Source organism: Actinotignum sp. usb-actsch-rep-73, assembly GCF_059082735.1.
In genome coordinates, this window is the sequence record NZ_JBHNPV010000087.1 from 1 (window position 1) to 57671 (window position 57671).

51 protein-coding genes and 3 tRNA genes (1 of these 54 running past the window's edge) are annotated in these 57671 nt (G+C 56.3%); 36 read left to right on the plus strand and 18 right to left on the minus strand.

Annotated features, from left to right (window positions below; genetic code table 11):
* Window positions 1-155 precede the first annotated feature (155 nt).
* From AC5RE1_RS09370 to AC5RE1_RS09380, 3 genes are read right to left on the minus strand one after another with little or no spacing between them, the layout of a single operon-like run.
* A complete protein-coding gene (locus AC5RE1_RS09370) occupies window positions 156-626 on the minus strand; it encodes a response regulator (RefSeq protein ID WP_006680625.1) in 471 nt (156 codons plus the stop codon).
* Window positions 623-2809 (minus strand): sensor histidine kinase, encoded by a 2187-nt coding sequence (locus tag AC5RE1_RS09375; RefSeq protein WP_219585570.1) that lies wholly within the window; start codon window positions 2807-2809, stop codon window positions 623-625. The genes AC5RE1_RS09370 and AC5RE1_RS09375 overlap by 4 nt, the downstream gene beginning before the upstream one ends.
* A 1-nt stretch (window position 2810) precedes the next feature.
* Window positions 2811-4217: an SLC13 family permease gene (locus AC5RE1_RS09380; RefSeq protein ID WP_179370314.1), complete on the minus strand. Its 1407-nt coding sequence runs from the start codon at window positions 4215-4217 to the stop codon at window positions 2811-2813.
* A 32-nt stretch (window positions 4218-4249) separates the two neighbouring features.
* Here AC5RE1_RS09380 and AC5RE1_RS09385 point away from each other — a divergent pair, with 32 nt between their 5' ends.
* The 6 genes from AC5RE1_RS09385 to AC5RE1_RS09410 all read left to right on the plus strand — a co-directional run bounded on the left by AC5RE1_RS09385 (window position 4250) and on the right by AC5RE1_RS09410 (window position 8738).
* Entirely contained in the window at window positions 4250-4384 is a 135-nt protein-coding gene (locus AC5RE1_RS09385; protein ID WP_257878460.1) for a hypothetical protein, read from the plus strand.
* Window positions 4385-4464: 80 nt separating this feature from the next.
* Window positions 4465-6561: an ABC transporter ATP-binding protein gene (locus AC5RE1_RS09390; protein ID WP_179370096.1), complete on the plus strand. Its 2097-nt coding sequence runs from the start codon at window positions 4465-4467 to the stop codon at window positions 6559-6561.
* Window positions 6558-7334, plus strand: a complete 777-nt coding sequence (locus AC5RE1_RS09395) for a CbiQ family ECF transporter T component (protein WP_219585569.1) — start codon at window positions 6558-6560, stop codon at window positions 7332-7334. Before AC5RE1_RS09390 ends, AC5RE1_RS09395 begins: the two co-directional genes overlap by 4 nt.
* A 96-nt stretch (window positions 7335-7430) precedes the next feature.
* Window positions 7431-7517, plus strand: a tRNA-Leu gene (locus AC5RE1_RS09400).
* Window positions 7518-7966: 449 nt separating this feature from the next.
* Window positions 7967-8176, plus strand: coding sequence for a cold-shock protein (locus AC5RE1_RS09405; protein ID WP_006680620.1), 210 nt, complete (start codon window positions 7967-7969; stop codon window positions 8174-8176).
* Window positions 8177-8510: 334 nt separating this feature from the next.
* Window positions 8511-8738, plus strand: a complete 228-nt coding sequence (locus AC5RE1_RS09410; protein ID WP_006680619.1) for a hypothetical protein — start codon at window positions 8511-8513, stop codon at window positions 8736-8738.
* Between the two features lie 308 nt (window positions 8739-9046).
* Here AC5RE1_RS09410 and dnaB read toward each other — a convergent pair whose 3' ends face one another.
* Entirely contained in the window at window positions 9047-10381 is a 1335-nt protein-coding gene (gene dnaB, locus AC5RE1_RS09415) for a replicative DNA helicase (protein WP_006680618.1), read from the minus strand.
* Between the two features lie 243 nt (window positions 10382-10624).
* On the opposite strand from dnaB, the gene AC5RE1_RS09420 reads away from it, so the two are divergent.
* From AC5RE1_RS09420 to rplI, 5 genes are all read left to right on the plus strand, one after another.
* The gene (locus AC5RE1_RS09420; protein ID WP_218840470.1) at window positions 10625-12136 is read left to right on the plus strand and encodes an MATE family efflux transporter; all 1512 of its coding nucleotides are present in this window, start codon (window positions 10625-10627) and stop codon (window positions 12134-12136) included.
* Between the two features lie 225 nt (window positions 12137-12361).
* Window positions 12362-12652 carry a 30S ribosomal protein S6 gene (gene rpsF, locus AC5RE1_RS09425; protein WP_006680616.1) on the plus strand — a complete coding sequence of 97 codons (291 nt, stop codon included), beginning with the start codon at window positions 12362-12364 and terminating at the stop codon, window positions 12650-12652.
* A 39-nt stretch (window positions 12653-12691) separates the two neighbouring features.
* Window positions 12692-13228, plus strand: coding sequence for a single-stranded DNA-binding protein (locus tag AC5RE1_RS09430; protein ID WP_006680615.1), 537 nt, complete (start codon window positions 12692-12694; stop codon window positions 13226-13228).
* Window positions 13229-13311: 83 nt separating this feature from the next.
* The gene (gene rpsR, locus AC5RE1_RS09435; RefSeq protein WP_006680614.1) at window positions 13312-13554 is read left to right on the plus strand and encodes a 30S ribosomal protein S18; all 243 of its coding nucleotides are present in this window, start codon (window positions 13312-13314) and stop codon (window positions 13552-13554) included.
* A gap of 20 nt (window positions 13555-13574) precedes the next feature.
* A complete protein-coding gene (rplI, locus tag AC5RE1_RS09440; RefSeq protein WP_006680613.1) occupies window positions 13575-14033 on the plus strand; it encodes a 50S ribosomal protein L9 in 459 nt (152 codons plus the stop codon).
* A 120-nt stretch (window positions 14034-14153) separates the two neighbouring features.
* On the opposite strand, the gene AC5RE1_RS09445 is transcribed toward rplI, so the two are convergent.
* Both AC5RE1_RS09445 and AC5RE1_RS09450 read right to left on the minus strand, forming a co-directional pair.
* The gene (locus AC5RE1_RS09445; protein ID WP_006680612.1) at window positions 14154-16577 is read right to left on the minus strand and encodes a transglycosylase domain-containing protein; all 2424 of its coding nucleotides are present in this window, start codon (window positions 16575-16577) and stop codon (window positions 14154-14156) included.
* A gap of 248 nt (window positions 16578-16825) precedes the next feature.
* On the minus strand, window positions 16826-18382 hold the full coding sequence (locus AC5RE1_RS09450; RefSeq protein WP_050998782.1) for a CCA tRNA nucleotidyltransferase: 1557 nt from the start codon (window positions 18380-18382) through the stop codon (window positions 16826-16828).
* A gap of 223 nt (window positions 18383-18605) precedes the next feature.
* Here AC5RE1_RS09450 and AC5RE1_RS09455 point away from each other — a divergent pair, with 223 nt between their 5' ends.
* The 9 genes from AC5RE1_RS09455 to AC5RE1_RS09495 all read left to right on the plus strand — a co-directional run bounded on the left by AC5RE1_RS09455 (window position 18606) and on the right by AC5RE1_RS09495 (window position 28689).
* Window positions 18606-19130 carry an NUDIX hydrolase gene (locus AC5RE1_RS09455; protein ID WP_006680610.1) on the plus strand — a complete coding sequence of 175 codons (525 nt, stop codon included), beginning with the start codon at window positions 18606-18608 and terminating at the stop codon, window positions 19128-19130.
* Window positions 19131-21401 carry a DUF6049 family protein gene (locus tag AC5RE1_RS09460; protein ID WP_493938781.1) on the plus strand — a complete coding sequence of 757 codons (2271 nt, stop codon included), beginning with the start codon at window positions 19131-19133 and terminating at the stop codon, window positions 21399-21401.
* Entirely contained in the window at window positions 21398-23152 is a 1755-nt protein-coding gene (murJ, locus tag AC5RE1_RS09465; protein ID WP_493938783.1) for a murein biosynthesis integral membrane protein MurJ, read from the plus strand. The genes AC5RE1_RS09460 and murJ overlap by 4 nt, the downstream gene beginning before the upstream one ends.
* Window positions 23153-23181: 29 nt before the next feature.
* Window positions 23182-24729: a hypothetical protein gene (locus AC5RE1_RS09470; protein ID WP_179370091.1), complete on the plus strand. Its 1548-nt coding sequence runs from the start codon at window positions 23182-23184 to the stop codon at window positions 24727-24729.
* A gap of 87 nt (window positions 24730-24816) precedes the next feature.
* Window positions 24817-25857 (plus strand): thioredoxin-disulfide reductase, encoded by a 1041-nt coding sequence (trxB, locus tag AC5RE1_RS09475; protein WP_179370090.1) that lies wholly within the window; start codon window positions 24817-24819, stop codon window positions 25855-25857.
* 101 nt (window positions 25858-25958) lie between these two features.
* Complete coding sequence (locus AC5RE1_RS09480) at window positions 25959-27044, plus strand: YeiH family protein (RefSeq protein WP_040318349.1); 1086 nt, start codon at window positions 25959-25961, stop codon at window positions 27042-27044.
* A 157-nt stretch (window positions 27045-27201) separates the two neighbouring features.
* Window positions 27202-27633, plus strand: a complete 432-nt coding sequence (locus AC5RE1_RS09485; RefSeq protein ID WP_179370089.1) for a YchJ family protein — start codon at window positions 27202-27204, stop codon at window positions 27631-27633.
* Window positions 27630-28394, plus strand: coding sequence for a phosphatase PAP2 family protein (locus AC5RE1_RS09490; protein WP_179370088.1), 765 nt, complete (start codon window positions 27630-27632; stop codon window positions 28392-28394). The genes AC5RE1_RS09485 and AC5RE1_RS09490 overlap by 4 nt, the downstream gene beginning before the upstream one ends.
* A gap of 55 nt (window positions 28395-28449) precedes the next feature.
* Window positions 28450-28689, plus strand: a complete 240-nt coding sequence (locus tag AC5RE1_RS09495) for a hypothetical protein (protein ID WP_006680602.1) — start codon at window positions 28450-28452, stop codon at window positions 28687-28689.
* 87 nt (window positions 28690-28776) lie between these two features.
* Here the strand turns inward: AC5RE1_RS09495 and AC5RE1_RS09500 are convergent.
* From AC5RE1_RS09500 to dnaA, 10 genes are all read right to left on the minus strand, one after another.
* Window positions 28777-28849 (minus strand) — tRNA-Ala (locus tag AC5RE1_RS09500).
* Window positions 28850-28856: 7 nt separating this feature from the next.
* On the minus strand, window positions 28857-28994 hold the full coding sequence (locus AC5RE1_RS09505) for a DLW-39 family protein (protein WP_006680601.1): 138 nt from the start codon (window positions 28992-28994) through the stop codon (window positions 28857-28859).
* 32 nt (window positions 28995-29026) lie between these two features.
* Window positions 29027-29100 (minus strand) — tRNA-Ile (locus AC5RE1_RS09510).
* 89 nt (window positions 29101-29189) lie between these two features.
* Entirely contained in the window at window positions 29190-29585 is a 396-nt protein-coding gene (locus tag AC5RE1_RS09515; RefSeq protein WP_006680600.1) for a DUF3566 domain-containing protein, read from the minus strand.
* Window positions 29582-32215: a DNA gyrase subunit A gene (gene gyrA / locus AC5RE1_RS09520; RefSeq protein ID WP_006680599.1), complete on the minus strand. Its 2634-nt coding sequence runs from the start codon at window positions 32213-32215 to the stop codon at window positions 29582-29584. The genes AC5RE1_RS09515 and gyrA overlap by 4 nt, the downstream gene beginning before the upstream one ends.
* 57 nt (window positions 32216-32272) lie before the next feature.
* Window positions 32273-34300: a DNA topoisomerase (ATP-hydrolyzing) subunit B gene (gene gyrB / locus AC5RE1_RS09525; RefSeq protein WP_006680598.1), complete on the minus strand. Its 2028-nt coding sequence runs from the start codon at window positions 34298-34300 to the stop codon at window positions 32273-32275.
* A gap of 248 nt (window positions 34301-34548) precedes the next feature.
* Window positions 34549-35223: a DciA family protein gene (locus AC5RE1_RS09530; protein WP_179370087.1), complete on the minus strand. Its 675-nt coding sequence runs from the start codon at window positions 35221-35223 to the stop codon at window positions 34549-34551.
* Window positions 35220-36407, minus strand: coding sequence for a DNA replication/repair protein RecF (recF, locus tag AC5RE1_RS09535; RefSeq protein WP_006680596.1), 1188 nt, complete (start codon window positions 36405-36407; stop codon window positions 35220-35222). Before recF ends, AC5RE1_RS09530 begins: the two co-directional genes overlap by 4 nt.
* A 5-nt stretch (window positions 36408-36412) precedes the next feature.
* Entirely contained in the window at window positions 36413-37549 is a 1137-nt protein-coding gene (gene dnaN, locus AC5RE1_RS09540; RefSeq protein WP_179370086.1) for a DNA polymerase III subunit beta, read from the minus strand.
* Window positions 37550-38125: 576 nt separating this feature from the next.
* Window positions 38126-39691 (minus strand): chromosomal replication initiator protein DnaA, encoded by a 1566-nt coding sequence (gene dnaA / locus AC5RE1_RS09545; RefSeq protein WP_424133815.1) that lies wholly within the window; start codon window positions 39689-39691, stop codon window positions 38126-38128.
* Between the two features lie 509 nt (window positions 39692-40200).
* Here dnaA and rpmH point away from each other — a divergent pair.
* The 9 genes from rpmH (at window position 40201) to AC5RE1_RS09590 (ending at window position 47451) form a co-directional block, all read left to right on the plus strand.
* On the plus strand, window positions 40201-40341 hold the full coding sequence (gene rpmH / locus AC5RE1_RS09550; RefSeq protein WP_101628105.1) for a 50S ribosomal protein L34: 141 nt from the start codon (window positions 40201-40203) through the stop codon (window positions 40339-40341).
* Window positions 40342-40372: 31 nt separating this feature from the next.
* Window positions 40373-40705 carry a ribonuclease P protein component gene (gene rnpA / locus AC5RE1_RS09555; protein ID WP_218840465.1) on the plus strand — a complete coding sequence of 111 codons (333 nt, stop codon included), beginning with the start codon at window positions 40373-40375 and terminating at the stop codon, window positions 40703-40705.
* Complete coding sequence (gene yidD / locus AC5RE1_RS09560) at window positions 40702-41115, plus strand: membrane protein insertion efficiency factor YidD (RefSeq protein ID WP_103632872.1); 414 nt, start codon at window positions 40702-40704, stop codon at window positions 41113-41115. Before rnpA ends, yidD begins: the two co-directional genes overlap by 4 nt.
* 10 nt (window positions 41116-41125) lie before the next feature.
* Window positions 41126-42463 carry a membrane protein insertase YidC gene (gene yidC / locus AC5RE1_RS09565; protein ID WP_006680590.1) on the plus strand — a complete coding sequence of 446 codons (1338 nt, stop codon included), beginning with the start codon at window positions 41126-41128 and terminating at the stop codon, window positions 42461-42463.
* A gap of 103 nt (window positions 42464-42566) precedes the next feature.
* Window positions 42567-43091 carry a Jag family protein gene (locus tag AC5RE1_RS09570; protein WP_006680589.1) on the plus strand — a complete coding sequence of 175 codons (525 nt, stop codon included), beginning with the start codon at window positions 42567-42569 and terminating at the stop codon, window positions 43089-43091.
* On the plus strand, window positions 43088-43786 hold the full coding sequence (gene rsmG, locus AC5RE1_RS09575) for a 16S rRNA (guanine(527)-N(7))-methyltransferase RsmG (protein ID WP_006680588.1): 699 nt from the start codon (window positions 43088-43090) through the stop codon (window positions 43784-43786). The genes AC5RE1_RS09570 and rsmG overlap by 4 nt, the downstream gene beginning before the upstream one ends.
* 180 nt (window positions 43787-43966) lie before the next feature.
* The gene (locus AC5RE1_RS09580) at window positions 43967-44854 is read left to right on the plus strand and encodes a ParA family protein (RefSeq protein ID WP_006680587.1); all 888 of its coding nucleotides are present in this window, start codon (window positions 43967-43969) and stop codon (window positions 44852-44854) included.
* Window positions 44855-45205: 351 nt separating this feature from the next.
* The gene (locus AC5RE1_RS09585; protein WP_179370085.1) at window positions 45206-46573 is read left to right on the plus strand and encodes a ParB/RepB/Spo0J family partition protein; all 1368 of its coding nucleotides are present in this window, start codon (window positions 45206-45208) and stop codon (window positions 46571-46573) included.
* Between the two features lie 248 nt (window positions 46574-46821).
* The gene (locus AC5RE1_RS09590; RefSeq protein WP_006680585.1) at window positions 46822-47451 is read left to right on the plus strand and encodes an HAD family hydrolase; all 630 of its coding nucleotides are present in this window, start codon (window positions 46822-46824) and stop codon (window positions 47449-47451) included.
* Window positions 47452-47629: 178 nt separating this feature from the next.
* Here the strand turns inward: AC5RE1_RS09590 and AC5RE1_RS09595 are convergent, their stop codons facing one another.
* Window positions 47630-48640, minus strand: coding sequence for a D-alanine--D-alanine ligase family protein (locus AC5RE1_RS09595; protein ID WP_179370084.1), 1011 nt, complete (start codon window positions 48638-48640; stop codon window positions 47630-47632).
* Window positions 48641-48712: 72 nt separating this feature from the next.
* Window positions 48713-50047 (minus strand): aminotransferase-like domain-containing protein, encoded by a 1335-nt coding sequence (locus AC5RE1_RS09600; RefSeq protein ID WP_179370083.1) that lies wholly within the window; start codon window positions 50045-50047, stop codon window positions 48713-48715.
* 461 nt (window positions 50048-50508) lie between these two features.
* Here AC5RE1_RS09600 and rbsK point away from each other — a divergent pair, with 461 nt between their 5' ends.
* From rbsK to AC5RE1_RS09635, 7 genes are all read left to right on the plus strand, one after another.
* Window positions 50509-51462, plus strand: a complete 954-nt coding sequence (gene rbsK / locus AC5RE1_RS09605) for a ribokinase (RefSeq protein ID WP_006680582.1) — start codon at window positions 50509-50511, stop codon at window positions 51460-51462.
* A gap of 221 nt (window positions 51463-51683) precedes the next feature.
* A complete protein-coding gene (locus AC5RE1_RS09610) occupies window positions 51684-52727 on the plus strand; it encodes an autoinducer 2 ABC transporter substrate-binding protein (protein WP_179370082.1) in 1044 nt (347 codons plus the stop codon).
* A 113-nt stretch (window positions 52728-52840) separates the two neighbouring features.
* Window positions 52841-54349, plus strand: coding sequence for a sugar ABC transporter ATP-binding protein (locus AC5RE1_RS09615; RefSeq protein WP_006680580.1), 1509 nt, complete (start codon window positions 52841-52843; stop codon window positions 54347-54349).
* A gap of 5 nt (window positions 54350-54354) precedes the next feature.
* Window positions 54355-55365, plus strand: coding sequence for an ABC transporter permease (locus AC5RE1_RS09620; protein ID WP_006680579.1), 1011 nt, complete (start codon window positions 54355-54357; stop codon window positions 55363-55365).
* Window positions 55366-55379: 14 nt separating this feature from the next.
* A complete protein-coding gene (locus AC5RE1_RS09625; RefSeq protein WP_006680578.1) occupies window positions 55380-56423 on the plus strand; it encodes an ABC transporter permease in 1044 nt (347 codons plus the stop codon).
* Complete coding sequence (locus AC5RE1_RS09630) at window positions 56423-56986, plus strand: RpiB/LacA/LacB family sugar-phosphate isomerase (protein WP_179370081.1); 564 nt, start codon at window positions 56423-56425, stop codon at window positions 56984-56986. The genes AC5RE1_RS09625 and AC5RE1_RS09630 overlap by 1 nt, the downstream gene beginning before the upstream one ends.
* Window positions 56987-57266: 280 nt before the next feature.
* Window positions 57267-57671, plus strand: partial view of a hypothetical protein gene (locus AC5RE1_RS09635; protein WP_179370080.1) — the beginning only. It continues 2925 nt past the right edge of the window; only the first 405 of its 3330 coding nucleotides appear in the window; its start codon is at window positions 57267-57269; its stop codon lies beyond the right edge, outside the window.

The following is a 57671-nucleotide window of genomic DNA, read 5'->3' on the forward strand; positions in this document are numbered from 1 at the left end:
TTCATATGGATGCACCCACCACACCGAGCTCCACGGGGCTCATCAGCCAGAAGACACCTGCACAACTCGTCGCAATGGCAACGAATACAGTCTTAGCTGAAACGACGCGGGGCCGGGGTGCAACGCCCCCGGCCCCGGCCTCGTGAATACAGAAACTAGCGGATAGCCTCCATGATTCGCACGCCATCGAGAAGTGGCATGTACGGTAGCGGATCAACCTCAGCCTCAAGGACAAAACTTGTCAACTGATCACGCACAACGGCGCGTAGAGCATCTGCATCCCACGGCTTGGAAATGTAGTGGTCCAAGCCTGCTTCGTTCAGTGCACGGATCGTGTCATCTTGATCAGCCTGACCGGTAACCAAGACCGTGCGAGCCAGCTCGAAGCGATAGTCCTTCGTCAGCTCAATGAGGAAGTCAACGCCGGAACGACCGGGCAGCCGATGGTCCGACAAGACCAACGCCAACTGATCGTCGTCCGCCTCGATATCTTCCACCGCAGCCCACGCATCGTCCGCATCTTCGGCGACCTCAAGCCTGATCTTCGACCAGAATTCTTCAAGGTCACGCTCGATCGCGTCGCGCACGTCTGCTTCGTCTTCGAGAACCAGAATTGCCAGTGTCATCGTTCTACCTCCATTGGTGTGGACGCTTCGTGGGTTGAATGGTCGGCGGGGGAATCTGCGCCGGTCTGAGAAGAATGGGTACCAGTGACACTCTCAGTAGCAGAATCACCAATCATCGGGAATCGGGCTGTCATCACCGTACGCCCTGGGCGAGATTCAACGGTGAGCTCGCCACCGTGGTCGGCAATGATCGACCGAACAATGGACATTCCCATGCCTAAGCCGAATCGAACCATGCCCGCCTTCGTGGTGAAGTGTGGTTCAAAAATCTTATCCACCAGTTCCGGCGAAATGCCAGGCCCGTTATCGCCGATGACGACGCAGACGTGACCATCCTCAACCCGGGTGGTGATGTCGATCTGCGCGGGGGCTTCACCGCGGGCAGGCGCACATTCTTCACCTTTCGCTCGCCGATCTTTGATAGCGTCGCGCTCATCGTCAATCGCTTCGGCAGCGTTGACCAGAATGTTGGTCCACACCTGCTGAAGCCTCGAGGGAATCCCCATGATCGGTGGAACATCTTCCTCGTCGCGGGTAACGACGATGTCACGCATCCTGTATCCGGTCAACCGAATAACGTCATCGACTCCTTCACGCACATCGATGGGGTGCAGTTCTACCGCGTCGGGACGCGCGTACCCCTTGAGCGACTTCGTCAGATCGATGACGCGGTCAGAGGCTGCGCGAATAGAACGGAGCGATGAACCGATCCTTGAACCGGATTCGACGACATTAAGCGCCTCGTCTCCCCCGCGCGCCAAAGCTTTGGCCGTCGCAGCCTCCGTCACGCCGGCAAGCATGAGGCGACGCGCCAAGCGCCGGTCTCCGCCCGCCGAAGACAAGAGCGACTTCACAATTTCGCGTTCCGTGGCCGTTGAGCGAGGAGGAGCTTCCAACGCAGAGCGCATGGACGTGCGCGCTGGCTCAAGCGATGGCGACGTAGACAAAACACGGTCGATGTCTTCATTTAAGTGTTCTGCCGCGCGCGCCAGCGCAGTGATCGGATTATTCAGTTCGTGCGCTATGCCTGCCGACAGTTCGCCGAGCATCGCGAACCTCGCCTTATTGACCAATTCCGCCCTGGTGCTTCGAAGGTCTTCAAGTGTGCGCGCCAATTCCTGCTTCTGCCTCTCAAGGTCGGCGGCAAGCATCGCGTTTTCCAAGTGGAGGTCTTCGGCGCGCATCAGTCTGCGAGTCAGCGACTGAATCGCAAGCGCGGCCAGAGGGGTCGCGAGAGACGGTTCTTCAAGCAACGCAATCGACAGCTGTTCGTGGGTCAGCCGGACAACTCGGGCCGTCGACGTTGCAGTCGCCGTGAAGAATGCGTTTTCTCGTCGAGCAAGGGAGACGAGACCAATGAGAGGGCCGGATGATGCAAGGTGCGCAAGGACTTCCCCGCCATTGGAATCACGGTGCAGTGAAACATCGCCGTCGAGCACAAGGTGGACAGCGCCAACCGGCTGGCCCTGAACGGCAAGTTCCGTTCCTGGTTCAATAACGAGGCGCGGTCTGGGACCCAGAACCTTTTCAACGCCAATAAGAAGCTCGCGAACAACATCATGCTCGCTGTGATCAAGGCCTGTCAGCAACGGACCGCGTACGGCGTTCGCTGGTGGATCACCGAGAAGAAGATGGATCTCGTCATCAGTTCGACCGTCTGCTTCAAGGTGGCCCACCATCGTCGAATATGACTGGCCCAGAAGAAGCGGAACAGTCCAGGGAACCGAAATCACGGACGCCAAACGGTCGGACGTGGTCGCTCGTGCCAAGTCGGTGTGCTCGTCCTGATCCGTCACCACCAGCCAGCGGGTGGGCTCCAGAATTGGACGACCGTCCATTTGATCCAGCAGATCATCGATCTGAGTGACTTCGGACGTCACCAGACCTAAGACCACGTGGTCAGCCGGGCCCAGGGAGGCATCGTAAATATTCAGGTCAGCGCCAGAATCGATGCGATCCAGACAAAGATTCGGGAATGCGATCCCCATATCCGTTGTCAGTTGGCGAGCAAGACCCCTCGAGTCATCACCGATGACAAGGATGTGGACGTGCGCATCCTGCTTGTGCCCTCTTTCGCGGACATTCGAGCGCTCCCACGGATCTTGCTTGTTCAGCACACAATTATGCAGACCTCGCGGGGCCTCGCCCCCGGGCGGAACTGAATCAGAACCCACGGTGACCATCTCAGATCACTCCGAGTGCGCCCCACGTTAGCGGTGCAACGAAAGAGAGCAGGACGACGCCCAAGACACCAACAACGATGCCAACGATCGCCATTTCGCGAGTCGGCGTTGTCCCCGTCGAGTAGGCGATCGCGTTCGGCGGAGTCGAAATCGGAAGGCACATACCCAACGAGCAACCGAGTGCCAAGACGATAGCGATTTCGGTAGCCGGCGTTGAAATCGTCGTAGCCAAGCCCATACCCATCGGAATCAAGAGGTTTGCCGACGCAGAGTGCGAAATAACGTTCGAGGTCACCCAACCAACCAGGGCAAGCACCAAGAGGAGCATGATCGTCGGGATCGATCCCCACTGGATAGAGCCAAGCATCCACTTATCCAAGCCCGTGTTACCAACGCCGGACCCAAGAGCGATACCACCTGCGACCAGCCACAACACAGGCCAGTCGAGGGCTCGAAGGTCGTCACCGCTCATAACCTTAAAGACCATCAGTGCAACGACAGGGAAGAAACCAACGATATTCGCCGACACACCGTGGAGCGATTCAGTCATCCAGAGCAGGATCGTCAGAAGCGAAACGACATAGAAGATCTTCGCGTTTCGCGACATATCGAACGTGGCCGTCATATCAATGTCGAACTGCGCATCCTTGGGAATGTAGCGCCACGAAATAAACAACCACGAGACCGCCAAAACAATCAGCATCAACGGAACAGCGGCGATCATCCAGTCAAGGAACGTCACGGAAATACCCGCAGTCTGCAGTGCGCCCAGGGCGATTGCATTCGGGGGCGTACCGACCGGCGTTCCCATACCGCCCACGTTGGCGGCGACGGGGATCGACAGTGCAATGCCTGTTCTTGCCTTACCTTCGGGCAACGCCATGATGACCGGCATCATGACCGCGAACATCGTGGCGGTCGTTGCCGTATTCGACATGAACATACTCATCAGAGCGGTAATGAGCATGACGCCCATGACCGTCAAGCGTGGTTTGCCCAGGAATGGCTTCAACAGGACAGCTGAAAGCGCGCGGTCCACTTTATATTTCGCCGCGCCATCGGCCACCATGAAACCACCCAAGAACAGGATGATCACAGGGTTGGCGAGCGCTCCGAAGAAGACGGTGTATTTGGGTGCTTCTTCACCGACGGGAATAATCGCATGGTCGGACACGAAAAGAACTTCGAGAAAAATCACCAGCGTCGCAGTCGCTGCCAGCGGAATCGCTTCGGTCACCCAGAGGAGGATCGCGGCAAGAAAGATGCCGAACATACGCGAGCCTTCGACTTCCAGCCCGGGAAGACGCACGAATAGGAAGGTGATGATAGCGATTGCTGCGCTAATCTGTCCGAAGAGTTTCAGCGGGCTAATCCCGTTTTCTTTCTTCGGTTTTTGGCGCGTAGTCATGTTCTGGGCAGAACGCGGATTCACTTCCACATGTGAGTGGCGCGAATGATGAAGGTGATGAGAGCGACTCATGGGATGAAGACCTCGTTGTCTTTGAAAATGCCGACCGTCATGCCGATTTTATGTTGCCCGTCACAGAAAATCTGCTGGTCGAACAACAACGCTGAAATTGTTAACAAATAACCGATATCCGCGGGCGTGCTTAGCCCACTGCGCACAAATGCCCCGTTCAAGGCACACTTAAACCATGAGTAAACGGCGCACTCCCCTAGCCCCCGCAGAAGTCGCAACCGGCGGCATTCTGGCGGGACTGTCGATTGCACTCGGACTCGCAGGAACGGTCATACCCGTGCTCTCCATCTTCTTCACAATCGGGTCAACAATCCCGATTGCGATGATCACCGCCCATATGCGCCCGCGCGCCAGCCTTGGCACCGCTCTCATCACGATCTTGATGTCACTGGCAGTCGGCGGTATCCAAAGCGCGCAGACCGTCGCTCAGGCTGTCGCCGTCGGCCTTGTTGTCGGCTACCTCGCGCGCAAAGAAGCCCACCGCGCTTTCGTTTACGGCGTGGCACTGTTGCTTGGCATCGCAGGCGGGGCCCTCACATGGCTCCTGCTTCTTGTACTTTCTGAATCGCGGAACCTCGTCCTTGAATCACTGCGCACAACGACCAACGGGTACATTGCCCTGATCGGGAAGATTCCCGCGCTGGCACCACAAACGGACGCCGTTCAGGCAATCATCAACACCTGGATTGAGCACTGGTACTACTGGATTCCACCCCTTGGAGCTCTTGGCATTTTTGTGTTGACGCTAGTTGCTCACTGGCTGACGATGAAGGTTCTACGTCGTATCACGATTACTGCGCCGTGGGATCCGTTGGTGGACACGGCAAACCGCGAGCGCACTGACACCCCGACTACCCCCGACCCGTTCCCTATTTCATTGCGTGATGTCACCTTCACCTACCCGGGGTCTGATACTCCGGCTTTGCGAGGGATCACCCTCGATATCAGTGATGGCTTCACGGTGATCGCGGGCCCGAACGGATCCGGCAAGTCCACCCTCTCCCTTGTCCTCGCTGGCGCGCAACCGACAAGCGGGCAGGTGATTCGACCTGGTGGTGTCGGTTTGGGGGACGAGGCCGGAACTGCTGTTGTCGCTCAACGTTCTGAGTTGCAGTTCCTCGGTGACACGGTGGCCGAGGATATTGCATGGGGAATGAGTGACGATGAGCGTGCTTCGCTGGACCTTCCCGAGCTTCTTCACACTGTCGGTTTGGAGGGTCTTGAAGATGCTTCTCCCCGACGTTTGTCCGGCGGTCAGTTACAGCGCCTATCTTTGGCTGGTGCTCTTGCGCGTAAGCCTCGCGTGCTCATTTCCGATGAATCCACGGCGATGATTGATTCGCCTGGCCGGCGCGAGCTTCTTGAGGTTCTGCATGGTCTGCCCGCTTTAGGAACGTCCGTCATTCATATTACGCACGATGCAACCGAAGCAAGTAGTGCTGACACGCTGATTCGTCTGCGCGATGGGCACATCGATACTTCTGATGCACCCGACCCTCTTGAAGATACGTACTCGCAGGTCACACCTGTTATTGAGCGGAGCATTGCAGTTCCTCAGCCCTATCAGGGCGGGTCAATTGACCACCTGTGGGTGAAGAATGTCGGGCACGCCTACGATGTTGGATCCCCGTGGGAAAACACGGTTCTCAGTGACGTCTCATTTATTGTTTCGCCCGGTCAAGCACTACTGATCACCGGCGAGAACGGGTCAGGCAAGTCCACCTTGGCACGGATTCTAACCGGGTTGATGCGACCAACGTGGGGCGAGTGCACGCTTGGTGGCTCCCCTGTTTCTCTTCGAGTGGGTGACGTCGGGTTAGCGCGACAGTTCGCGCGCCTACAACTACAACGTCCAACGGTCGCAAAGGATATTTTGGCGGCCGCGAAAGTGGGTGCAGCTGTCGGCTCGTCCGATTCGGCTCGCCGCCACCGAGGCGCCTCGTCGACTCTGGTTGATTCTGACCAGCTTGTCGCTAAAGCCTTGGCCGAAGTGGGACTGCCCGGCGACCTTGCATCGCGCAACGTTGATGATCTTTCCGGCGGTCAGATGCGTCGCGTCGCCCTGGCGGGAGTGTTAGCGTCACACCCGAAAGTGTTGGTGCTAGATGAACCTTTCGCTGGGCTTGATGTCGAATCGCGACGCTTGCTCAGTGACGTGTTGAGAAAGCGGAGAGCGGACGGGCTTGGGCTGATCATCATTTCGCACGATACGGATGAGCTGATCGATCTGGTCGATAATCACCTGCATCTTGCCCAGGGGGTGATCCGATGACGCGCGCGCGTTCACGTAAGGCACATCGCCCCAGCGGATTCACTCTGCCCCGCCCGCTTCCATGGACGTCGCCTCTGACGCGGACCAGCCCGGAAGTCATGATCGTCTGCTGGACGGTACTCACATCGTTCCTGCTCGTATGGCCGAAGTGGCCGACGCTTGGACTGGTCGCTATCCCCCTAATCCTGGCAACCGTGATCTCACGCGTTCCACCGAAGGCCGTTCGCATTCCCCCACTCTGGTTCTGGTCGGGCGTGATCGGCGGATTCATTGGCGCGTCGATCGGCGGAGGTTTCTGGGTTTTCCTGCGACTCTGCGTGCTTGCTCTGCTCGTGTTATGGGGAACGTACCTGCTGGCGTGGACATTCTCTACCGCGCGCCTCGCAACTGCGTTGTCGCACCTGATCTATCCACTGAAGTGGATTGGTGCTCCCGTTGATGAGTGGGCTGCGATGATGGCACTCGCCCTCAAGTCGCTTCCCATATTGGGCGATCAAGCATCCGCCGTCGTAGACACTGCGCGCCTCAGGATGGGCAACGATCTCATGCGAGCATCGTTTACGACGCTAGTGAAAGCCGGGATCGACATCATCACGGCGTGCCTATCGGCGGCATCGCGAAGCGCCGTCGACACGGGACGCGCAATGAGTCTTCGCGGTGGCACCCTGTTCACCCGCGGAAAAGGCAGTCAACTGAACTGGCCAGACCTCGTCGTCATCCTCATCGTCGTAGCCGACGTTACGGGAATTGTCGCAGCGCACCTGCTGGTGTGATACGCGCGTGCACGCCCCGATATTCCAACATAATTGGACAGGAAGTATCTTCCATTTGACGTGCACACACTTTTGCCCGTAATCTTTTCAACGCACGCGCGAGTGGCGGAATAGGCAGACGCGCACGGTTCAGGTCCGTGTCCCAGAAATGGGGTGGGGGTTCAACTCCCCCCTCGCGCACCACGTGTTTCTTAGCTGAAAAGCTATCTTCGGCAGATTTGCCGGCACCCCCTATATTCACCCTTGGGTGAAGTACATCCTCTTTTCTTCCCTTCTTTTTCGTTACACCCGAGGTTTCCCTGCGGGCGCAGATGAAGTTCGCAGACGTCGACGGTCTCGTCAATCATTCACGTGGCCACGCACACCGGCGTACCCCTACCACTAAAAGTGGGCGCGAAACCAATTACATGACATGCCCCATGAAAGTGCCCGCGATAGCACTTTATTGATGGGGGTGGGGTAGCGTTAAACGCGTAGTTACACAGTTTCATTGCAGTACCCCACGTTTTTCCAAGTGTTTTTCGTTGTGTGTGCAGGAGGTTGGGTCACTATGCCGTCGCCGAACTCGGCACGGTACGACTGCTCCTAGTTCTTTCCTTATTGCTTGGGGCGCACACAGATTGGAAACACCCATGACCACTGGTGTTGTGAAATGGTTCAACGACGACAAGGGCTTCGGCTTCATCACTCCCGATGATGGCTCCGCAGACGCTTTCGCTCACTTCTCAAACATCGTTCAGGCGTCTGGCCGTCGCACCTTGATCGAAGGCGAAAAGGTTGAGTTTGACGTCACCGCAGGTCCGAAGGGCCCGCAGGCTGAGAACATCCAGCGTCTCGGCTGAAACTCTACGTTTTCACTTCACTGCTCGGCGCATACTGGCGTGATCGGTAGCGATCATCGTGATCGCATGCTCGCGCACAGATAGCCGAAACAGGACAGAGGATCCCCGAGCTTTACAGCTCGGGGATTGTTGTATGCACTTTGGCCTCACACATGCTTGGCAGGCCGTAGCTTTGCGTCAAAGATGTGATGTCAGGCTCAACAGTGGAAACGTTTCCGACACTTTGCTAAATTAAATGGTGCTGGACGAGGTTAGTTCCTCGGTAGCGAAACTGACACATTGCCGTGCGGGGCATGTTCAGTGCTTCGCATAGCGCTGAACAAAGGAAACCACCATGGCTCACATCGTCAAGTCTGAAATCTCCCGCGCCTCTTGGCAGACCACCGCTGATGTCACCGCTCTGGTCGTCGCAGTCGTCATCCTCGCAACCCTCGGTATTGCAGGCGCCCTCGCCGCATCTTCCCCCCTCTCCGTTGCAATCGCAGCGCTGGTCGGCCTGACTGCAATCCTGTTCGTTCCCGCAACCTACGCAATCTCGCAGCAGCAGAACGAAACTCTCTGATAGGTAATTCGGGGCGCGCAAAGAGGCGCGCCCCCGCATAGTCGCGCGACGCCAGTTCGTCGCGCTTTTTGTTTGCCTTCTTCCGGCTCGTCCGCATTCCGCTTCTCTAGAACCACTCTTCAACTTCCCTGACACACGTTGCTTCCCCGGCGCCCGGCTTCCCCATTCACGTCGCGTCGCTCGCGTAAGCAGATGCGCAAGGTGCGCGAGCAGATTGCCGGTACGCCTGACGCCGATTGACGAGGCCACGCTCGCCCACACATCTCGATTCACCGTTGGTGGCGCGCGACGGGTGGGGCCGATGCCGATTAGTCTTCTTCGCGACGCGTGTAGTTGGCGAAGCGCGCCAGGTGTCCTTGGAAGAGCGCAGTGATCGTCTTCGTTGCGCCCGCACGGTGTTTGACGACATGGATTTCTGCTTCGCCCGGACGATCGTCTTCGTTGTAGTAGTCGGGGCGGTGAAGCAGCATGATGATGTCTGCGTCCTGTTCCAGTGATCCGGATTCACGCAGGTCAGACATCATGGGGCGCTTGTCGGTTCGTTCTTCGGACTTACGGTTCAACTGGGCGACTGCGACGACGGGAACGTCGACTTCCTTCGCCAGAAGCTTGAGGCTTCGCGAGATTTGCGAGACTTCCTGCTGACGCGATTCGGCTTTGCCACCAGTTGTCATCAGCTGGAGGTAGTCAACGACGACCAATCCAAGGTTCTGTTCCTGCTTGAGTTGACGGCACTTTGAACGAATTTCCGTCATCGTGATGTTGGCGGAGTCGTCAACGTAGAGGGGAGATTGTGCGACCTTGCCGATGGTGTTGGCGACCTTGCGCCAATCGTCATCGTTCATGGTGCCTTTCTGCATCTTTGTCAGTGGTACGCCGGATTCTGCGGACACCATACGCATGGCGATTTCTTGCTGGCTCATTTCGAGCGAGAAGATCAGTGACGTGATGTCGTGCTTGATTGACGCCGAGCGACAGAAGTCCAGTGCGAATGTGGACTTACCCATTGCCGGTCGGGCTGCAACGATGATCATCTGACCACCCTTGAGGCCCTGCGTCAGGTCATCCAGGTCGGTAAAGCCGGTGGGCACACCGAATAGATCGTCGTTCTTTTGAATGGCTTCAAGGTGTTCAACCAGCGAATTCACCATCGTGTTCATCGACACGTAGTCGGTGGATGCACGGTCGGTAGCGACGGCGAAGATTTCCTGTTGAGCCTGATCGACAAGCTCATCAATTTCCGCGCCTTCTTCGGAGTATCCCAATTGAACGACTCGCGTTCCGGCACTGACCAAGCGTCGCATAATGGATTTTTCGCGAACGATGCGCGCGTAGTAGCCGGCGTTGGCGGCAGTAGGAACCGATGCCATCAATGTGTGCAGGTAGGGCCTGCCACCAATTTTTGTCAGAGTGCCATCGTGCTGGAGCTTGTCAGACACCGTGATGGGATCGGCAACCTGGTTTTGTCCGAAGAGTTCAACGATCGCATCGAAGACAATCTCGTGTTTCATCGAGTAGAAGTCAGATCCACGAATCTCTTCGGTGACATCAACGATCGCGTCAACGGTCAGGAGCATGGAGCCAAGGACAGCAACTTCAGCTTCGTTATCATGCGGTTGGACGCGATCAAACTCTTCTGCCACTGCTTCTCCTTACGCCAGTATCGTGATACTTCGGTGTCTCGCGAGCATAACCCCGCATGGACGTTCTGCCCACTCTCAAGGTGAACTTGAATGGGGATAACGTGCGGAAAAGGTGTGGACAATACAGCGTGTTATCCACAGCATGGTGTGGACAGTATGTGGATAGTTTTACTTGTTGAAGAATGCTACACAAGTCTTTTCGGCGCGATTTACCGAAAGCAATGGTATACGTTGTCCACAGATATGTGCACAGATTGTGGAAAACAAAGTGAAGGAAAAATAGTGGACGACACGCCCAAAGGTTCATCGAACTCTCAACCCCAACTTGAGGCTTCGGCGGCACTGTCTTCACCCTCCACACCATCCGACCAAAAAGCCGAAACCCCCTTCAAAAACGGCAGGATCCAACCCCATAAATACCGCAGTATTACGCGGAAAATCTTCACTTTAGCAATCCCCGCTCTCGGTTCTCTCATCGCCGAACCCCTATTTACTTTCATCGACTCTGCAATGGTGGGAAACCTGGGAACACAGCAGCTCGCAGGGCTTTCCGTAGCCTCCCAGATCCTGCAAACAGTCATTGTTTTATTCGTTTTTCTGGCGTATTCCACAACTTCATTAACAGCTCGGGCGCTCGGTTCGGGGGATAGAGCGCACGCTTTTGCACAAGGCATGAACGCCACGATTTTGGCGCTGGGGCTAGGCATCCTCTCCACCGTCGCTCTCATTGCCAGCGCGAAGCCCCTTGTGGGTCTGTTGACCCAAGATCCCGAGGTCTCCCATCAGGCGACCATGTACCTGATCGCGTCAGCTCCCAGCCTGATCGGCACCCTGGTCGGATTCGCCGTAGTCGGAATGTTGCGTGGCCTTCAGGACACGCGCACACCGCTGATCGTCACCGCTGTCGGCACACTCGTCAACATCGCCTTGAACGCGACGCTGATGTACGGCTTCAAGTTGGGTGTCGCAGGCTCCGGTATCGGCACCTCGGTTTCATTGATCGGCATGGCGAGCGCGTATGTTGCGATCCTCTATTCGCATGCTCGAGCCGAAAAGATCACCCTTCGCCCCGACGCCTCAGGCATCGCGCACGCAGCGATTGAAGGCGCCCCACTGATCGTCCGCGGTGTTGCTCTGCGCGTCGCTGGACTCGCAACGATCTGGCCGGTGTCCCATCTTGGTGCCAGCGAAGTCGCGTCCTACCAGGTGGTCCTGACAATCTGGACTCTCGCATCTTTCATCCTTGATTCGTTAGCAATCGCTTCGCAGTCCCTCGTTGGGTTCGCGGTCGGCAAGGGGTCCTCGTCCGAACTCCGTGAGCTCCTTAAAGTACTGACCATCTGGGGTCTTGGAGTGGGCTTCATCCTGACCGTGCTCATCGCGTTCTTGTCCCCTTGGCTTCCCCTGACATTCGGTTCGGACCCGGTGATGCATGAGCTCGCAAAGTGGGGACTGGCCGCGTCCGTGCTTGGTTTCCCATTCTGCGGTGTGGTGTTCATGCTTGACGGCGTCCTGCTCGGCGCTGGTGACAACATGTTTTTCGCGATTGCGGGTCCCCTCCAGCTGGCCATTCTTCTGCCCGCGCTTGGAGTTGTCGAATACCTCAGGCAGGCGGGCGCTGCCTCGTCGACCATCGTCGTGGGAGTCTGGCTGGCCTACGCCCTCGTCTACCTGGGTGCGCGATTCGCGGCGAACATCTGGCGCACCTGGTTTTCCGAAGGCGGGCTCTTGCGTTCAATGTCAGCTACCTCATAGGTGATTGACGAGGCCCGGTAAAGCACTCACATCGCAGGAAGTGAGTGACACAGCACTACCTGACTCCACTAGCGCGCGGACTCATTTTGACGGTAATCTTGAGTCTTGGATTGTCGTTGCACCAGTAGCGACTTTCCACGCGTTTGCAACCCGCAAATGCACACGCATTACCCTCCTGTCACGGACCGTCCGTGACCGCAAAGACCACAGGAGGTGGGATTAACAGTGCGTAACTACGAACTGATGGTGATCCTCGATCCTTCGATCGATGAGCGCACCGTCGCCCCCACGATGGAAAAGTACCTCGCACCCGTCACCGCAAACGGTGGCTCGATCGAGAACATTGACGTCTGGGGCAAGCGTCGTCTTGCATACGACATCCTCAAGCGCTCCGAAGGGATCTACGTTGTCATTAACATGACCACGACTCCCGATGTCGCGCTCGAGCTCAACCGCCGCATGGGTCTCGACGAGACAATCCTGCGCACCAAGCTCCAGCGCCCCGACGCTCACTGAGTTCAGTTCGATTTTCCACCACCGTCATTAGGAGTTGACATGGCACGAGATACCCAGATCACGATCGTCGGTAACCTCACCGCTGACCCCGAACTTCGTTTCACTAACAGCGGCCAAGCCGTTGTCGACTTCACCGTTGCTTCAACGCCCTCCCAGTACGACTCAAAGTCTGGTCAGTGGCGCGATGGCAACACCCTGTTCATGCGTTGCTCCGCATGGAACGAGTTCGCAGAGAACATCTCCGAATCGCTCCGTAAGGGCATGCGCGTCATCGTCCAGGGCAACCTGGTTCAGCGCAACTTCGAAGACCGTACGGGTGCTCAGCGCACCGTCGTTGAACTCCGCGTCGAAGAAGTTGGCCCATCCTTGCGTTGGGCCCGCGCCGAGGTGACTCGTCAGGAACGTTCCGGCTCCGGCCAAGGACGTGGCGGATACCAGGGTGGAAACCGTAACGCCGGTCAGTCCGGTAGCGGATACGTATCGAACCAAGCCAGCTACAGCGCACCTCAGGGTGGCGCGAACGATGATCCGTGGGGCACTTCCCAGGGTGACTCGTTCGGCGAACCCCCGTTCTGATTGGTGGCCCACGGGCCCACATCAGACACATAGACATCACATGAATTGGGCGGAACATTCCGTCCGGATCCAAGGAGACCATCATGGCGAAGCCTCAACTTCGCAATAAGCCCATCAAGAAAAAGGCCAACCCGCTGAAGTCGGCCAAGATCGAATCGATCGACTACAAGGACACTGCGCTTCTGCGTAAGTTCATCTCTGACCGTGGCAAGATCCGTGCACGTCGCGTCACTGGCGTTTCCGTCCAGGAGCAGCGTCGCATTGCCCGCGCAGTGAAGAACGCCCGCGAAATGGCGCTTCTGCCCTACTCGTCGACCGGCCGCTGATTCGGGGAAGGATACTTATTATGGCTACCACTAAGCTCATCCTCACCCACGATGTTGCCAACCTTGGCAACGCAGGCGAGGTCGTCGAGGTCAAGGCTGGCTTCGCACGCAACTACCTTGTTCCCCGCGGTTACGCGACCAAGTGGACGAAGGGCGCACAGTCGCAGATCGATCAGATCGCAGCTGCACGTCGTCGCCACGAGATCGCAACTGTCGACGATGCTCGCGAACTCCGCGACGTCCTTCAGGCAGCAGAGCCCATCACCGTTTCCGGCAAGGTCGGCCAGTCCGGTCGCCTATTCGGTGCAGTCTCGGCAGCTTCGATTGCTGACGCCGTCAAGGAACAGCTCGGTAAGACCATCGATCGTCGTCGTGTCATCATCGCAGCCCCGATCAAGTCCGTTGGTCAGTACACCGTCTCAGTGAACCTCCACCAGGAAGTTTCCGCGAACCTCAAGGTCCGCGTTGTCGCTGAGTGATTGGCATCCGCCGGTTGTTTACTTGACCGCTGAGTGAGTGAAGTAAACAGCCAGCACATAGCGGTGGGGCCCTACCAGTTGGTAGGGCCCCACCGCTGTTTTACCGGCTAGATGCTTGGACTACGGATTATCCGCAGGCTGCTCAGAATTCTGCCCATTGTGACCGTTCTGACCGCCACCCTGGTTCTGTCCGGAATTGTCAGTCCCGTTCTGGTTCTGCTGATCGGTTCTCGGAGTTGCAGGGGCAGGAGTCTGCTCCGTGGTCTGCCCCTGGGTGTCATTCGACTCAGTGGTCGAGTGCTCCGAAGTTTCAGTCTGAGGAGCTTGCGCACCACTCTGGCTCATGTTCTGTTGATTCGACTTGCGTTTCGGTGCAACGTACCAAGAGAAGGTCTGTTGGCTGAGCGTCGACGAAATCGCCGACATGTATGTGTTCCACACGGTCACAGGCCAGTCACCGCCGTGGAACTGGTCCAAGCCACCGATATTCGCCAGCGACACAGCGTTGCCTTCTTCGTCCGACTGATACATCGAAACAGCGGTCACCAATTCTGGAACGAAACCAATGAACTGGGCTGAAAGCTGGTCATTGGACGTGCCCGTCTTACCTGCAGTCGTAAAACCTGGCAGAGTGGACGACACCGTTTCAGCCGTACCACCCGAAGCGGTCACGGCCTGAAGAGCCGGCATAATTGCCGACACATCGGTTGACGAGAATGCCTGGCGAGCTTCAACGGTCGTCGTAAATATCGTGTTATCCGCTGAGTCAGCCACGGAACGAACGATGTGCGGGGTCATGCGCTGTCCGCCATTGGCGATCGTCGCGTACGCACTTGCTAGATCAATATTGTGGGGTGATGCGAAGCCAAGCACGTTCAGCAGGCTCGATTCCAAGCCGAGCGTAGATTCGGGAATACCAGCATCAATGGCTGCCTGCATCGTGGAAGCCGGACCAATATCCTTGTTCAAGGCGACGAACGAGGTGTTCACCGAATACTCGGTTGCAGTGATCAGATTGATCTTGCCGTAAGACACGTTCGCATTATTTTGAACGGGTTCGGGCAGCCCGGGGAACGACTGCGGAGAAGAACCGCTGTATGTGTCGTAGACAGATCCGCCGGCTCGCGCATTTGCGATGAGCGCAAACGGTTTGAAGCTGGAGCCGGCCATCGCGATATCCTGCGTCACAGCGTTCTGCTGACGAGCCAAGTAGTCATCGCCACCAAATTCAGCAACAATCTCACCCGTTGCAGGGTCAATGGACGACAGGGCAACGTGCATTGTCGCCGGATCCCAACCACTGACCGACGACATCGTCTGAGCGGCTGCAACCGCCTGATCCTGCTTCGTCTGATCGATGGTGGAGGTAATCTTCAAGCCACCCTCGTCGAGGCTTTCCTCCGTGAAAGCGCCCGTGGCGAGCAGTTCTTCCTTCACCTGCTGAATCAGATAGCCGTTGGGACCACTCATTGATTCAGTCTCCAAAGTTGCGGGGTCGATGGTTTCAGGGAAGGTTGCCTCATCAGCTTCCGCCTGCGAAATCCAGCCATCTTCGACCATGAGGTTGAGCACGCGCTCCCAGCGAGTCTTCGCCTGGTCTGCATCAACTGCAGGATCCCACGCGGAAGGCGCTGGGATAATGCCCGCAATCATTGCTGCTTCACTTAACGTCATTTCAGCAGCCGAATGACCGTAGTAAGCCTTTGCTGCCGCTTCAATACCGTATGCGCCACGACCAAAGTAGATCGTATTCATGTAGTTTGCCAGGATTTCGTCCTTGGACTGTTCACGATTGATCTTGATCGCCAGGACCGCTTCTTTTGCTTTACCTTTGTACGAGGTGGTTTCGCCCGTGTAGTAGCGCTCAACGTACTGCTGAGTCAGCGTTGAACCACCCTGACGTGAACCCGTTGTGACGTTGTTGAACAGGGCGCGAGCAATACCCTTCAAATCAACGCCCGAATTGGTGTAGAAGGTCCGGTCTTCCGACGCGACAATTGCCTTGCCGACATAGTCAGGAAGCGTGGTCGTATCAATGATCTCGCGGTTCACTTCACCAAGATCACCGAGCTTGGTCGTGCCATCCGAATAGTAGATGCTCGTCTTTTGAGCGAGCGCCAAGTCAGATGCGGCAGGAATCGTCGCACGTGAATACATGTAAAGGAACAGGCTCGCGCCAGCAATCACCGACAGCAAGAACGCGAAAACAATGGTCAGGCCAATGCGTCGACCCCACCCGGACTTCTTCTTCGCCACGGGTTTTGATTTGGTTGACTGGCCTCGTGACTGAGCGGAAGCCGAAGACGCAGAAGCCGGGCGGGCGGTGGCAGAAGTGACCGGAGCAAAATACCCCTGGCTCGCCTGCGCGCCCACCGAACGACGCTGAGGCGGTTGAGGCGCCTGCTTGGGTGGCTGCGACTGACGCTTACGGGCCTTCGCTACCGCTTCACGGTCGGCCACTTCCTGCGCGGCGCGACGCTGACGCGCATAATCAGCGCGCTTCGGCAGAGGTGAGCCCGGGTTATGACCGGTGGATTGTGCCACGGTTGAGCCTTTCGTCGGACAGTTCTACCACCAGCCTAGGCAGAAAACCTGAGAATCTGCGTGAAGAGTGACGGGGACAACCGAATCATCTTGAGTCTCACGCGAGATAATTCGCGCCCAACAAGAAAGGTGATTGCCCCCGTCACATGGAAGATGGAATCCCTGAGCTTTTGGGCCGAGGTTGCACAGTGAAGAGATGCAGTTAAGACCTCGTAGTTCGCACACTCAAACAGCAACTAGGGCGAAACTTAATCCGCTGATGTTGGCACTGTCTCATCTGCCAACTCAGATTGTCGCTTCGCTTTCGCAGCAGCTTTCTTTGCTCGCTTTTGCGCAACAAGCGACTCCCAGTGCGCCTGCTGAGCCTGATATTCCGCTGCAATCTCGCGGATTTCTTCCGAAGACCACCAGTCGAGCAAAGCTGCCTTTGCCGCCTCTTCACCCATCGGGCCGTTCTCCAGACGCAACTCCATCAGATAGTCGCGCGCGAGCTTGACCGCACGTGACGGACGCAATCCCAGGATTTCCATAATCTGGTCACCATCCAAGTCCGGGCGGATCGCGTCCAACTCTTCCTGCTCGCGCAGAGCAACGATACGGTTTTCCAGATCGTCGTAGGCGCTTGACAGCATCATTGCCTTACGACGATTACGCGTTGTGCAGTCAGCGCGAGTCAGACGATGAAGACGTTCAAGCTGGTCACCCGCGTCAGTAACATAGCGACGAACTGCCGAATCGCTCCAGGCTACTTCCCCGTACCCGTGGAAACGCAGGTGAAGAGACACGAGTTTTTCAACCGCCTGGGTTGTCGCCTTGTCGAACTTCAGAGCGCGCATACGCTTACGCGTCATCTTCGCACCCACGATTTCGTGATGGTGGAACGAGACGGTCCCGTTCTTCTCGAAAACGCGCGTATCGGGCTTGCCCACATCGTGCATCAACGCCGCGAATCGGAGGATGAAGTCGGGGCCGGGCACTGGACCATCCGGGCCGGTCTCCAACGCGATCGCCTGGTCGAGGACGGTCAGAGTGTGCTCGTAGACGTCCTTGTGGCGGTTGTGCTCATCCACAGTTTCCACCAGCGCGGCGAGTTCCGGCAGGACAATCTTGGCAACTCCCGTGTGAACCATCAATTCGAGGCCACGCCTAGGCCAGTGAGAAATGATCAGACGTTGCAGTTCGGCGCAAATTCGTTCTGCTGACACGATTTCAAGACGGGACGCCATTATTTCCATCGCATCCATGACATCCATGTCAACGTCGATACCTAGTTGAGCGCTGAAACGCGCAGCGCGCATGATGCGGAGCGGGTCATCATCAAAGGACTGCTCAGCTGTCACCGGCGTACGCAGGCGCGAGGCCGCGAGGTCTTCCAAACCGTTGTGCGGGTCAACAAGCGTCATGGACGGCAGACGCATCGCCATCGCATTCACGGTGAAGTCACGACGGGTCAGGTCGCCTTCCAGAGTGTCCCCAAAGGCAACTTCTGGTTTGCGTGAACCGACCTCGTACGAATCCGTACGATACGTGGTGACCTCGACGACCACATTCTTACGGCGTCCACCGATCGTTCCGAATTCCTTGCCGATATCCCATACGCCGTCGCCCCACATGGCCAGAAGTTCTTCGGTCTTATCTGGGCGCGCAGACGTTGTCAGGTCAAAATCATGCGGGTCCACACCCAGAAAGGCATCGCGAACCGGACCGCCGACTAGGGCGATCTCTTCTCCTGCATCTTCAAAAACGCGTCCAAGCTCAAGAATCTCCGATGGCAAATTGGCGAAGGCATTTCGAGCATTCACCATCAGCGATGGAATATCGCGAGCAGAGATATCCGCATATACACGTGCGTGAGGGCGCGAGTTAGGCTGATTCGAAAGTGTCGTCTTTTCACTCATCACCCCTAAGCGTGCCACGTTTTGGCGGGAAACTGCCATTAAGAAGCGCGTGAATCTGGTGACGAGTCTGCACACAAGGGCGGTCTGTCACAAAACGTTGCCATCGGACAACTAAAGTGGACGTATGCCTATGCGTCCGACGAATCACAGACAGGGGGTCCCGCGACCCCCGATTCGTCATACGCGCCAGCTTCATTCGTCAACATCGCATCTTCCCGTTTCATCCGAAACGTCGGCCGGTGGCATCGTCATTGACGTTGTGGATGGAATTCCCTACGCCGCGTTGATTGCCAGAAGGAATCGTTCAGGTCGCATCGAATGGTGTCTTCCGAAGGGGCACATTGAACCCGGGGAAACGGCCGAGCAGGCAGCTCTTCGTGAAGTAGCGGAAGAGACCGGTATCCACGGCCAGATTCTGACTCACCTGACCAGCATCGACTACTGGTTCTCAGGCAATGAACGCCGGGTTCATAAGGTCGTTCACCACTACCTGATGCAGTACGTTTCGGGCGAAATCACGGTTGAAAATGACCCTGATCACGAAGCGGAAGCTGCCGCATGGGTTCGTTTGAAAGATCTTCCTCACCAGCTCGCTTACCCGAATGAGCGTCGCATCGTTTCTCTGGCCCTTGATCTTCTCTATCAGGGGCAATAGATGAGGCACGGACTTTTCGCCCGTCGGCTCTTCGCCACGAGTATCCGAAGCGTCGCCCTAGCAACCGCCACCCTTGCCGGCCTTGCCATGGTTGAAAGCAGTGTGGTCGCACCGGCCTCGTTCGGCGATGAAACGGCAGGTGGAACGCAGGCAACTGTCCCGGACCTGTTTGCCAAATCGCAATCATCGAACGGCTTGACCGTGTCGATCGACCAGCTCAGCCCGAAGATTCTGACGAACGAAAGCGAGCTGGTTGTTTCAGGCACAATCACGAACACCGGTGATGAAGCGCTTTCCGCCCCTTTGCTGATGGTCTCGATGGCATTTGGTCCGGCCGATAGTATTCGTGAACTCGCTGATTCTTTGGATGCGTCGACGCGTCCTGGGCGTCTGATCAGCTACGAAGAAACCAGCACGGACATTCCCGGCGGGCAGACCATCCCCTTCGAGGTTCATATTCCAGTTGATCGCCTCGACCTGTATTCGTCCTATGAGTGGGGTCCGCGAGCCCTCGGCGTCGACGTGCTGTCGGGGGATCGCAGTGGCGCGGATCGTACGATTTTTATTTGGGATTCCGGCCAGGAAGTCCAGCCCACACGGGTGAACGCTGTTGTTCCGTGGACCGCGTCGAATTCAAGCAATACCGTGAAAGAGCGTTCGGCGATAACTGAGATTGCTCAGATTCCGGGTACGACGCTGGCTCTTGATTCGACGGTGATTCCTCGTCCAACTCGTGACACGTCGACTTCGAAGGCGGATGCTGACGGATTGTTCGCATCGAAGCTATTGGTGGCTGAACGTGAAATCATCGCGCTTCCCACGGGGGATGCCGATCCCGGCGTGGTTGCGTTGGCGGCAAACGATCAGCTGTCTGCGCTGATGTCCGCGTCGATCAAATCCTTCCCGACGTCGGTGGAAGCAGCTGGGTGGAGCGCAACCGGCGTCGCGATTAAGGGGTACGAGGCCGCGTCTACCGACTTAGCCGAATCCAACCCGCAGAGCGCGACATCGCAGAGCTCTGACCAGTCGGGGGCTACCCAAACCCGGGATGATTTGGCGTCGCAAAGTAAGCCAAACGGTTCACATTCTCAGTCCTCGAACGAAAGTGCTGCGCAGAAGGCGTCAAAAACCCACGCGAATGCAACGATTGTGAAGAATGTGGAGTGGCCGAAAGCTGAAACGTTCAGTACGACCGGGCTGGCCTTGGCTTCCGATAAGGTGACGATCGCTCCGGGCGGTGCGTTGGATCCGGACCCCGAGGTGTCGTTTACGTCCCTTGCTCCCGTTGAAGTGAATTATTCGACGGGTGAAACGTCCACGCAGGGGGCGACGGATTCGACGGCGACTGTTCTTTCAACGAATAAGACGTTGAACGATCTGCTGGGTTGGGAAGTGTCGACCAGCTCGGACGCTCTTGATGTTGACCAGGCACTTGCTGGCGTGTCTGCGATTATTACGCGTGAGCGTCCCAGTGTGTCTCGAACGGTTGAGGTGACGGCGTCGCGCACATTGACCCCGTCTGCTTCGCTTGTTCAGCGTCTGAATTCTTTGCTCCAACAGCGGTGGGTTGAGCCCACGTCGTTTAGCCAGATCGCGTCGTCGCAGGTGACTGACGTTGAGCGTTTCGTTGTTGGACCCGGTCAGCTGTCGGCTGAAACAAGCGCAGCGTTAACAACGCTTGGCGATGCACTGGCACAACTGAAGTCTTTTGCGGATTCAACGTCTGACCCGAAGGCGGTCAACGCGACTCTCCACGATGATATTTTGCCGACGGTGAGTGCGTCGATCAGCGCCGATGAGCAGGTGACGCGCGCATCCCAGTTCAGCGCGAAGGTGTCGCACCTCCGCTCTCTGGTGTCACTGGTGCCTTCAGACACGGTGAATCTGATTAACAAGTCCGCGGATTTTCCGATCCGTGTTCGTAATGATTTGGCGTGGGACGTGAATGTGACGGTCACGATCAACCCATCCGATCCCAGGCTGAAGGTTCGCCAGTCCGCGATCACAACCATTCCTGCGCGAACGGTCACCGCGGTCAACGTTCCCGTGAGTGCCATCGGTTCGGGCGATATTGAAGTCACCTACCAAATCAATACTGCCGACGGCACGCTTCTTACCATTTCGGATAATGTTCTTGTTCGTATGCGTGCCGGCTGGGAAGATGCTTTTACTATTACGGTTGCGATTGCTTTTGGTCTTCTGTTTGTGATCGGCCTAGTCAGGTCGGTACGCAAGCGCCGTGCTGGGCGCGAAGAAGAGGAGAACAAATGACCGAGTCGAACTCTTCGGTTGAACCGCCTCAGGAGCCTCGGAGCCGATCCATCCTGAGGGCCAGCGCGATCATGGCGTCGGGCACGATGGTGTCGCGAATCCTTGGGTTTGTTCGTTCGGCAATGCTTCTTGCTGCGATTGGAGCAGCCGGCGGTGGCGTATCTGCAGCCTTCCAAACGGCGAATACTTTGCCGAACACAGTCTTTAATCTTTTAGCGTCCGGCGTTTTTGATGCGGTTCTTGTTCCACAGATCGTTGGAGCACTGAAGCGGAAGCATGATGGTCAAACCTATGTGAATCGTCTGCTCACTCTTGCTGGGACGCTTCTGTTTATCGTGACGATCGTGGCGATGATTGCCGCTCCGCTGTTGGTCGTGATCACGGCGGCCGGCTACGATGCTCAAACTCGCACGTTGGCGATTCTTTTCGCTTTGCTCTGTTTACCGCAGCTGTTCTTCTACGGCCTGTACAACCTGCTGGGTGAGCTACTGAATGCGCGTGGCGTATTCGGCCCCTACATGTGGGCGCCGGTGGTGAATAACGTTGTTGGTATCGCCGGTTTGGGTGCATTCCTCTTTTTGTGGGGTGGCACCGAAGGACGCATCAATGTCGAGGATCTTTCCGCGACACAATTCTGGCTACTGGGTGGGTCGGCGACGCTGGGCGTGATTGCTCAGGCGCTTGTCTTGTTCATCCCGATGAAACGATCGGGCGTTCATTTCAAGCCTGACTTCCATTTCCGAGGCACGTCATTTGGCTCCACGTCGAAGGTGGCCGGATGGACGTTTGCGACGCTGGGGGTCAGCCAGATTGGTGTCCTGTCGACGAATAACTTGGCCGCTTTGGCCGATGCGTACGCGAAGACGCATGACGGTGTGCTCGTCGGTATTAACGCCTACGCAACCGCTTTCATGATTTTCATGGTTCCGCAGTCGCTGATCACGGTGTCGCTGACAACAGCGATCTTCACTCAAATGGCGCGGGCGGTCGCCGATGATGATGATCGTTCCGTGGCAGCGAGCTACCACCTGGGCGTCCAAACGATTACGTCCCTGACTCTGCTGGCGGCTGCGATCCTAATGGCTGGTTCGGTGCCGATGATGCAGATGGTTCTGTACTCAAAGACGAACCAGGAAGTGATCACCGCGTATGCCTGGGTCCTTGTTGCTTTAATGCCGGGTGTGGCCTCAACGGGCATGGTCTTGATGAGTCAACGTGTTTTCTTCGCTTATGAAGACGTTAAACCAGTGTTCTTGATGGGTATTGGTCCGACCATTCTTCAGGTCATCGTCGGGTGGGGAATGTATGCGATGACGGGTGCTAAGTGGTGGGTTGTTGCCGCTGCTCTTGGTGAAACGGCGTGTCGCATTGTCCAGGGCGTGATTGCGGTGGCGTGGGTGTCGCGTCGTAATTCCTACGTGGATCGTGCCTTGCTTTTGCGTTCCTACAGCGCGTTTGTGGTTTCTGCCGTGCTGGCGGCGCTGTCTTCATTCGGCGCACTAAAGCTGGTGGGAGCGCAGACCCAGACTTCATCGACCCTGCTTCGTTTTGGTGGCGCTTCGTTGAAGCTGATCATGGTTTCACTGGTCGCGTCGATTGTGTACATGGTTGTTCTGAAGCTGATTTCGCCGTCGACAAGCGCGCGCACAATCACTCCGCTACTTCAAAGGTTGCGAGTTCCACTGGTTTTGCGGCACATCCTTGCCACGCCAATACAGCCGAAATCGACTTCTTCAACGATAATGGATTGAGTTTCGTACTTTTTCAACGGAGGATCCCCATGAGCACGGACGGCAAGCCCGATCACGATGAATTGTCGGACGGTACGTCGTCTGAAAACTCACCCACTCTTGCGTCGCCCAACCCTGAGTTGAGCGAAGCCGAACGTGAGATTGCTGTTGCGCTGGCCGCCGCTCTCCCCTCGTTCGACGAGATTCTGGCAGACCCTGAGTCTGATGATTCTGAAGTGGAAGATGGGGACGAGGCCGTGGTCGACTCTTCAGACGTCCAGCTTGATGAAAGCCACGATGACGATGCGGATTCACCCGAGTTTGATGATGTGGTCGTTATCGATGAGCCTGAAGAACCTGTCCTAGGCGAGCAACCGGAAAGCATTGATCAGGATGAGGAGCGCGTCGAAGAAATCGATGATGTCTCTGATGGCGCCGACGATGCTGAGTCCGAACAGGATGAGGACGCTGAAGACGACACTGACGTAGAAGACCGTGAGTCGAGCGACGAGAGTTTTGACGAATCGGAAAATGAAGAATCTGATACTGAAAGCGGCGTGGCGCTCACGGGTTTTGCTGGCCTGATCGCCACGATCAAAGCAAAGTTGTCCGCTTCGAAGACACCTGAAGCGACAGATGACGTTGTTGAGTCTGGCGAAGACGGCGACCTCGACCAAGGCGCTCAGGACGAATCCGATGAAGATAATTCATCCATGCCTTCCGCCCCTGAAGAAGATCGGGGGAACGACGATGAAGGCAGCCTCGTCAATGAGGAAAACAACGAAGCCGAAAAGGCTGACAAGACTGTCACATCGAAGCACTCCACGGGCATTCCCCCGCTGGTGGCACCCGTTGACATGCCACTGGCACCCGAGGCCGATGTGACGACTTCCTTCCCCGGCCCGATTGTTGAGCGTCCCACAGACCATCTGGCTCTTGTGGCCTCCGCGGGTGAAGAGGACCAGCCTCAGCGTGAGCGAGGGCTGATTGATCCGACGAAGCCGACTCTTGTTTTCGCGGCTGTTTTGACTATTCTCGCTGCGATCTTCGGCACGGTGGGTCTGCTGAAACCCGTTGGCTCGCCTGACTTGGCGCAGTCGCTCGCAGACGCACAATCGGCAAACCACATCCAATCCGACGACCAATCGGCAATGCAGGGAACGACTTCTCCGCTTGTTTCTTCCGTATCCGTTCTGTCTTGGTCAAACGATGACGGCGATCACCCGGATACTGCGGTCAACATGATTGACGGCGACCCAGCAACCACGTGGCACTCTCGCTACTACGACACGAATTCTTTCACTGACGACAACACTGTCACCATCATTATCAAGCTCTCTGCAGAAGCAACGGTTTCTCAGATCACGCTGAACATGGATCCGTCCACGTCCGGTGGTGAACTGGTCGTGCGCAACGTCACGGATGCCGATGCTCCTCGGAGAGGAACAGAATTGGCTCGCGGGGCGTTGAGTCCTACAACGGAGATCACCCTTCCTGAACCCGTCACCACGTCGCAGATTGCTCTGTCCTTCGCGACCATGCCGACTTCGGTCGACGGTGACAACTGGGCATGGGTGAGCGAACTCAGCGTTCAGTAGCGATTTCCGCAAAGCGCACTATTGACTGATGAGGGTCAATAGGTGCCTGAAGCCTGACACTTTTGGCGATCTTTTCGAAAGGTAATGATGGAATTTACAGTGACGTCTGACCTGCTGGCCGTGAACACGGTTGATGCCGAGGTCGAGACCGTTTCGACCACACCGGCAACCCGCCCGTCTGGTGAGGTTCCCGCAGATGCGACCATTCACGATGTCATCGTCGTTGGTTCTGGTCCTGCCGGTTACACGGCTGCCATTTACACGGCTCGCGCCGGCCTGAAGCCAATCGTGATCGCTGGAGCTCTCGCTGCCGGTGGCGCTCTGATGACGACGACTGAGGTTGAGAACTTCCCCGGTTTCCCCGAAGGTATTCAGGGGCCCGAGCTCATGGATAACATGCGTGAGCAGGCAGAAAAGTTCGGCGCGGACGTTCGCTACGAGGATGTCACCGCGGTGAACCTGTCGGGTGATGTGAAGGTTGTGGCCGTCGACGACGAATTACTGTACGCGAAGGCTGTTATTCTGGCGACCGGTTCTGAGTACCGTCACATGAATGTTCCGGGCGAGGATTCGCTGTCGGGTCGCGGTGTTTCCTACTGCGCAACCTGCGACGGCTTCTTCTTCAAGGATCGTGTGCTGGCCGTTATCGGCGGTGGCGACTCGGCAATGGAAGAAGCAACGTTCCTGACGAACTTCGCCTCCAAGGTGTACGTCGTGCACCGTCGCGATGAGCTTCGCGCTTCGAAGGCGATGGCTGACCGTGCGAAGTCAAACCCGAAGATTGAGTTCGTGTGGAATTCGACCGTCGACGAGGTCCTGGGTACCGACGAGGTCACGGGCCTGCGTTTGAAGAGCACCGTTGATGGCACGCTGTCCGACCTTGATGTCAATGGTGTGTTCGTGGCGATTGGTCACCTGCCACGCACGTCGTTCCTCGCTACGGACGTCGCACTGGACGACGCCGGCTACATCGTGGTCGACGAACCATCAACGCGCACCTCTGCAACAGGTGTCTTCGCCTGTGGCGACGCCGTCGATCACACCTACCGTCAGGCGATTACGGCTGCCGGTTCCGGTTGCCGCGCGGCCCTTGATGCCGAGCGTTGGTTGGCATCGAAGAGCGACTGATCATCTATCCGTGATGTGTGAGCGCGTGCAACAGCGCACATCAAGGTAAAAACGGGCATTCATCTCCTAATCTGCTCGGCTGGGCTCATACAGTTATCTGTATGAGCCCAGCTTCAGTTTCATCATCATCTGCTCCGACCCCTGCGCCAGCCACGGCGACTCAGTCTGGCCGGTCCGCCTCGTTGATGCGTATGTTGCCCGGCATCGCACTGTCTTTCGTTGCGGTCGGACTGGCATTGCTCATCAACCATTTTGTGCCGGCGCTGTCGGTAATGCTGGTGGCGATCATTCTGGGTGTTTTTCTGCGGAATATCGCACAGCTACCCGCGGTCCTGGATCCCGGTCTGGTTTTCACTTCCAAGCGTCTGTTGCGTGCTGGCGTTGTGCTATTGGGCCTACAGCTGGTGGTAGCCGATATCGTGGCACTGGGCGCTGGGATGATCGGTGTTGTTGTTGCGGTTATCGTCTTGGGTATTGTGTCGACGCTTCTTGTGGGGCGAGCTCTGCACCTATCGATCACGCAGACACTGCTGATCGCGTGCGGTTTCTCGATCTGCGGTGCGGCCGCTGTTGCCGCGGTTGATGGCGTTATTGAAGCTCAGGATCGCGAAGAGGTTGTCACCGCTATTGCGCAGGTCGTCATTTTTGGCACGCTGCTGATTCCGTTGATCCCGATTCTCGGCACGCTGTTCGGTTTGGATCCGCTAACCACTGGCTTGTGGGGTGGCGCAGCCACACACGAGGTTGCCCAGGTTGTCGCGATTGGCGGTGCGTTGGGAGGTGGCGAGGCACTGTCTGGTGCGGTTGTTGTGAAGCTTGCTCGCGTGCTGATGCTCGCTCCCGTTATGGCGACGATCAGCATCTGGAGGCGTCAGAAGATGGCGTCGGGAGCTCAGATCCCCGGTATGGGTTCCGAGGGTGGCAAACTTCCGCCTCTGATGCCACTGTTTGTCTTCGGATTCATCGTCATGGTCTTCGTGCGGTGGACCGGGATTGTGCCCGCGTCGTGGCTTGCGGTTCTGAAGATTATTCAGACGGCGCTACTCGCCTCGGCAATGTTCGCACTGGGCACGTCCGTGAAGCTGCGTGATTTTGCGTCCGTTGGCCCGAAGCCGTTCATTCTTGCTACCTCGACGACTGTCATTGTTGCTCTGACTGGCTTCATCGGCGTGATGCTGGCGCACTGATTCTTCGCTTACCGTCAACAGAGGGCCTCCGCTACCGCCCTCTTGCTGGCGTGGGGTGAGACCAGTGTGGTCGCCCTCGTATAGTGGTGAAAACAGCGACGGGCACACCCCTGTCCTGTTCGCTCCTCGTAAAATCTGCCCGGGTAGGCTGATTCGTATGACGTTTTCTGACGTGCCACGTAAAGGCGTAGCATCCGCGCAGGGCCTCGCACCCACTGACCCGTGCACCTGCGGTTCTTCCATCGCATTTCGCGCGTGTTGCTCCCCGATCCTTGACGGCGAGCCTGCACCCACCGCCGAAGCCCTCATGCGTTCACGCTACTCCGCCTTCGTGCTGGGCAACGAAAACCATCTTTTCCGCTCGTGGCATCCGCGCACACGCCCCGCTCCCCCATACATTGACCCGCAAATAACATGGAACAGGCTCACCATCGTCGACACCGTCACGGGCACCGAAAACGACCAGGACGGCATCGTCGAGTTCATCGCTGACTTCACCCACGCACGAGGCCACAACCGCCTGCACGAACGCTCCACCTTCACCAAGCGCGGTGGCCGGTGGGTCTATGTCGACGGGACGATGATGTGAATTCTCACCACACCCACACCGACCATATCGCCACCGACTACATCCACCCCGAGCTCCGCGACCTTGTCCACTCAGTTGGCTTGATCGGCTGGACGCGGATTATTGTCGGCAACTGGGCGATTCTCGGCGCAATCATCCTGGGCCTGTTCATTCACCTGAAATCTGTTGCGAACTTTGATCAGGCGGTTCTGAACTGGGTGCTCACGATCCGCATCGATGCGTTGACCGCGTTCATGAAAGCGGTGACCCACCTTTTCTCCCCAACCGTTTCCGTGATCGAAGCGGTCGTCATCGGACTATTGATCTGGGCAGTCTCAAAGTCGTGGCGCTTCGGGTTGTTTATTCCTCTAGTGATGGCGGTGTCAGCGGTTGCAACGTCGCTGGTCAAGCTTGGTATCGAACGAGTCCGCCCACCGATCCCAGAGCGCCTCGTCGTCGAACTCTCCCATTCTTTCCCATCCGGTCACACCACCGCCGCCTCCGCCCTCGCTATCAGTGCTGCTCTGCTTGCGTTACATGCATGGGGACTATCCCTGATCAATGTCGGTATCGCAGACTCCCGCCTTTCATGGAATCGACGAGGCTACGCCTGCCTGATCTGGGCGCTCGCGATCTCATTAGTGGCGCTTGTGGCCACAACACGCATTTACCTGGCCGCGCACTGGACAACAGACATCATTGGTGGAGCGCTGATGGGATCAGGTACCGCGCTGATCTTGGGAGGTCTTTTATTGAGCCGCCACAGCGTCCACACACGCTAGACAGTGAACCATGTCACGGCCATACTGGGACTATCCCGGATGAAAGGAGACACCGATGTCTCTGGTGTTACGGTGGCTTGTCGCGTTCTTCTCAGGCTGGGTCGTCATCCTGATTGCAACAACATTTTCAACCGAGGTCGCCGCAGCTGACACCTACCGTATCTGCGCTCATGGCTATGTCATTATCGGCGCGTTCTTTCTTGCTGTCGCAGTGTTCCTTTACCTGCTGATTCAGGCTCTGTCGGCCACAAGTACGACCATTGAACTGCGCGGAAACTCTGACCAGTCCGCTTAGTCAAACATGTATGTGCCACGCCCGTGCGCGCCCAAATCAGCGGCAACAAACGAAAAACCCCGGCACCGAAATGTACCGGGGTATGTGTGGAGCTAACGGGACTCGAACCCGTAACCCCCTGCTTGCAAAGCAGGTGCGCTACCAATTGCGCCATAGCCCCAATGACATCAATCCTGGAAAGGATTGTCCGTCACGGATTTCCACAACTCTACATTGTCGGAGAGATCTTCGAGAATCTGTCGCACAACAATACCCGCTGCAACAGCCGTAGCCACCGCACTGAGTGCTGTGATCCATTTCTTCATTGGATCTCCGCCTTTCTTGCGATTGCGGAACGTGGGCCTAGATGGGCTCGAACCATCGACCTCAGTCTTATCAGGACTGCGCTCTAACCTACTGAGCTATAGGCCCAACCTTGTACCCCGAAGAGCACTCGATTATGTTACGCACACCCACCGTCCAACTTCAAATTGAATGGCGTGATGTAGCGCACCACACGATTATTCGTCCATCAAGGAGATCTTCACGCCACCCACCAGGGACGCGATGAGGTTGTACAGCATGGCGCCAAGGGTTGAGATGGCGGTCAACAGAACAACATTCGCGACACCGGCAATGGTGGCGTAGGATAGAACCTTGGGAAGACGCAGATAGTCAAGGAACGGGATGAACTTTTCACCACCGATGGTCTTCATGAAGTCTTCGATGGTGGAAAAGACATGCATACCGTCAACCATGAACCACAAGACAGCGGTTGCAATCACCATGGCAATGCCGAATGCGACGGAAAGAAGGAAGCTCACCTTCATTACCGTCCACGCATCGACTCGCGCGATAGCGATATCAACTCGACGAGGCGTGTCATTGATGGAATACATGCCGTGCGCGTCGCTCATTCGTCATTACCTTCCTGGGTGGACTCTTGCTCTGACGCTACAGTGTTATCAGCGCTTTCGTCAGCATTCGAAGAGTTTGTCGGCGTTTCATCACCCAAGCTATCGGAGTCCTGAGATTCAGATTCGCCATCTTCATTATCAATATCGCGCTCCGGGTTCGGAGTGATCGCGATGATGCGGTCGTCCTCGTCCGGGCGAGCGAAAATGACGCCCATCGTGTTGCGTGCCGTTGGGCGAACGTCCGAGGCGTTCACTTGGACCAGCTTGCCGGATTCGGTGATGACCATGACGTCTTCATCCGGATTGACCACAAGTGCACCAACAAGGCCACCGCGTTCATCAACGAGCTTGCCAACGCGGACACCCAACGTGCCACGGGACTTCGTTGGGTATTCCTCAACCGGAGTGCGCTTCGCATAACCGGAGTCAGTGACGATCAGCAGATCAGCGCCCTCGCGCGGAACCTCCATGGACAGCAGTTCGTCGTCACCGCGGAATCTCATGCCACGAACGCCCGCCGTGGAGCGACCCATCGGGCGGAGCTGCTCGTCGGTGGCGGCGAAGCGGACTGCCTGGCCATCACGCGAGACCAGGATCAGGTCCTGATCAGCGTTAATGACCTGTGCGGACACGAGCTCATCCGGGTTACCGGCCTCATCTTCACGCAAGTTGATGCCGATGATGCCACCGGTACGTGAGGACTCGTAGAGCTTCAGCGGAGTCTTCTTCACCAAACCGGACTTGGTTGCCAAGACAAGGTAGTCGGCGACCTCGTAGTCGCGGATGGCGAGGACCTGCGCGATGTGTTCCTCCGGCTGGAATGCCAGGAGGTTTGCAACGTGCTGGCCCTTGGCATCGCGACCGCCTTCGGGGATCTCGTACGCCTTCGCACGGTACACGCGGCCGAGGTTCGTGAAGAACAGCAGCCAGTGGTGCGTGGTCGTGACGAAGAAGTGCTCAACAACATCATCTCCGCGCAATTGCGTGCCACGAACACCCTTGCCACCGCGCTTTTGCGAACGGTAGTTGTCGGTGCGCGTACGCTTCGCAAAACCTTCGCGGGTGATGGTGACGACCACGTCTTCTTCGGGAATGAGGTCTTCCATCGACATTTCTCCGTCGAAGGCGACGATGCGCGTGCGACGGTCATCGCCGTACTTGTCGACAATTTTCTGCAGTTCACTCGAGATGATGGAACGCTGACGCGCCGGCGTATCGAGGATGTCCTGCAGATCGGTGACTCGCGCGGTCAGTTCGGCATGCTCGTCCATAATCTTCTGGCGTTCCAGAGCAGCTAGACGACGCAGTTGCAGGGCGAGGATCGCGTCTGCCTGAACCTCGTCCACACCGAGCAAGTCCATGAGGCCCTTACGTGCTTCGTCGACAGTCGGCGAACGACGGATGAGCGCGATGACCTCGTCGAGAGCATCGAGTGCCTTGAGGTAGCCCTCCAAGATATGGAGGCGTTCCTGAGCCTTGCGCAGACGGAACTGGGTGCGACGCACGATGACGGAAATCTGGTGCGTGATCCAGTGACGAACGAAGCCGTCCAAGCTGAGCGTACGCGGGACACCGTCGACGATCGCCAGCATGTTGGCGCTGAAGTTTTCCTGCAACGGAGTGCGCTTGTACAGGTTGTTGAGAACGACCTTGGCGACCGCGTCACGCTTCAAGACGATGACGAGGCGCTGGCCGGTACGACCCGAGGTTTCGTCACGGATATCCGCAATACCCTGGATCTGGCCGTCACGAACCAGCTGAGCGATCTTGTCGGCAAGATTGTCGGGGTTCACCTGGTAGGGAAGCTCGGTGACAACCAGGCACTGGCGTCCCTGAATTTCCTCAACGTTGACGACTGCACGCTGGGTGATGGAACCGCGACCAGTTCGGTAAGCGTCTTCGATGCCCTTGCGTCCGAGGATCGTGGCGCCGGTCGGGAAGTCCGGGCCGGGGATGCGCTGAATCAGAGCCTCAAGCAGTTCCTCGCGGGATGCTTCGGTGTTCTCGAGCGCCCACTGGATACCGTCGGCAACTTCTCGCAGGTTGTGCGGCGGGATGCGGGTCGCCATACCGACCGCGATACCTTCGGAGCCGTTGACCAACAGATTCGGGAAGCGGGACGGCAGAATGGTCGGCTCTTGGTTCTTGCCATCGTAGTTGTCCTGAAAATCGACGGATTCTTCATCGATATCGCAGACCATTTCCATCGCCAAAGGCGCCATTTTACATTCGGTGTAACGGGGTGCTGCGGGGCCAAGGTTACCCGGCGTACCGAAGTTACCCTGACCGGCAACCAGCGGATAGCGCAACGACCACCACTGCACCAGACGTGCCAGCGCATCGTAGATCGCGGCATCGCCGTGCGGGTGGTAGTTACCCATGACGTCGCCGACGACGCGGGACGACTTGGAGAAGGAGGAAGTGGGTCGGTATCCGCCGTCGTACATCGCGTAGAGCACGCGACGGTGAACAGGCTTGAGGCCGTCACGCACGTCGGGGAGGGCTCGACCGACGATAACGCTCATCGCGTAGTCGAGGTAGGAGCGCTGCATTTCTACCTGCAGGTCAACCGGCAGGACACGGTCGTAGTCGACAGCCGCGTCGGTTGTGTTGTTTAGCTCGTCGCTCACGTTTTTCCTTAAGTTTTATTGACGAGGCCGGCCTGCGGCCGGTGCGTGACTGTTAGATCAGATATCGAGGAAGCGCACGTCAGAGGCGTTGCGCTGGATGAAGGAACGACGAAGATCGACGTCGTCGCCCATGAGGATCGTGAAGATCTCATCGGCGTCGGCGGCCTCATCGAGGGTGACCTTCTTGAGGATACGGTGAGCCGGGTCCATGGTGGTTTCCCAAAGCTCGTGGTCGTTCATTTCGCCCAGACCCTTGTAACGCTGGATGCCACCTTCCTTGGGCAGGCGGTGATTAGCTGCCTGACCCGCTGCGAGAAGCTTGTCACGTTCCTTATCTGAGTAAGCGAATTCGTGCTCGGCGTTCGTCCACTTGATGCGGTAGAGCGGAGGCATTGCGATATAGGTGTGGCCCTGTTCGATCAGCGGTCGCATGTAGCGGAACAGCAGAGTGAGAAGCAGGGTTGCGATGTGCTGACCGTCGACGTCGGCGTCGGCCATGATAACGATCTTGCCGTAGCGGAGCTTTTCAAGATCAAAGTCTTCACCGATACCGGTACCGAACGCTGTGATGAGTGAGCGGATCGTGTCAGAGGACAGCGCGCGATCAAGGCGAGCCTTTTCAACGTTCAAGATCTTGCCTCGGATCGGCAGGATCGCCTGGTGTTCGGGGTCGCGACCACCAACGGCGGAACCACCTGCGGAGTCGCCCTCGACGATGAAGATTTCGCATTCTTCAGCCTTGCGCGAGGAGCAGTCACGAAGCTTGCCCGGCATGGACGCTGATTCAAGGACACCCTTACGGCGGGTGGCTTCGCGAGCCTTGCGGGCTGCGACGCGTGCCTGCTGCGCCTGCTGACCCTTGTTAATGATCGCCTTCGCGTCTGCGGGGTGAGCATCGAACCAGTCGGTGAGCTGGGAATATACCTGCTGCTGAACGAAGGTACGTGCCTCGGTGTTGCCGAGCTTCGTCTTCGTCTGACCTTCGAACTGCGGTTCGGTCAGCTTGATCGAAATGACGGCTGTCAGTCCTTCGCGGACGTCATCGCCGGTCAGATTGTCATCCTTCTCTTTGATGATTCCCTTATCGCGACCGTAGCGGTTCACAATGGTCGTCAGCGCCGTGCGGAAGCCTTCTTCGTGCATACCGCCTTCGGTCGTGTTAATCGTATTCGCGAAAGTGTGGACGCTGGACGAGTAGGCTGTGGTCCACTGCATCGCGATCTCGACACTCATCGTGCCTTCATCGTTTTCCGATTCGAAGTCGATGATGTCATTGTTGATCGTTTCGATCTTCTTCGCCGAATCCAGGTATTCGACGTAGTCACGTAGACCGTGTTCGTACATGTAGGTGACCTGACGGTGACCGGGAACCGGATCGTCTGCGGGACCCATTTCATCGCCGGTGATCTCGTCGCCCTCATCAACAGCGGTGGGGCGCTCATCGGTCAGCGAAATACGCAGACCCTTGTTCAAGAAGGCCATCTGCTGGAAGCGCTGACGCAGGGTCTCGAAGGAGAACTCGGTGGTTTCAAAGATATTTGGATCCGGGTAGAACGTCTGTGTTGTGCCCGTCTCGGTGGTTTCTTCGCCACGTTCAAGCTTCGTGATCGGCGTACCGCCGTTGGCAAAGGACATCCGCCACGCATAACCCTGACGACGGACAATCGTGTCGACGCGGGTCGACAGCGCGTTCACAACCGAAATACCGACGCCGTGAAGACCACCGGACACCGCGTATCCGCCACCGCCGAATTTGCCACCGGCGTGCAGGATGGTCATGACAACCTCAACCGTGGGCTTACCTTCGGTCGGGTGAATATCAACGGGAATACCTCGACCGTTATCTTCGACGCGAAGACCACCATCGGCAAGAATTGTTACTTCGATGTGATCCGCATATCCAGCTAGAGCTTCGTCAACAGAATTATCGACGACCTCGTAGACCAGGTGGTGCAGACCGCGCTCACCGGTTGAACCGATATACATACCTGGACGCTTACGAACCGCCTCAAGCCCTTCCAGAACGGTGATGTCTGAAGCGCCGTAGCCTTCAGCCCCGCCTGTCGTCTTTTCGTTGTCAGCCACGCGGCTCCCCTCATACAAGCTGGGCCTGAAAAACCCAACGATTTAACGCATTAATTCTACCAAAAATGACCATAAAACCGGGGAAACTCACGCCGTGACAAAGGCAATGAAATATCTTCTGACCTGCGAATATAGGTATGTGACCAGTCACACCCTCACCGTGATAAGAAACAGACAACCATCGACGCGCACACCAGAAAAACACGTGTATTTTCCGGTCGCATCATCGTCACCTGATCCGGCCCCAATCAGCCGTATGTATCGCGCGGACCCCGGCCTCGTACCGACAGCGGACCTTTCTTCCACGAAGGCGCCACCGGACCCAAAACCACAACCTGTTCCACCACGCCACTACCGACAACCTCGCTGATGCGACGCAGAATTCTGGGGAGCAATAACTGCAGCTGTTTCGCCCACGCCGTTGACGTACAGCGCACAACAATCTTCTTGCCTTCGAAGCTTTCAATGTGCGTGTGCTCGGCAATATTCGGACCAACAATCTCGGGCCAGCGATTCGACACCGACGCAATCTGGATCTGATTCGACCAGCTGTTATCCTTCACAAACGAACTCAGGATCGAATCAATACGCCCAGACCGATGATACGAGCGATGCATGGCCGCCATGCCCGGTGTCTTTACCCACACCTCTGGGCGATGGCGCTGAGCCTGAACAATGCCACTCAAGTCGCCGGCTTCAGCCATCTTGTCGCTGAAATCAGATTCGGCTGATAGATCTACCTGACCACGAGACATATCCACCGCGCAATCTTCATTCGCGCCAACAAGTGCCCCCGGAGTCGGACCTTTCACTCCTTGCATGACGAACGTGGGCACGGGTGAACGCGTGAAACCTCGTGCGCGCGCATCCATCTGAGCACGCGCCAAGGCCGCTGCCAGGAAGTCTTCTTCGGGCTCGTTCATTCTTGGACTTCCGAGCCGTTGTCGACCGACCACGCCACTTTCACAACGTGTGCATCCAATTCGGGAGGAATATCGCCCTCAACAGCAGCGGTGATTAGCACCTGATCCGCTTTATCCATACGCGTGGTGAGTCCAGCTCGCCGTTTCGTATCAAGTTCGGCGAACACATCGTCGAGGATCAGAATCGGGGTTTCACCGTCATCAGCCAGAAGATCAAAAGCTCCAAGACGCAGAGCCAACCCCACCGACCAGGATTCGCCGTGGGACGCAAAGCCCTTCACAGGCATATGTCCAAGACACAATGACAGATCATCACGGTGAGCACCCACAAGGTTCACTCCCCGCTCCATCTCTTGATCCTGAATACGTTCTAAGGCGGCCAACAGACGCTGAGTCTGCGCCTCAACATTCTCCAAGTCGGCGCTTGTCGGATCGTCCGGATTCGTCCCGATTTTTCGGTCGATTGACGCATCCATCGCCAAAACCAAGTGGCGAGGAGAATCGGCAACATCGTCATATGCCGTTGCCACGGGATCAGACAATCGACGAACAAGAGATGCTCGCATTGCCGTGACCTGGCTGGACAATTCAGCGAACCGCTCATCCCACACAGACAGCGTTGAAATATCTGGGATGCGACCCCGTCGCAATGCCACCTGCGCCTGCTTCATCAACGCAGCCCGCTGGCGCGCCACTCTGTCAAAATCAGACTTCGTCTGCGAATACAGGGGGTGAATCTGAACCGCAATATCATCAAGAAATGCCCTGCGTACGCTGGGATCTCCACGAACAATCTGCAAGTCCTCGGGTGCAAAGACAACCGTACGAACGAGACCCAGAATGTCTTTCGGCTTCACGTTCGTGCGATTAATTCGCGCCCGATTTGCCTTGCCACGCACGATCTCAAGCTCAAGAACCTGGGAGCGATCGTCTTCCAAGGCTGTCTTCACGCGGACAAACGCTCCAGCCGGCGGGCGCTCCTCGACATCTAACGGAATACGAACCAGCGAGGACTCCGCAGACACCCTGTGCGAAGAAAATGTCGACAGGTAAGCGATAGCCTCAATGAGGTTTGTTTTCCCCTGACCGTTGGCGCCAAGAAAGACCGTGGGACCAGCCGGTAATTCAATGACGACGTGGCACCATGATCGAAAATCATCAAGCGCGACGTGCGAGACGCGCATGAAGATCAGGCACCGAAGCGAATCGGCATCAACAGGTAGCGGAACTGCGTCACTTCGCCTTCATCCACCTTCGACTGGCCGGTCATCACGGCGGGCTTGGTCGAGTGAGTGAAACCGAAACGAACAAAATCCGTGTCGAGAACGCCCAGGCCATCAAGCAGGAACTGCGGGTTGAACGCGGTCGCAATATCTTCACCATTCAGGTGAGCTTCAATTGCTTCGGATGCCTGAGCGTTATCTCCCTGACCGGCTTCGAGAACCAGCTGACCATCCGAGAAAGACAGGCGAACCGAGGTCTTGCGCTCTGCAACCAGCGACATACGCTTCACAGCTTCAAGCAGTTCGTGGCGGTCGCACACTGCGGTGATCGGCGTAGATTCAGGGAACAGGCCACGAACCGGCGGGTAATCGCCGTCCATCATGGTCGACGTGGTCCGACGGTTCGACGATGCGAAGCCAATCAACGAGGCCCCGCCCGCAACCATTTCACTAGACAGACCAATTTCGACCTTGGCACCCGACGTCATTGACTTCGAAACATCCTGAAGAATGCGAGCCTTCACGAGGGCAACCTGTTCGATCGAAGTATCGGCAGGCTCCCAATCAAGTTCACGCATTGCCAGACGGTAACGATCAGTGGCAAGCAAGGTCATGTGTTCGCCGTCGATTTCCATTCGAACACCGGTCAGAATCGGCAGAGTGTCATCGCGCGATGCGGCAATAGAAACCTGGGAAATAGCCTGTGTCAGAACCTCGGAGTCAACGGTTCCCGCAAGCGGTGGCTGAAGTGGAAGCAACGGATATTCATCCAAAGGCATGACAGCAAGCGTGAAGTGCGAAGAACCACATCGCATATTCACCTTCTGACCATCAAGTTCAATGGTGACTGGCTTATTCGGCAACGATTTGGAAATGTCTGCCAGCAGGCGACCTGAAACCAGAACTTCGCCTTTTTCTTCCACATTGGCCGGAATACGCGAATTAGCGGAGACTTCGTAATCGAATGATGAAAGGGTCAGTTCCTCATTGTCTGCATGAATACGCACACCGGCAAGGATGGGGCTAGCTGGGCGAACAGGCAGGGCGCGAGCAGTCCACGACACTGCCTCAGAAAGAACGTCTCTTGCGACGGTGAACTTCATGCCGGCCTCCAATTAAAAACTCGGTCAACGTACGTACGACATATGCCTCGCCATTCTACCTGTATGCACTACAACTATTCACCTAGAAAATATTTTGTTGTGAATAACTATCGTCTGACACTTTTTATCGTTGTTTGATTACCCATAATCCACCGCGTTCAACGCAATAGATTCCAATTGACTCGTTCAACGTGAATCCACAAGGTGGCACGCTCACATCTGTTCGGTTGATTTTTTCGCTACGCGTTTTTTAAAAGGAACCTTCATCATCAGTGTTGTGTACACAGTGGAGAACTATGTTTTTCGTTGGAATATAGCCACACTGATCGTGGATAGAGCTGAGTACGATCGTGTGAATGACACAGGAGCAGTTGTGGATGAAAAATGACTGGTTTTTGTCATTCACACGTAAGCCCACTCCATCATCAGCAAATGACACGTTTTCCACTGTGTCATTCACACCGAGGAAAGCTCTGATATGTGATGTGCAGTGACGGCAGGCAGGTATAGCTCCGCCCTTCGACATCCTTGAAGGGATACAGACTTCGAATAGGGTGACCGCGATAGGTCGAGTCGTCAGTTTCCGCCTCGCGCTACCTTCTTAATACGGTTCGTCAATTCAGTGACGTCGTTATAGACCTCGCGACGCTGTTTCATTTGTTCCAGGATCTTCTTATTTGCATGCATGACCGTCGAATGGTCACGGTCGAATGATTGACCGATCTTTGGCAAAGACAATTCGGTGAGCTCGCGACAGAGATACATAGCGATCTGACGTGCCTCGACAATCGCGCGACTGCGATCAGTTGAACACAGCTGGTCGATAGTGACGTTGAAATACTTTGCACACTGACCCATGATCAGCGGAATAGTAATTTCAGTGTCGTCGGGGTCAGAGATGTAGTCCTTCAAGGTCATCTCTGCCAACGCCAGGTCAATCTTCTCGTGGTAAAGGTTCGCATACGCGACTACGCGAAGGATGGCACCTTCGAGCTCACGAATATTCGACGAAATACGTTCAGCAATATACGTGAAGATTTCAGGGTCAATATCCAGATTTTCGTCTGCGGTCTTCTTCTGCAAGATCGCAATACGCGTTTCCAGATCTGGTGGCTGAACATCAACCAGCAGACCCGATCCGAAGCGTGACCTCAAACGTTCCTCAATGCCTTCGAGGTGCTTGGGCTGAACGTCCGAGGTAATGACGATCTGCTTATTGGCCTGATAGAGAGCATTAAACGTATGGAAGAAACCTTCCATCGTCTGCTCCTTCTTAGAAAGGAACTGAATGTCGTCGATTAATAGCAGGTCGAGTTCACGGTATCGACGGTGGAATTCTTCAACGGCCGAGTTATTGGGGTTGTTGACACGAATTGCATTGATGAATTCGTTGGTGAATTCCTCGGATGATACGTAGCGGACCTTCTGGTTTGGGTAGAGCGACAGCGTGTAGTGGCCGATTGCTTGCAGAAGGTGTGTTTTGCCCAGTCCGGATTCGCCGTAGATAAACAGCGGGTTGAAGTCAGTTCCCGGAGATTCCGAAACGGCGACAGCTGCCGCGTGAGCGAAGCGGTTCGACGGACCAATAACGAAGGTATCGAATGTGTGTTTTGGATTCAGCCTGGTTGACGAGGTATCGAGTGCGCGATCGGTTGATTGAGGCGCAACGTATGAGAATCGCTTGGGATCGTGCTCTTCAAACGAAGAATCTGGGAAGTCATTGATGGCTTCAACGCCGTCGAGCTGTCGAAGTCGTTCTTCTGCCGACGGGTACGAAAAGCTCTGTGCATAGGTGGGTGTATCGCCGGTCTGGTGGTGCCCCGCGCTGGGTACCTCATTGGTAGTTGGTTGATTATCTTCGGTTGACGAGGCCACCTCTACGTTCTTCGCCTGATGCTCTTTTTCGTCGGCGGTTTCTGGCAGTTCCATGTCCGGGTCAACGGTGATGGCGATCCTGGTGCGTTTTCCAAAGGTCTGGGACAGAGCATCCGTCACGCTTGACGATGAGCGTTCAATCCAGTTCTTCGTGAAGTCATTGGGAACGGACAGAAGAATTGTGCCTTCGATATTGCCCAAAGGACGTGTGGATTGAAGAAATCCCATGCCTGCGGGACCAAGACCTGTCTGAGCAAGTAACTCCAATGCTTGTGTCCAAGCAGCATTCAACGATGGAGTTTCCACAATCGATCCTTTAAATAGTGCGAAGTTGCGTGAGGTCTATCACCGAATTATGCCCCTCATTGAGCAGTGGTGACGTCGCTACTCTACTTGTCTTGTGAATAATTCACAGCCTGTGGATGAAGTTGTGGATAAGAATCTTTAAATCACATATTTGTAGTTACAAAAGTGTCAGCGCGTAGTTCCGCCAAAGAATCGACGTTCACGCTAACGAAAAGAAATTCATGTGATTTTCATTTGTGGAAAAGTTATCCCCAAGGTATTCCACAGTTGTGGATACGGGGACTTCGTCACAGACGGCGCTATCACATTGACTGATAAAACCTGAACTTCTAACCTGGATATCTGTCTGTGCCCACGCAAAAGGGCGCGCAAGAGGTTCCTGCGCACAACGAGTGCGGTGGAACCTGAACCAATACAACCGACAAGTTGAGTGCCAGCGGTGCTGGTGCTCGCCGCCAAGGAGAACAGCTGTGACCACCAAGCGGACTTTCCAGCCCAATAACCGCCGTCGTGCCAAGACGCACGGTTTCCGTCTGCGCATGAGCACCCGCGCCGGCCGCGCCATTCTGGCATCGCGTCGCCGCAAGGGTCGCGCAAAGCTGTCTGCCTGAGACTGCACTGGTGTTGCCTCGCGCACACCGGATGGTCGATCCAGGCGATTTCCGCTCAACCTTTCGACAGGGTAAACGGGCCGGAGATCGAGTCCTGATTGTCCACGCTCGAACCGACGAGGGTCAGTTGAACTCCCTCGTCGGTTTCGTCGTACCCAAAAAGGAAATCAAACTGGCCACGGGACGCAACCGTGTGAAACGACAGCTCCGGCACCTCATGCGCGATCGGCTCGACACTCTGCCCGACGGTTCACGCATCGTCGTTCGAGCAAGCTCCCAGGCCCTCGGCTGTACATCAGACGAGCTCGCTACACACTTAGACTCGGCTCTTCACCGCGCCTGGAAGAAGTGGGACGCTCGATGAGTGCGCGGCCTCGTGAACTAGTAAGGCGAATCTTCACCTACCCGATTCGTTTCTACCAGCGGTATATTTCGCTCAGAATCGCACCACGATGCCGATATGCACCCACCTGCTCGGCATATGCGCTCCAAGCCATCGAAATCCACGGAGTTGTCAAAGGCATCATCCTTGGCACCTGGCGACTCCTTCGATGCAACCCTTGGAGCCACGGCGGAGTCGACTACGTCCCCGAAGTTGGACGCTGGAAACCAGAGCCATGGGTACCACCAGAAGATTGGGCCGGTAACGCAACCGACATCGTGCAACCCGCCCCCATGGGTATGAGCGACGAATACGCTTCGTTCACTACCCCCCAGAATTTCCCGGCATCCGCCGGACGACCGAAGGACGCTTTCAGCGTCCGCACTTCTTGAAGGAGCGCGCATGTTTGACAAGATCCTTCACCCCTTCGCCATAGCGGTGGCGTGGGTATGGGTGAAGATCCACGATTTCCTTGAGCTGATCGGATTCTCATCCGGTTCGGGTGCAGCCTGGGTGATTTCAATCGTCCTGCTGACCCTGATCGTTCGTATCCTGATCGTGCCGCTGTTCCTCAAGCAGATTAAGAGCTCGCGCGCCATGCAGGCTGTCCAGCCTGAAATGCAGCGCATCCAAGCCAAGTACAAGGGCAAGACCGACCAGCTGTCACGTCAGAAGCAGGCCGAAGAAACCCAGGCTCTCTACAAGAAGTACAAGGTCAGCCCCTTTGCTTCCTGTCTGCCACTGCTGGTCCAGATGCCGATCCTGTTCGCCATGTACCGCGCCATCTACGCGGTCAAGGACCTAGCAGCCGGCACCTACAAGTACGCCAACATCGAAACCGACCACCTCGGTCCGATCACCCAGGCAGTTGCATCCGACATCAACGGCTCGACCGTTTTCGGTGTCCCGCTGTCGCACACCATTACTTCCGGTGATGGCACTGTTGCCGTCGCCGTCTTCGTCATCGCGATCATCGTGATGGTTGGCCTGCAGTTCTACTCCATGCGCATGTCCATGGTTCGCAACATGCCGCCGGCAATGGATCCGAACAACCCGATGGTTCAGTCGCAGAAGTCCATGCTCTACGTCATGCCACTGATGTTCGTGTTCTCTGGCGCCTTCTTCCAAATGGGCGTTCTGGTCTACATGCTGACCGGTTCCTTCTGGGCACTCGGTCAGTCCTTCTGGACGATCAAGGTCATGCCGACCCCCGGCTCACCGGCCTACAAGGAGCTCGTCGCACACCGCGAAGCACGCTACGCCGAATGGGCAAAGCCCTTCTTCGCTTCCTACGACGAAGCACGCTCTGCCCTGCCCGCAACAGCTGACAACGCCGAGGTTATCGCTCTGAATGAGAAGACCTTCGCTGAAGCAGCTTCGAAGGCCAAGGCTCAGAAGGTCGCCACCGACTTCCCCGAAACCATGAGCGCCGGCGAAAAGGTCTCTGTCCTGCGCAACCTGTCCATGCAGGAATGGACCACGCTCCCCGACGAAATGTGGATGCGTAGTGTCAAGGATGCAGCCTCTAAGGCCAATGAACGTCGCGCCCAGCAGGAAAAGCGCGAGCAGGCTAAGAAGATGTCCCGCGAACAGCGCAAGGCACAGTCTGAACGCAATCGTGCTCGCGAAGAGCGCAAAGCCGCTGTCTCCGACACTTCCGGCCTGTCAGCCGATGAGCTCGAGCGCCGTCGTCAAGAGCGTCGCAAGGCCCGCCGCCAGTCCAATAAGAAGAAGCGCTAAGGGATACGAGGCCTGGCCCGTTTACAGATACCCAGTTTTGTCCGGGTGGCCGACCTCGTGAATAGCGCATTGCACTCAAGCTGAAAAATTAAGGGAGAACCACATGAGTGAGAAGACCAAGTCCACGATTGAGCGCCTCGAAGAAGAGGGCGAACTCGCAGCCGACTACCTGGAAGAGCTGCTGGATATCGCTGACCTTGATGGCGACATTGAGATCGATGTTGAGAATGATCGCGCAAGCGTCGAGATCATCTCCGAAGAGTCCGCTACACTCGAACGCCTAGTTGGTGAAGACGGCGAGGTCCTCGACGCACTTCAGGAACTGACCCGTCTGGCAGTTCAGACCGAAACCGGTGAACGTTCGCGCCTGATGCTCGACATTGCTGGCTTCCGCGCCGACCGCAAGGCCGAACTGCAGGATATCGCGATGGAAGCAATCGCACGTCTGCGCGCCACCGGCGTCGCTCAGAAGCTTGATCCGATGAACCCCTTCGAGCGCAAGGTCTGCCACGACGTTGTCGCCACCGAGGGCCTGCGTTCCGAGTCCGAGGGTTCCGAACCCCACCGTTGTGTTGTCATCCTTCCCGCCGATGAATCCGACGAGATTGAAGAGAGCGACGCCGAGTGAGCGAACTCGACATTTCAGCTGATCAGGGCGAGTTTCATGACCCGCTGAAGCGCAAGGTTGGCGATCCGTTTATCCCGGAACAGCCCACCGATGAGGTACGCGAATTCTTCGGACCGGCTTTTTCTGACGTCGAAGAATACGTCCACATGCTCGAAGAAGAAGGCGAAATTCGAGGACTTGTCGGTCCGCGTGAGATGCCTCGACTCTGGTCGCGCCACGCTGTCAATGCAGCAGCTGTTCTCGACTTCCTTCCCCGCTCGGGGCAGATTCTCGACATCGGTTCGGGCGCGGGACTTCCCGGTATCATCATCGCGATCTGCCGTCCTGAATTGGATGTCCACCTTGCTGAACCCATGCAACGTCGTTGCGAGTGGTTGAGCGATGTCATTGACCACCTAGCATTGGACAATGTCACTCTGCACCAGGTGCGTGCCGAAGAACTGCGTGGCAAAGGCCAGGCTGACGTGATCACCGCACGCGCGGTCGCCAATATGTCGAAACTGATCCGCATGACAACGAAGCTCATTGCTCCGGGTGGATCACTGGTCGCTTTGAAGGGGCGCCGTGCACCCATCGAAATTGATGAGGCAGCCAAGGAATTGAAGAGCCATCATCTGCGCGCTCAAATCCACGAGGTTCCTTCCATCATGGAAGAAGAATCTACATACGTGGTTGTCTGCAAGCGTCAGAAGTAGGCTCTGGGTGTGCCACCGTCGTTAACGCTGTGAGGCTTTGGCTCTCGACACATGGGCTGTGGCGCCTAGCGTCTGTCGTTCAATTTACCTATGGTCGCCCGTAGACTTTCATAGGGTGTTCGCCTAGAACTCGTTCTAGGGCACGCATCCGTTGATAGCAGTTTCAAGAGAGGATCTCAGATGAGTTCAGGTAAGCGGAGTGATACTCCCCTGCTTTCTCAGATCGAACAGAATATGCACGATCGTAAGATCCTGGATGCTGCTACCTTCGGTCGCCCCTCGAAGACTCGCGTCATCGCTGTCGCTAATCAAAAGGGTGGCGTTGGAAAGACAACATCTGCCGTTAACATTGCTGCCAGTCTTGCATTGGGTGGCCTGTCGGTTGTCGTCATCGATGCCGATGCTCAGGGCAATGCATCAAGTGCGCTCGGCATTGAACACCCCGCAGGAACACCGTCTACGTACGACGTTCTGATTGGTGGCACTCCCCTGGCCGAGGTCCTTCAGCCATGCCCTGATATTGAAGGGCTTTTAGTGTGCCCGGCGACGATTGATTTGTCAGGTGCAGAGATCGAACTGGTTGATTTACCGTCCCGCGAATTTCGCCTAGCCGACGCGGTTAAGCATTTCCTTGCAACGTCGCGCGATGTTGATGTCGTCTTGATCGACTGTCCCCCGTCGCTCGGTCTTGTCACCCTGAATGTCATGGTTGCCGCCCACGAGGTCATGATTCCGATTCAGACCGAGTATTACGCTCTTGAAGGACTCTCACAACTCTGGACCACCATCGACCGCATTGCCTCTGACCTGAATCCGAAGCTCCACGTTTCCACGATGCTTCTGACAATGATGGATAAGCGAACGCGACTCAGCGAAGAGGTTGAAGCTGAGGTTCGTACCCACTTCCCCGCTTTGACGTTGCAGACGGTTATCCCCCGCTCCGTTCGTATTTCCGAGGCTCCTTCATACGGTCAGACCGTCGTTACCTACGACCCGCGTAACACCGGTGCACTTGCGTATCGCAAGGCCGCTTTGGAGCTCAGTTTGCGTCTTGCTCAGCAGAGCTAACCGGGGTTTTTTGGGGTAGTTTTTTGTTTACCTGCTCCATTTCGACGTGGTCAAATAGCCTTTGACCTGCGATAATAATAGTTGTTCTATGTGTGCCGGATGTTGGCCTTAGAGGTTGTTTCACGCGAAACAATCACGTTGCAATGTGCATCGTTGTGCACTTCTGGATGCCTCTGCTTCCAATGTTTCACGTGAAACAATGGCGATGATTACCTGTTCTCTGCGTGTACGAAGAACGCATTCATATCTAACAATTGCTCACTGAAGATTTCTACAACCCCGTGCTACGAGATATGCGCATCGATGTTTCACGTGAAACAATGAAACATAAACTCGTCACGGAGGTTAATGATGGCAGATAAGAAGTCGACCACAGGTGGCCGTCACTCAGCATTGGGTAAGGGGCTCGGTGCTTTGATTCCAAATCAGATTGATACTCAATCGACCGAGTCGTCATCCCCCAGTGTTCCATCAAATCCTCTCGATGTGTTCTTCCCCGCCCGTCCGGCTGGTCAAGCTCCTTCAGCGTCACGTAAACGCGGAGGTTCAGCAGCGTCTCTTCTGAATCCGAAGACAACAAAGTCTGCTTCAAAGACGACGAAAAAAGCGTCTTCACGGACTAAAAAGGTGGAGGCGTCCACGTCTGTTTCGCCAGCAGAAAGCCTTGAGGAAAACGTAAAAACGCGTTCGAGTGCCACGAAAGCGCGTTCAACTCAGTCGAAATCGGAGCCGCGTAGACTGTCCCCCATTGCCGATGCTTTCGATAAACACAGTGCTCAGGAATCGAATCGGCAGCTGGATCAGCATGATTTGTCGTCTGATGAAGCGAATGTTTCACGTGAAACATTGGATAACCTCGTTCCGGTTCCAGGTGCAACATTCGCCGAAATTCCGCACGATCTAATCGTTCCGAATACCAGGCAACCTCGTGAAGTTTTCGATGAAGATGATCTTGCCGAACTTCGCGACTCGATTCGTGAGGTCGGTGTTCTTCAGCCGATCGTTGTGCGTCCGATTAACTTTGACGCTCCGATGACTGAGCGAATGCAGGAGTTTCTTGCAGAGAAGCCGAATGCTCGTTTCGAACTCATCATGGGTGAAAGGCGTCTTCGTGCGTCCGAGCTAGCTGGTCTTGAGGCAGTTCCTGCAATTATTCGCCAGACGGAAGACTCCGATCTTCTGCGCGATGCGCTCTTGGAAAACCTTCATCGTGCGCAGTTGAACCCGCTGGAAGAAGCATCTGCATACCAGCAGCTGATGGCCGACTTCGGCACAACTCAGGAAGAGCTTTCGAAGAGAATCGCACGGTCTCGCCCGCAAATTGCGAACACAATGCGACTGTTGAAACTACCCCCATCGGTTCAAAGCAAGGTTGCCGCGCAGACTATTTCTGCTGGTCATGCGCGTGCATTGCTCGCATTGAATAGCCCTGAAGAGATGGAATCTCTTGCTCAACGTATTATTGCTGAGGGCCTTTCGGTGCGCACAACTGAAGAATTGATTCGCTTGGGACGGGTAAAAGCTCAGACCGGTCCTACGCGCAGGCGCGAAAAGATTGTGTCTGCTCTTGGGCAGGCGGTGATTAGCTCTTTGTCAGATGTCTATGAGACTCGGGTGACGATCACGGAAGGCGTTCGTAAAGGCAAGATCGTGATTGAGTTTGCTGGAGAAGAAGATCTCCAACGTATCGCGGACCTGATCGCGGAACAGAAGCGGTAACGTTTCTGGCCTTGTCCTGCTTGGAATACGCCCTCTTCGGGTCGTCGTTGCCTGGATCGGTAGTGCGCACCATTCCATAAAGTATGCATAATCGCCTCCTCTCAAACCCTGTAATGAGCCGTGCTTTCGGTTCAATTGCGCGGTTTCTGACGGGTGTTCACTATGTGGCGTGTCTTTCGACACGAAAGTGGTTAAACGGAAGTCAATCGGAAACAATGGAGACACCATCACGAGCACTAGGGGGTCGCATGTCGCAACAGCAGACACCACATGTCGCCCTATTTGACGTTGGTGGAGTACTGGTTGAATCTCATCCCGAGCCTCAGCGTGTGGCCGAGATCCTCGGACAGACCGACGATGCTTTCGTTTCCCTTGTTGACCAAGCAATGTGGGCACACCGTGCCAGCTATGACGAGGGGTGTTCGGATCGTGAATTCTGGGATCGCGTAGCAGGCGACTGCGGTGCACCACGGATCACCGATGATCAGATTGCTCAGTTGGTTGCGTACGATTCGATTCGAATGCATGACGCCGTCGAACCGGCCGTTCAGATTATTCGTGAACTGGAAGAAAACGGCATCGTCCTAGGCATTCTTTCAAACGCGCCTTTCGCTATTGCTGAAGAAATCCGCGTCACTGCATGGGCACAGCACTTTGATGACTTCGTATTCTCTTGCGAGGTTGGTTCCGCGAAGCCTCATCGCTCGATCTACCGTGAAGCTATCGAACGTTTTGACGTGGACGCTGAAGATGCTGTTTTCATCGACGACCGCAAGAAGAATGTTCGTGCCGCGGAGCTTCTGGGAATGAAGGGCCTGCTCTGGGAAAATGCATCCCAGGCGCGTGCGGATCTTCATGCTCTGGGGATGCTGAAGTAATCTTCAATTTGTTGCGAAATTCCAATGCTTAGCGTCGGTTGAATCGAACTTTTCCCAATTCTTCACGAGCATTTCTGTTGATGAGCACGTCATTGTTTCACGTGAAACATCATCACATACTCCAGTGGCCGGACCGCACATTGCGATGTGCAATCCGGCCACTGTTTTAAGTGAAACCCTATTCGGTCTGGCCGGCCTCGTCGTCATAGGAAGCGGAAGGGTCGACCTTGTCTTCGATGATCCGAACGTGACGGTCAGCGGCAACGAACTCAACGATGCGCGTGCACAGTTCAGCGAAGGAACCGTCAGCGTCGGCGGCCTGGGGGAGTAGCGACGTATCCGTCATACCCGGCGTGACATTAGCATCGATGAACCAGCAGGTACCTTCGTCATCGACAACGAAGTCGATACGTGACAGGTCGCGTAGACCGAGGATCGTGTGTGCCTCGACGGCTGCTTGGCGTAGAACATCGAGCTGTTCCTCGGTGAAGCGGGCGGGCACAAAGTACTCGGTTTCGTCCGTTGTGTAACGCGCTGCGTAGTCGTAGCGACCACCATCGGTCGAAATCTCAACCGGAGGGAGAGCCACCGGACCGTTTTCCAGATCGACAACGGAAACTGCGATGTCACGGCCCTTGATGAGTTCCTCGACCATGATGTGCTCACCGTAGGCGAAGGCATCGACCATCGCGCTACGGAGTTCGCCAGGGTCATGAACTGCGGAGAGGCCAAGAGCAGAACCGCCGTCGGTCGGCTTGATGATGACGGGGAACTGAGTCTGTGACTCGATAGCATCGAGAACCTGGGAGGCGCCGATTTGGCGGAAGAGGATCTGGGGAAGTGAAACCCAGCCGGGTGTTACCAAGCCAGCCGAACCGAGCAAGGACTTAGCTGTCGGCTTATTCGATGCGAGCATTGCCTGCACGGATGAGGAGCCGACAAAGGGGATGCCGATTGCCTCGAGCAAAGTCTGTAAAGAACCGTCTTCGCCGATGGAGCCGTGGACGACGGGCCAGATGACGTCGGGTGCGAACTCGTCAATGATGCTGGTCAGCTGGTGATCAACGTCGGCAACGTGCACGGTATAGCCGGCCTGGGTGAGGATGTTTGCGACTCGGCGTCCGGAGCGAACCGAGACGTCGCGCTCGTGTGTGAGGCCGCCAGCAATGATGAGGACCTTTAATGCCACGGGATTACTCCTTAGTAATAGTGGTATGCCGATGTGTGGATGCGCGACGATGCGCCGAAGTATTTATGCAGATCAAAGTGCGTTTGGTGCGGGTGCTACGCCTGGGCCAACGTCATCGATGTTCCGACGGTGGAAGCCGGCACCGAACATGTCGACCAGTTCCTTCTCTGCGTTCACGACGGTGGCAAGTCGCCTGACGCCCTCGCGAATACGCTCGGGAGTCGGGTAGCAGAAGGAGAGGCGCATGTGGTCGGCGCCTTCGCCGTTGTAGTAGAACGCGGTGCCGGACACGTAGGCAACCTGGGCGCGAACTGCGCGAGGGAGCATGGACTTAGCGTCGAGACCCTCGGGGAGTGTGACCCATGTGTAGAAGCCACCGTCGGGATGGGTCCACTCGCAGTCTGGCATGAATTCCTCGAGGGCATCCATCATGGTCTGGCAACGTTCGGCGTACATGGCGCGGAACGTCTTGACCTGCGAATACCAGTCATAGCTGGACAGGTAGTCGGCGATAGCCATCTGGCCGATCATCGAGGGGGAGAGGATTGCGGATTCGGATGCGAGAACCAGCTTGTCGCGGATGGCGTGTGGCGCGTAGGCCCACCCGATGCGGAAGCCCGGGGCGAACATCTTCGAGAAGGAGCCGAGGTAGACGACGCCTTCGGGGGAGAAGCTCTTCAGTGCCGGCATGGGGTCGGAGTGGAAGCCGAGCAGACCGTAGGGGTTGTCTTCCATGATGAGGACGCCTTCGCGCATGCAGATTTCGGTGATCTGCGGGCGACGTTCCAGCGACAGGGTGACACCCATCGGGTTGTGGAAGTTCGGGATGGTGTAGAGCATCTTGATGGTGCGACCCGATGCGCGGACCTCGCGGATGACGCGTTCTAGTTCGGTCGGGATGATGCCCTTGTCGTCCATGGGGACGTGCGCGATATCGGCCTGACGGGCACGGAACACGCCAAGTGCACCAACGTACGATGGTGCTTCACACAGAATGACGTCGCCCGGATCGATGAAGAGTTCAGTCATCAGGTCGAGAGCCTGTTGCGACCCGGTGGTGATGACAACGTCGTCGGGATCAGCGCCGACGATTCCGTCGTAGCTCATGACTTCGGTGATGCGCTCGCGCAGAACTTCCCAGCCTTGACCCGAGCCGTACTGCATAGCCTGGGCACCGTGCGCTGAGATCAGGCGCTTCGCTGATTCAGCGAGCTGGTCGAGGGGGAGGTCCTTCAGGTTCGGCATGCCACCGGCAAGGGAGACAACTTCGGGTCGTGAGACGACGGAGAACAGTGCGCGAATCTCGGAAGCTCGCAGGTTGTGAGCTCGCTCTGCGTAGGCGTTAAACCACGGGTCGAGTCGGTTTCCCTGCTGATTGCTGTCCGGATTCTGCGCTTGCGTGCTCACTGGACCTTCCTTCTCTTGGTTTGGTTGCTCATCGCGTGGATGCGGTGAGCCAGCGTTGTATGGTCGTGACCGAGGCAACACTGGTTCTTAGTCTGCCACTATTGAGTGCCACATAGTGAATAGGGCGGGCGGTTATGGACAAACGGGGGAGTGAAGCGTCGCTTAGAAGCTAAGCGCCACGAGTACCAAGGGTAATCATCAAGGATGAGGGGTACGAGGCCGCGTCCACCAATGAGGCGCACAGCTTCAGCAGGCGCGGGCAGCCTCGTTCTTCTTTTCTGCTGAAGGTGAGCACGACGAAGCGGATTTCATAACGAAATGATTCCGACGAAGAACAACACGACAAGTGGATGACAGAACGCAAACGTTTGCGCTAGGATCATTTCATCCAGCGTTAAACGTGGGCATCGTCGCCCATAAATACGCTCTTAACCCCTCAACCTCTTTACCAAGGTGGTTCCATGAGCATCGCAGTCATCGGTTCGAACAACACTGATCTGATCACGTACATCACCCGCATGCCCGTCGAAGGCGAAACCATCGAAGCCCTCGACTTCGAGATCGGGTTCGGCGGAAAAGGATCAAACCAAGCAATCGCAGCCGCAAAACTCGGCACCAAAGTCACGATGGTGACCTGCGTTGGTGACGATGCGTTCGGTGAGACCTACCTGCAGAACTACCGAAACAACGACATCGACACCTCGTTTGTGAAGCAGGTTCACGGAACATCCGGCGTTGCCCCGATCTTCGTTGACCAGGAATCACATAACTCCATCATCATCGTCAAGGGTGCGAACAAAGGTCTGACCCCGGAGGACCTTGAAGAGGCCGCCGACGCGATCAGTGAATGCTCACTGATTGTTCTTCAGCTGGAAATCGCGTTCGAAACCGTGAAGGCTGCAATCGCTCTGGGTAACCGTCTGGGTATTCCGGTTCTTCTTAACCCCGCGCCCGCAACGAAGGAACTCGACTTGGCGCTCGCGGCGAAGTGCCAGTACGTCATGCCCAACGAGACAGAGCTCGAGCTACTGACCGGACTGCCGACGTCCACCGACGATGAGGTTCGTGTTGCAGCGCAAGTCCTTTTGGATGCCGGATGCACAAACGTCATCGTCACGCTCGGGTCTCGAGGAGTCTGGTGGCTCTCCGCTGACGGGGGAGACGTTCGCTTGGAGCAATTCCCGGCGAAGGCGATTGACACAACCGGCGCGGGCGATGCCTTCATTGGGTGTTTCTCGCACTGTTTGTCTGAGGGGCTCAACGAAGCCGAAGCTCTGGAACTGGCAAACGCATACGCGGCACTGTCGGTGACGGGTCGCGGTACTCAGAAATCCTACCGTGATGCGCAAGAGTTCTCTGCCTGGCTTTCCGAGGTCGGATCTAACCTGGCAACATCGCGGGTATTTGGGCTTTGATAACGATTGCACAACATCATGCGAAGAAGGTTGCTTCGTGTGTGCTGTGCAATATACCATCGAGCATGTTCGTACGAACGATCAGATGGATAGCTGTCTATTTGGTCGATCATTCGCGCATGACATACCGCTAATGATGGCGGTGTGATGCAACGAAATGATCCACGCACCTCGTGTGCAACGATCCTCATCAATGTGGATGTGAATCTCAAGGAGTCAACATGAAGTCTCGTATTGTAGCCGCTAGTGCAATCGTTCTCACTTCAGCACTTGCACTTGCAGCGTGCTCCGGTGGTGCGGGTGATACTGCAGCCTCCGGCGCAGCAAGCGGATCGGGTGACGGCGACTACACGATCGCCATCGTTCCTAAGGACGCCACCAACCCGTGGTTCGTCCGTATGGAGACCGGCGTTCAGAAGTACGCAGCCGACACAGGCATGAACGTGTTCCAGAAGGGCCCATCGGAAACTGACGCCACGATGCAGGCGCAGGTCATCCAGGACCTCATTGCGCAGGGCGTTGACGCAATCGGCGTCGTTCCGGTTGATCCGGGCGCAATTGAGCCCGCCCTCAAGGAAGCAAGGGATGCAGGCATCGTTGTTGTGACACACGAAGGTGCGTCGCAGGAAAACACGATGTACGACATCGAAGCCTTCAACAACGCCAAGTACGGCGCATTCATCATGGACAACCTTGCACAAGCCATGGGTGAAGAAGGCACCTACACCACGATGGTCGGCCACGTGACGAACGCTTCCCACAACGAATGGGCTGACGGTGCAGTTGCACGTCAGAAGGAGGCCTACCCGAACATGACCCTGCTCGAGGCAGAACCTCGTGTTGAGTCTCAAGACAACGGCGAAACCGCCTACCAGGTCGCCAAGGAAGTTCTCAAGAAGTACCCCGAGATTAAGGGCATCCTGGGCACCTCCTCGTTCGACGCTCCCGGCGTTGCACGTGCAATTGACGAACTTGGCCTGAAGGACAAGGTCTTCACCGCAGGTACCGGCATGCCGGCAGCCAACAAGGAAATCCTCGATAAGGGCCTCGTTGCAGCACTGACCCTGTGGGATCCGGCAGATGCTGGCTACGCAATGGCAGCACTCGCCACCAAGATCCTGAACGGTGAAAAGATCACTGACGGTGTCAATCTGGGCGTCAAGGGCTATGAAGAGATGCACTTCTCCGAGGGTTCCGACAAGGTTCTGGAAGGCAACGGCTGGATCCAGATCACCAAGGACAATGTCGATAGCTTCGGCTTCTGATAGCTCCTCAGCATCGGTGCTGGGCAAAGATGCCCAGCACCGATGCTGTTGAAGCACTGAAATCGCGATCGCGTATCTCTATGCGCTAAATGCGGGCTGGAAGGAATCGATTTATGACAACGCCGCTTATTTCAGTGAAGAACATCAACAAGTCTTTTGCTGGTGTGCACGCTCTTCACGACATCAATCTTGACATCGCTCCCGGTGAAATCCACTGTCTTGCCGGCGAGAATGGCTGCGGAAAATCAACGCTTATTAAAGTTATTTCTGGTGTCCACGAGCCCGACTCGGGAACCATCGAAATTAACGGAAAATCTTGGACCAAGATGACGCCGCTCGAAGCGATCGACGCGGGCGTCCAGGTTATCTATCAGGACTTCTCCGTCTTCCCGAACCTGTCGGTTATGGAAAACCTTGCTATGACGACGGAGGTCGCAGCCGGACGAAAGCTCGTTAATTGGAAGCGATTGAGGAAGATCGCTGAAGAAGCAGTTGCCAAGATCGGTTTCAATGTCGACCTTGATGCGCGCGTCGGCGACCTTTCGGTTGCTGACAAGCAGCTGGTCGCCATCTGCCGTGCACTCATGTCAGACGCCAAGCTCATCATCATGGATGAGCCCACAACGGCACTGACGAAGAACGAGGTCAACGCCCTCTTCAAGATCATCTCCGATCTGAAAGCACGCGGTATTGCGATCCTCTTCGTTTCGCACAAGCTCGAAGAAGTTTTCGAAATCTCCGAACGCTTCACGATCCTGCGCTCCGGAGAAAAGGTCATCACCTGCGACTCATCCGAACTCGACCGTCACAAGTTCGCTAAGTACATGACGGGCAAGGAATTCGACGAAACTCGCTTCGAAGCATCAACCCTGACCGAAAACCCCGTCCTTGAGGTCAAGGATCTGGGCTCAGAAGGGGCTTTCGAAGGCGTGAACTTCTCGCTCCACGGTGGCGAAATCCTGGGTATTACGGGTCTGCTCGGCTCTGGCCGTACCGAACTCGCTCTTGCACTGTTCGGCGCCCTGCCCACGAATGCCGGATCGATCGCCATCAACGGCAAGACCGTCACCCTGAAGTCCATCCAAGACGCGATTGATGCTGGTATCGCACTGGTCCCCGAAGACCGACTGACAGAAGGTCTCTTCCTGTCACGCTCCATCGGCGAAAACATTGTCATCTCAGAAATGGACGAATTCGCTGGCGCACTCGGTGTTCTCGATAAGAAGCGCATCGCCGAAGAAGAGAAGCGTTGGGTCAAAGACCTCGAGGTCGCGACCCCCGATCCTGACAACGCGGTCTCCACTCTCTCCGGTGGTAATCAGCAGAAGGTCGTTCTTGCCAAGTGGCTTGCAACGAAACCGGATGTCCTGATCCTCAACGGTCCGACGGTCGGCGTTGATATCGGTTCCAAGTACACGATTCACTCCATCCTTCAGCGCCTCGCACGCGAAGGCATGGCCATCGTCATCATCTCTGACGACATCGCGGAAGTTCTGACGAACTGCTCGAAGGTCCTCATCATGCGTGCTGGCCGAATCCGTGAATCGATCGACCCCGCCCAGACATCCGAAGCCGAACTCGGTGAACTGATGTCGCGTGACGTTGCTACTCAAGGAGCGTGATGAACATGACGTCTCTTAAAACAAAGATCCTGCGAGCCAACGAATTCTGGGTTTTCCTGGTTATCGTTGCCCTCGCACTCGTCATCCAGGCACGAAGCGGTCAGTTCTTCACGGCAAACAACCTTGTTGACCTGGCAAACGCAATGGTCGTCCCCGGACTCTTCGCCGTCGCCGCCCACCTTGTTCTGGTTTCTGGTGGCATCGACGTGTCCTTCCCGGCACTCGCATCGCTTGCCGTTTACGCAACTACGCGTTTCCTTGTCGATCAGGGATTCAACGGACCGGTCATCGTCCCCTTCCTGATGGCAATGCTCCTTGGTGCACTGCTTGGTGCCTTCAACGGTATCTTCACCTCGTGGCTGACCGTTCCCACGCTGATCATCACGCTCGGCACCTCGAACGTCTTCTCCGGTGTCATGCAGGGCGCACTGAACTCGGTGCAGATCCCGAACATTCCCGAATCCATGAAGACCTTCGGCGCTAGCTCACTGTTTACGGTGACGAACACGCAATCCGGACTCCAGTCCGCGATGCCGACCAGCTTCCTCATCTTCGTGGTTGTCCTGGCCATTGCCTACTTCATCACCCGATACACGATGTTCGGTCGTGGCATCTTCGCCATCGGTGGCGATGAATCCGCAGCAGAACGAGCAGGCTTCAAGGTCCGTCGCACCAAGTTCTGGCTCTACGTCATCGTTGGTGTCATCGCCGCACTCGCGGGCATGGTTCGTACGACTTCCATGGGTCAGATGCACCCGACCAACCTGCTTGGTATGGAAATGATGGTCATCGCGGCCGTCGTCCTTGGTGGAACCGCCATTACCGGTGGTACCGGCTCCCTGACCGGTGTCGTGCTTGGCACCCTGCTGATCGTCATCGTTCAGAACTCCATGATTCTGACCGGTATTCCCACCTTCTGGCAGGGCTTCGCGCTCGGCCTGCTGATCATCGTTGGTACCGGCGTTTCAGCAATCCAGGTTGCTCGTAGCCGCAAGCAACGAGCCTCGATTCTGTGAAAGGAGAGCGTGAAATGACTACTGAATCCGTAAAGAAGCGTTCTTTCGCACTCCCGTCCTTCATGACGAAGGATGCCTACATGACGAGGCTCGTCATCGTCTTCGCTCTGCTCCTCATCTTCTTCGCCGTGATTCGCCCGGGCCCCTTCTTCGCCCTGCGTACCTGGCAGTCGATGGCAATCCAGTTCCCTGAATTCGGTCTGATGGCTCTGGGCGTCATGCTGACCATGTTCACCGCAGGCATCGACCTCTCGGTCGTGGCAATCGCAAACGTGACATCGATTAGCGCAGCCCTTGTCCTGCGAGCAATGCTCACCGGCGATGGTGGTGGCCAAGCAGGTCTCGCCGTCGTGATCGCACTGGTTATCGCACTGCTTGTTGGCACAATTTGCGGTGCCATCAACGGCATGCTCGTCTCCATGCTGAAGATTCCACCAATCCTCGCAACACTGGGCACACTCGAACTCTTCGGTGGTGTCGCCATCATCCTGACTGAAGGTAAGCCCGTTTCAGGTGTGCCCGACGCATTCGGTTCGGTATTCGCAGCCCATCTGGGCGGTCTTGTCCCCATGCCGCTTGTCATCTTCATCATCTGCTGCGTCATCGTCGGCCTGATCCTTACCCTGACCGGCTTTGGCACCAAGATCCTGATGATCGGCACGAACGAAACCGCGGCACGTTTTGCCGGTCTGAAGATCACCAGCTTGCTGATGCGCACCTACATCCTGTCGGGCATCATGGCAGCCGTCGCAGGCATTGTCATGCTGGCGAACTACAACTCCGCGAAGGCCGACTACGGCGCAAGCTACACACTGCTGACCGTCCTGATCGTCGTCCTCGGTGGCGTGAACCCCAACGGTGGCCGCGGTCGAATTGCCGGCGTCGTCATGGCGATCCTCGTGCTGCAGGTCCTGTCTTCGGGCCTCAACATGTTCCCGAATATCTCCAATTTCTACCGACCCCTCATCTGGGGCGGCGTCCTGCTGTTCGTTATCAGCATGAATGAATTCAACGGCAAGAACCCCTTCAAGGGCCTCCTTGCGGGAAGGAAGAAGTAATGAAGACCGTACGAAGCAAGCACGTTGTCGTCGGCGCCGACTTCGCTGGTTTCCCTCTGAAGGAGGCCGTGAAGAAGCACCTTCAGGATCGTGGGTGGACCGTCACCGACATTACGCCGGACCTTGATAAGACTCCTATGTATCACAGAGTCGGTTTTGCTCTGGGTGCGAAGATCGCCGAAGGCGAATTCGAGCGAGCACTGGCATTCTGTGGCACCGGCATGGGTATCCACATCGCAGCCTCAAAGGTTCCTCACGTTCACGCAGCCGTCTGCGAATCCGTTGCGTCAGCTCGTCGCGCAGCTGCCGCAAACAGCGCAAACCTGCTGGCCATGGGCGCTTTCTACGTCGCTGAACGTAAGGGTATGGCCATGGCGGATGCATTCCTCGAGTCGGAGCTTGGCAGCGGTTACGAAGATTGGGAAGGCTTCTACGCCTACCACCGCATCGGCTTCGACGAGTGCGAGAACTTCGACTACGAGGCCTACAAGGAAAACGGTTTCGAGGTTGTTAACCCGCAGTCGGCAGTGCTGGCAGACGAACCGAAGGGTCTTGCGTACTGAGACTCAGATACGCAGATCCTGACGGTTTGAACATCGTCTGAACTGAAATCGGCGGGTCCATCACGACAGTGGTGGGCCCGCCGATTGCTGTATAGGTCAAGGTGGGGTTATAGGACAAAATGTGTTGATTTTTCCTTGTTTTATCGTCTTTTCCGGGCTAAGTAACATTTTGGGGTTAATACCCAAAGGCTGGCTGGACTTTTATGCCTGGGGTAGGATTAGGGTTATAGGGAATCTATAAATTTCGAGCGAAATGCTAAACCAATCAGAGGGGATTGATATGGCGCGCAAACAGCTTGCGAAGGTAGCGATTGCAGTAGGCACCGGGATCGCGCTGGTGGCTCCGGCGGGAGCGGCATTCGGGATTAATCAAGCAGAACCGCAGGGCAAGTTGAATATTCAGGGAGCTGTTTCGCAGTGCCGCGTCGGAGTTGACATAGCTACGGTCAACAAGGCCTATCAGGATTATCTGCGCGCCCAGCAGCAAGCCACGGATGCGGCCACAAATTTGGATGCTGAACAATCCAAACCCGAGATTGCAGAGCCCCTCGCGGCTTATGCAGGTGCCCAGGATGCCTTGCGGAAGGCACAAGCTAACCAGCAGCAGAAGCGCGATGATGCCACCGCTGCGCATAAGCAGATGCAGGACCAGGCGGCACAAGCCTTGGTGGCGGCAGTTGCTAAT

Coding starts and splice junctions, on each gene's coding strand:
- AC5RE1_RS09370 (WP_006680625.1), bottom strand. CDS start 626: ATGACACTGGCAATTCTGGTTCTCGAAGACGAAGCAGACGTGCGCGAC.
- AC5RE1_RS09375 (WP_219585570.1), bottom strand. CDS start 2,809: ATGGTCACCGTGGGTTCTGATTCAGTTCCGCCCGGGGGCGAGGCCCCG.
- AC5RE1_RS09380 (WP_179370314.1), bottom strand. CDS start 4,217: ATGACTACGCGCCAAAAACCGAAGAAAGAAAACGGGATTAGCCCGCTG.
- AC5RE1_RS09390 (WP_179370096.1), top strand. CDS start 4,465: ATGAGTAAACGGCGCACTCCCCTAGCCCCCGCAGAAGTCGCAACCGGC.
- AC5RE1_RS09395 (WP_219585569.1), top strand. CDS start 6,558: ATGACGCGCGCGCGTTCACGTAAGGCACATCGCCCCAGCGGATTCACT.
- AC5RE1_RS09405 (WP_006680620.1), top strand. CDS start 7,967: ATGACCACTGGTGTTGTGAAATGGTTCAACGACGACAAGGGCTTCGGC.
- AC5RE1_RS09410 (WP_006680619.1), top strand. CDS start 8,511: ATGGCTCACATCGTCAAGTCTGAAATCTCCCGCGCCTCTTGGCAGACC.
- AC5RE1_RS09420 (WP_218840470.1), top strand. CDS start 10,625: ATGTGCACAGATTGTGGAAAACAAAGTGAAGGAAAAATAGTGGACGAC.
- AC5RE1_RS09430 (WP_006680615.1), top strand. CDS start 12,692: ATGGCACGAGATACCCAGATCACGATCGTCGGTAACCTCACCGCTGAC.
- rpsR (WP_006680614.1), top strand. CDS start 13,312: ATGGCGAAGCCTCAACTTCGCAATAAGCCCATCAAGAAAAAGGCCAAC.
- rplI (WP_006680613.1), top strand. CDS start 13,575: ATGGCTACCACTAAGCTCATCCTCACCCACGATGTTGCCAACCTTGGC.
- AC5RE1_RS09450 (WP_050998782.1), bottom strand. CDS start 18,382: ATGGTGAATGCTCGAAATGCCTTCGCCAATTTGCCATCGGAGATTCTT.
- AC5RE1_RS09455 (WP_006680610.1), top strand. CDS start 18,606: ATGCGTCCGACGAATCACAGACAGGGGGTCCCGCGACCCCCGATTCGT.
- AC5RE1_RS09460 (WP_493938781.1), top strand. CDS start 19,131: ATGAGGCACGGACTTTTCGCCCGTCGGCTCTTCGCCACGAGTATCCGA.
- murJ (WP_493938783.1), top strand. CDS start 21,398: ATGACCGAGTCGAACTCTTCGGTTGAACCGCCTCAGGAGCCTCGGAGC.
- AC5RE1_RS09470 (WP_179370091.1), top strand. CDS start 23,182: ATGAGCACGGACGGCAAGCCCGATCACGATGAATTGTCGGACGGTACG.
- trxB (WP_179370090.1), top strand. CDS start 24,817: ATGGAATTTACAGTGACGTCTGACCTGCTGGCCGTGAACACGGTTGAT.
- AC5RE1_RS09480 (WP_040318349.1), top strand. CDS start 25,959: ATGAGCCCAGCTTCAGTTTCATCATCATCTGCTCCGACCCCTGCGCCA.
- AC5RE1_RS09485 (WP_179370089.1), top strand. CDS start 27,202: ATGACGTTTTCTGACGTGCCACGTAAAGGCGTAGCATCCGCGCAGGGC.
- AC5RE1_RS09495 (WP_006680602.1), top strand. CDS start 28,450: ATGTCTCTGGTGTTACGGTGGCTTGTCGCGTTCTTCTCAGGCTGGGTC.
- AC5RE1_RS09505 (WP_006680601.1), bottom strand. CDS start 28,994: ATGAAGAAATGGATCACAGCACTCAGTGCGGTGGCTACGGCTGTTGCA.
- AC5RE1_RS09515 (WP_006680600.1), bottom strand. CDS start 29,585: ATGAGCGACGCGCACGGCATGTATTCCATCAATGACACGCCTCGTCGA.
- AC5RE1_RS09530 (WP_179370087.1), bottom strand. CDS start 35,223: ATGAACGAGCCCGAAGAAGACTTCCTGGCAGCGGCCTTGGCGCGTGCT.
- recF (WP_006680596.1), bottom strand. CDS start 36,407: ATGCGCGTCTCGCACGTCGCGCTTGATGATTTTCGATCATGGTGCCAC.
- dnaN (WP_179370086.1), bottom strand. CDS start 37,549: ATGAAGTTCACCGTCGCAAGAGACGTTCTTTCTGAGGCAGTGTCGTGG.
- rnpA (WP_218840465.1), top strand. CDS start 40,373: ATGGTCGATCCAGGCGATTTCCGCTCAACCTTTCGACAGGGTAAACGG.
- yidD (WP_103632872.1), top strand. CDS start 40,702: ATGAGTGCGCGGCCTCGTGAACTAGTAAGGCGAATCTTCACCTACCCG.
- yidC (WP_006680590.1), top strand. CDS start 41,126: ATGTTTGACAAGATCCTTCACCCCTTCGCCATAGCGGTGGCGTGGGTA.
- AC5RE1_RS09570 (WP_006680589.1), top strand. CDS start 42,567: ATGAGTGAGAAGACCAAGTCCACGATTGAGCGCCTCGAAGAAGAGGGC.
- AC5RE1_RS09580 (WP_006680587.1), top strand. CDS start 43,967: ATGAGTTCAGGTAAGCGGAGTGATACTCCCCTGCTTTCTCAGATCGAA.
- AC5RE1_RS09585 (WP_179370085.1), top strand. CDS start 45,206: ATGGCAGATAAGAAGTCGACCACAGGTGGCCGTCACTCAGCATTGGGT.
- AC5RE1_RS09590 (WP_006680585.1), top strand. CDS start 46,822: ATGTCGCAACAGCAGACACCACATGTCGCCCTATTTGACGTTGGTGGA.
- rbsK (WP_006680582.1), top strand. CDS start 50,509: ATGAGCATCGCAGTCATCGGTTCGAACAACACTGATCTGATCACGTAC.
- AC5RE1_RS09610 (WP_179370082.1), top strand. CDS start 51,684: ATGAAGTCTCGTATTGTAGCCGCTAGTGCAATCGTTCTCACTTCAGCA.
- AC5RE1_RS09615 (WP_006680580.1), top strand. CDS start 52,841: ATGACAACGCCGCTTATTTCAGTGAAGAACATCAACAAGTCTTTTGCT.
- AC5RE1_RS09620 (WP_006680579.1), top strand. CDS start 54,355: ATGACGTCTCTTAAAACAAAGATCCTGCGAGCCAACGAATTCTGGGTT.
- AC5RE1_RS09625 (WP_006680578.1), top strand. CDS start 55,380: ATGACTACTGAATCCGTAAAGAAGCGTTCTTTCGCACTCCCGTCCTTC.
- AC5RE1_RS09630 (WP_179370081.1), top strand. CDS start 56,423: ATGAAGACCGTACGAAGCAAGCACGTTGTCGTCGGCGCCGACTTCGCT.